The organism is Neiella marina, assembly GCF_002165625.1.
Classification (GTDB): Bacteria; Pseudomonadota; Gammaproteobacteria; order Enterobacterales; family Neiellaceae; genus Neiella; species Neiella marina.
On record NZ_NGNS01000001.1, the window covers coordinates 288357 to 346027 of the forward strand.

The following is a 57671-nucleotide window of genomic DNA, read 5'->3' on the forward strand; positions in this document are numbered from 1 at the left end:
CTTCTGCCGCTTCAACGATCCAGCGGCTCTAATACCCTAAATAATTGGGATTGCTGCTAGGCGGCCAACGCCCTCCGGCATCCTCAAAGCAATTGGAAATATATCGAGGCGATAAGGCAACTAAGCCCCACGAGCGTAGATAACTACGTGACTGGGGTTAGTTGCCGCCATCAACGACGAGATATTTTCAAGGGCGCAGAGGATTACAGTTTGCTAGTGTCGCGAACTGCACCCTTATCCGCACTTGTTGCCAGCATTGCATAAGCTTTCAATGCATTGCTAACCACACGTTCACGATTGACTGGCTGCCATGGCTTGTCGCGCGCTTCCATCGCCGCTTTACGGGCTGCTAGCTCTTCTTCCGAAACATTCAACTCGATGGTCCGGCTTGGGATATCAATGGCAATCTCATCACCGGTTTCCACTAAGCCAATAATGCCGCCTGAAGCAGCTTCTGGGCTTACATGACCAATCGACAAACCAGACGTACCGCCAGAGAAACGACCATCGGTCAGCAGGGCACACTTCTTACCTAAGCCCATCGACTTGAGGTAGCTGGTTGGATACAACATTTCTTGCATCCCTGGGCCACCTTTCGGGCCTTCGTAGCGAATGACAACAACTTCGCCCGCTTGCACTTCGCCACCCAAAATGCCCGCTACGGCATCATCTTGTGATTCATAAACACGGGCAGGGCCTTTGTGAAGAAGGTTTTCTTCTTCGACACCGGCAGTTTTGACGATACAGCCGTTCTCAGCGATGTTGCCTGACAATACTGCCAAACCACCTTCTTCAGAGAAGGCATTTTCAAACGAGCGGATACAACCTTCGGCACGATCATCATCCAAAGTATCCCAACGACAATCTTGCGAGAATGCCTTGGTGGTGCGAATACCTGCAGGACCTGCGCGATACATGGTTTTGACGTCTTCGTTTTCAGTCACCATGATGTCGTATTCGGTCAATGTTTGGATCATGGTCTGACCCAGCACATTCTTGACCTCGGTATTGAGCAAACGAGCACGTGCTAACTCACCCAAAATACCAATCACGCCACCAGCGCGGTGGACGTCTTCCATGTGATATTTATTGGTTGATGGCGCCACTTTACACAGCTGTGGCACTTTGCGACTCATGGCATCAATATCATCCATGGTGTAGTCAACGCCTGCTTCTTGCGCGGCTGCCAACAAGTGCAACACCGTGTTGCTTGAGCCACCCATGGCGATATCCAGCGCAACCGCATTTTCAAAGGCTTCACGACAAGCGATCGCTCGTGGCAAGACGCTATCATCATCTTCAAAGTAATAACGCTTAGCTAAGCCAACAATGCGCTCACCGGCCTTTAAGAACAGTTGTTCGCGATCAGCGTGCGTTGCCAGCAAGGAGCCATTTCCCGGCTGCGACAAGCCCAGCGCTTCGGTCAAACAGTTCATCGAGTTGGCGGTAAACATACCTGAGCACGAGCCACAAGTCGGGCAGGCGGAACGCTCGACTTGCTCAGTTTGTTCGTCAGAGATATTTGGATCGGCAGCTTGAACCATGGCATCCACCAGATCCAGCTTGATGATTTGATCGGAAAGCTTGGTTTTACCGGCCTCCATTGGACCACCAGAAACGAAGATCACAGGGATGTTCAAGCGCATTGCGGCCATCAGCATACCTGGGGTGATCTTGTCACAGTTGGAGATACACACCATGGCATCGGCACAGTGGGCATTCACCATGTATTCAACCGAGTCGGCGATTAGCTCGCGCGAAGGCAGTGAATACAACATGCCACCGTGGCCCATAGCGATACCATCATCGACCGCAATGGTGTTGAATTCTTTAGCAACGCCACCCGCTTGTTCAATCGCACCGGCGACCAATTGACCCAAGTCTTTTAGGTGCACATGACCTGGTACAAACTGAGTGAATGAGTTCACTACCGCAATAATGGGTTTGCCAAAATCTTCTTCTTTGGTGCCTGTTGCACGCCACAAGGCGCGCGCGCCGGCCATGTTACGGCCTTCGGTTGTTGTTGCTGAACGCAATGGTCTAGGCATACGTCCTCCAAATCTCGTCTAATTCTGAACAGCAGACCCGGCCTTAGCCGGGTCTGAAAAAAGTAGTAATGGATTAGCTGTTGACGTAGTCCAACCAGCCCCATTTGTCTTCGGTTTCACCACTGAACAAGCCGAAGTACATTTTTTGGATTTTCTCAGTCACCGGGCCACGTTTGCCTTCGCCAACTTGGATGCCGTCAACCGAGCGGATTGGTACCACTTCAGCGGCGGTACCACACATGAAGATTTCATCCGCTAGATACAGTGCTTCGCGAGCAATGGACTCTTCGCGCACTTCGTAGCCCAGCTCTTTGGCCAAAATGGTCAAGGTGTCGCGCGTGATGCCCGGCAAGATGCCTGCCGTTGTTGGTGGCGTGTACAACACGTTGTTACGAACAATGAAGATATTCTCGCCTGAACCTTCAGAGATCTGACCGTGAATATCCAACGCAATACCTTCGGCATAGCCATGGCGGCCAGCCTCGCCAGCAATCAGCTGTGAAGACAAGTAGTTACCGCCAGCTTTGGCGCCCGTTGGCATGGTGTTTGGTGCCAAGCGATTCCAGCTTGAGACACCAACATCAACGCCAGCTTCTAAGCTGCCTTCGCCCAAGTAGCTACCCCACTCGAACGCAGCAATAACGACGTCAGACTTAGCTTCTGGATTGGCACGCAAGCCCAAACCGATATCACCCAAGAAAGCAGCGGGGCGGATGTACGCATTTTTCAGATCATTGCGACGGATCAGCTCACGGGTCGATTCCATGATCTCGTCAGCGCTGAAATTGATGTTAATGCGATAAATCTTGGCCGAATCGAACAAACGCTTGGTGTGGTCTGGGTGACGGAACACTGCCGGACCTTTCGGGGTGTTGTAAGCACGGACGCCCTCAAAAACCGATGAGCCATAGTGGATAGCGTGACTCAACACGTGAACTTGGGCGTTTTCCCAAGGCATGATTTCACCGTTGAACCAGATAAATTCAGCTTTTGCAGCCATGTTCAATACTTCCTTTAAGCACTAATACGTAGTGGATTCGTTTCAGCAGACGTGATTTCAACAGAAGAAACGTCCACCAGTTTAGAGAGTTGGTTTTGCAGCAGAACCACAGGCTTGTCGCTGGTAACTGTCACCGACAACGCAATGCGTTCGTCCTCCTGACTCGATTCGACGGCCATTCTACACAACCGATAGCCCCGATGGCGAATCACACGCAACAAACGCTCAACCGTCGCCGGCCGGTCTTGCGCTTCAATACTGATGGTGTGTTGTTGGCCAGTTTGGCTCGCCGTTGATTGCGCTGATGTCATCATTCTGCTGTCTCCATCATTTGTTGATTGGCAGCACCGGGAGGTACCAGTGGCCAAACATTTTCTTCGGCATCAATTCGCACGTGTAATAAGTAACTGCCCTTGCTATTGATGAGATCGGAAATTCCTTGCTCTAATTCGTCGTCGCGAGTAATAGTGCGGCCAGCAATGCCAAACGCACTGGCAAGGGTGACGAACTCGGGGTTATCGGACAAAATTGTTTCGCTAAAGCGACCATCGAAGAACAATTGCTGCCATTGGCGAACCATGCCCAGTCGCTCATTATCAAGTAGTAGGATTTTGACTGGTAAACCGTAGCGGCGAATGGTACCCAGTTCCTGTACATTCATCATGAAAGAACCGTCACCAGTGACATTAACCACGGTGGCATTTGGTCTTGAATACTGGGCGCCAATTGCCGCAGGTAAACCAAAGCCCATGGTGCCTAAGCCACCAGAGCTCAGATGGTTATAAGGCTGTGAGAAGGACATGTGCTGCGCCACCCACATTTGGTGCTGACCAACATCGCACGCCACAACGGAGTCAGTTGGCAACTGATCAGATAACGACTTGAGTAATTTGGGCGCATAAATACTTTGACCAGGCTTGTCGTAGCGCCATTGATGCTGTTTTTTCTCCGCTAACGCTCGTTGCTGCCAAACCGACAAATCTTCGCCTGGCAGCGCTGCTAGCTTAGTGGCCAAGCGTTTGAGGCCATCGGTCAAATCACCCAGTAAACCGACATGAGCATGGCGGAGTTTACTAACCTCACAATGATCGATATCGAAATGGACCACACTTGCATTGGGCGCAAAGGTGTCGAGCTTGCCGGTCACCCGGTCATCAAAGCGAGCGCCAGCGACGATCAGCAAGTCGCTCTCTTGCACCATTAAATTTGCCGCTTTGGTGCCGTGCATGCCTACCATACCTAGGTGGTAATCACGGCTATCTTCTAATGTGCCGATACCTTTTAAAGTGACAATACTCGGAATGCCCGTTTGCTCGGCAAAGCGGCGCAATTCCGCAACAGCTTGCGGACCTGCCATACCAACGCCGCCACCGACGTACAAAATCGGTTGCTTGGCTTGACGGATTAGCTCGGCGGCTTGCTCTAGTGATTCGTTCTCGATCAACTCGGCAGGTTCAGCTTCTGCAGATGCTGGGCCACCCAGCAATGACGCCACTTGAATGTCTTTTGGGATATCAACCAATACTGGGCCTGGACGACCGCTTCTGGCCAGTACAAATGCTTCTTCAAGCGTCGCCTGCAGTTCGTTAGCGTCCTCAACCAAAAACGAGTGCTTGGTGACACTTAACGAAAGCCCTAATACGTCGACTTCCTGAAACGCATCGGTGCCGATCAACGGACTTGCCACCTGGCCAGTGATAGCCACTACCGGCACCGAATCGAGCATGGCATCAGCCAGACCAGTGATGAGATTGGTTGCTCCGGGACCCGATGTTGCCAAACAAACACCGACGTCATTACAAGCTCGGGCAAATCCGACAGCAGCAAGCGCTGCGCCTTGTTCGTTACGACACAGGATATGGTCGACGTCACCACGATGAATGGCATCGTACACGGGCATGATGGCACCACCGGGATAACCGAAAATGGTTTTCACCCCAAGATTGGCCAGCGTTTGTACTACTAAATCTGCGCCTGTCATCAAGTTGTTTCCTTGCTCGTTTTGTCCCGCACTTGCTTGTCGTTATGGAGCTGAAATTAGGCTGGAGATAAAGAAAAACCCCCGAGCCTTTCAGCGCGGGGGTTTGTTGTTCAGCTTGATTCGTAAGCTAACGAGTCCCCCGCGCGCTGGTAATCACCACCACGACAATGCGAATTAGCACTAGAGACATAAGGTTACGAGTCATCATTCAATTCTGTTCGACGAAAATCTGCCATTAATTGCGCTGTTTTAGTCACCGTCAGCGAGTGTAACCAATGATTTACAGCAGCTCAGGTGGTTAATTCAAACACAGGCTTGCCTTTGGTGCAAATTTTTTGTTGTCAAAATTATTGTGACCGGCTTCGGCAGTTTGACGAATGAGAATTAGTTACCAAACTTGAAGGAGTTATCACGGTCATCGTACTTCACCACATCGCCATGTTATCCATTTGTTAATAAAGGCATTTTATTGTTAAAAGCGGATAAAGCATGACTTTGATCATGTTGCTAGCAAGTACATCGACTAGGGTTTGCACAATTATTGTTCATCTTTAACAAGTGCTGTTTAGCTGATAGCACCGCGGGATTTTGTCTCGGCCAACTATCGGGAGTGAAGGAGCAGATATGAATCAGTTTGAGTTGATCCAATTCGGCTTTGTCGTCTTGTTCGGTTTTATGTTGTTGGTCGCAGCAAAGGTGGTAATGGCCTATTTGCGAGCAGACAAGCCACCAGAGCACAGCATGCTATTGGTGGCAATGTTGCTCGGCTTATCCGTTATTGGCGGGATTAGTGGTTTCGCTTGCGTTGAGCGTACCGTTGCCAACAACGAAGTTATCGCAGCAACCACCGAAACCATTCAGCACGAACTCGAACAAGTCAGACATGAGTACCAAGCCATTGTCGAGCCGTTGCAAAAAGCCCGAGAAAAAGCGCTGTTCGCCAGCAGCTATGGGGGCAATTTGCCTCACCAGCAAGATACTCAATATGCGCGAGCACAGCAGCTAACAGAAATGATTGAGCTCGAAGAGGCCCGCTATCAAAGCAAGCTGCAGCGTATCTATGACACCTTCGCGGCGGTGACTGACAACAAAATTGCCGTGGTTGCTCGCTCATCCTCGCAGCATCAACTGTAATACCCATTGCATATCATGACGGCGATCAGTCGGCGAGCGTCATCTCAAATGGCGTCGCCGGCAACCCTGCACCGTTGATCAAATTAGCTGCTGGGTTGTCCGCCCAACCATAACGCACTGCTTCAACAGATTTCACTTCGGATGGCAGCGGCAACACCACTTGAGAGCCACGGATCTTGCCATCCTGCCATTGCCACGAACTGCCCCGAGGCTTAATAGCAAAACCAGTTAGCTTTTCGCCATGACTAAGCTTGAGCCCCTGATTAGCGAAATTGAATCCAATCACTAGCTGCTTATCAAGCTGCTGAACTTTGCTAGGCGCTGGACTAGCAATGATAGGTGGATGTCGATAAACCAGCGCATTGGCCCCAAGCCAAAGTCGGTAACCTACATCTTGCTTGTTACGCGGATGAATGTCGTCGGCTTCACCGATATCAATCGTCACTGCCATCGCCGTTTTATCGAGCGCCAAGGTTTGTCGCTGCGCTTCTCGGAGTTGCGCCCACTGGCTTTCCACTGGTAGCGGATTGGGTGGTAGATAATTCGCAAGTTGAGTGAATACAAATGGTAACTCAGGTTGCCGCCAAGCGTTTCGCCAGCCCTGAATCAGTTCGGCAAATAACGCCTGATAGTAGCCTGCTTCACCGACATTGTTTTCACCCTGATACCAAATCACGCCTTTAATTGGCTGCTGGGTCAGTGGTTTGATCATGGCATTGAACAACATCGATGGGTTCCAATGAATCCTCTCTACCGCTGGCAGCGGCGGCGAAATCTGGTTGTTGTAAGCCCACTCCTGAGTAAAGTCAAAGCTGTTGTCGCCGACATGCAAACGCAACTGATCGGTTTTGCCAACATAGACCTTGTTATCCCAGTCATTACTGATTCGAAGTGCCAACACATTTTGACCGACACGCAATGCCGCAGGGTCTAGAGCTAGCCGCTCCAGTGACGACGACCAGTTTTTGGTGTGAATTAATTGGCCGTTTAAAAACACATGGGCGTTTTGCACCACCGAACCCAGTTCGAGTACCACTGGTTGATTTAGCAGCTCGAGATTGAACGATTTGCGCAACCAAACGATATCCGTCAATGGCTCGGTGTTGGGTAAAGCAATACGCAACCATTGGCGATCATCAAACTCTGGCAGGTGAACCCCCTTTGCCAGATCATCATCAACTTGTTCAATCAATTGCCATTTTTGAGCTTCGAGCTGTTGATTGCTAGCTATTCGCTGACGCCATTGTTGGGGATTGGCCATCACATCACGAGCTAAAGCCTCATAGCGAGGCAAACTCAATAGCTGCGCCACAGGCGTCCAAGCCTCCGCAGGAGTACCACCCCAAGTGCTGTCGATGATGCCAACAGCAACGTTTTCATGACGTTGCGCATGTTTGGCAAAAAACCACGCTACGGCAGAAAAGTCGGCCACAGTATTGGTGGATGCTACCCGCCAACGCAGTGGTTGCTGTAACTGGTCAAACGGGCTGGGTGAAAATGCCTTGGCAACCTCAGCGAAGCGGATCAGAGGATAATTTGAATCTGCAATTTCAGCCGCCATGTTGTTGATGTCGTTGCCAACCTTCCACTCCATATTGGACTGGCCGGAAGCGACCCAAACATCGCCGATATAAATATCATCGAAGGACACCATTACTTCGCCGCGGATCGCCAGAGTATAAGGTCCACCTGCACTCATTGGCGGTAGCTCGACCTGCCATAAACCTTCGGCATTGGCCTGAGTGGTCAATTGGATATCAGCAAAAGACACCACCAACTCGGTTCCGGCTGGCGCTTTGCCGCTGATCGGATTTGCCACATGGCGCTGCAACACCATGTGCGATGACACCAACGAGCTAACTTCGAGTGATGACGATGAAAAGGGGGCTGCAGAGATAGCGCCGCTCAGCCCCATTAGAGCAACCAGTAACAAGGTTCGAACAAGCATTAACTTACCTATATTAGAATTGTTGGTGCACTGAGGTTGCAGCGACACCCAAAATGTAATCGTTTACAATTCTACAGCGGCATGTCTTAACATTTCTGTGATTTGCTCGACAATCGCCTGCTCTTTTGTCTTGTCATAGCCGCTGACGCGGGGGGTATGAATATGACCCACCGGCATATCAGCGTTAAACATGTCGCGCATTCGGATGGTGCGGTAGCTAATCTCATTAGACAAGTAGCCTCCGCCGCCGCCCTGTACCGCGATGTGTTCACGCAGCTGCTCTAAACTGATCGCCGCAAAAGTACCAATGAGGGTTTCCACTTCACGATTATCATTAATCTGAAAGTCTCCAGCAGCTTGTTGCATGACTTTTACTGGTAGCGAAAACTCAACAAACTCGGGTCCCAACAATGGTCCGTGATGTAAGGGAGGAATCAGCGGTTGGCTGTCGTTTGCGCCGGTATAAACATTGAGGTTATCTGGCGCAACAGAGCTTCTGCGCTTGCCGGGAAAACGCTCTAAGTCGAAATGATCGCGGCCCATGGAGACGGTCACTAACATGTCGATGCTGTTGTCTTGCAAATAGGGCTGTACCAGCTGCTCAATCATTCCTTGGTCAAAATCGACAAAGCGCACCGGGATCAGCACGGTTTCAATGCGAACCTTTCCTGTGGCTGTTTGCCACTCAGCGCCATCCAATTGCAAGGCAGCCAATCCGGAGGGGTTGGACTGCTTAATGTTGCGATCGAGAAAGAATGGATCGAAGCCAGTCAGCAAGATCCGCTTGTCGGCATTGGTAAAGTCAACTTGTTCAATACCGCGGCTCAAATGCTCAAAGCGCTGCAGCATTGGTGCTTTTTCGGCTTCAGTCAGCGGCAGTTGGCGAATACGCTGCTTGGCGGCCAAGCGGAACCAATACAAGCCACGATCGTCACCTTGCGACTGAGCAACTTGCTTACCAGCTTGCCAGCCTGCAATCGCCACCTGCTCCAGTTCGGCCGCTGAAATACCTTTGGTAATCTTGTCCAGCTCTGAGTCAAATGGCGCCAGCAGTTGCGGCATAGCAACAGTAGCTTTAGCAACTCGCGCTTCTTCCACATCAGCAAACGCTGCTATTGGCGATACCAACAACGCCCATAGCAGCGCACCTTTGGCAACCAGTAACCGACTCGCATTCTGTATCATCAACGGATGTTCCTTGATCAGCAATGGATAGAAAAAGCGCGCCATTTGGCGCGCTTAATGAGTTAGTAAACGATGTTCATTTCATCGATTAGGTTGTCAGCACCATCGAGGTGCTTCATCACCCATAGCATGTAACGAGTATCGACGTGAATCGAGCGGTTACGTGTTTCGTCAAAGTCCCAGTCACCAATAATCGAATCGGTCGTGCCATCAAACAACAACCCGATCAATTCACCTTTGCTATTGAAGGTTGGCGAGCCGGAGTTACCACCTGTGGTATCAACCGTCGACAAATAGTTCACCGGTACTGACTGCAACTGCGAGTCGACAAATTTGCCGTACTGCTTATCAGCAATCAGCTTCAGTTGCTCGGCAGGAGCGTTAAACGGCCACTCTCCAGACTCTTTTTCAACAATGCCTTCGACTTTGGTAAACGGGGTGTAGTACATGCCATCCCGAGGTTCTACACCTTTCACCGAGCCATAAGAGATTCGCAAGCTAGAGTTGGCATCAGCATAGATTGGCTTGCCTTGCTCTTTGGCATAAGCAATCAAAGCTTGCATATGACGCGGGCGCCATTTCTGCAACTCACCATCATGAGCTTTTTCTTCTTTTTCCATTGCCATGGTGGTGTCGTACATCGCTTTAGCGAACTCAAGCATGGCGTCATCAGTTTTTTCCAACGTCGTTAAATCGGCTTCCATCCACGCCAAACGAGTCGCCTCATCGCCCACTTTGGTGTTGCTGTACATGGCGTCCAACTTGGCCATCACCGCTTTTTCGTTCCAGCCGTTTTGAAGGCCAAAAAACTGATCGAGCACTGCCACGTGCTGGGAAGCAGGTAAGTCAGCGTAGACTTTCAGCATGTAGGCAAAGATGGCTTTATCCACTTCAGCATCATAGCGACGACTCATGCGCTTCAGGCCTTCGCCAAAGCGAGTCATATCACGCTCTTGATAACCTGGCTCGCGAGCGGCATCTGGTTTTTGCTGTTCATGGGCCAAACGCAGCAAACGCTGAGCATAATAAGGTGCTGAGGCGTAACGCATGTATCCTAATACCACGTCGCGCTGCGCTTTGGCCTGAGATTCGGCAACTAGCTTGGCCATGGCATCGATAGATTCACCATACTGGCGCTGACGCTTATTACTTTGTTGCAACCAATCGGCGAGATCGGCTTCCAACGCTTCTTTGCGCTGTTGAAAGTCACTTTTGGCATAGATGTCGATCATCGACTGATAGTTTTTGGCGTAGTTGTCCAAGCCGGCCAAGGTGTTTTCGTAGCGAATACGAGCATCAGAACCCTCAGGCGCAGTGGCCTTGATGATATCCATCAAGTCTTCGCGCAGGGTTTTCGCCATTGGATAAAATTCAGTGAAGGCGTACTTCACCTCATCCGCAGTGCGGTAACGGTTAGTGCGGCCCGGATAACCCGCCACCATAACAAAATCATTTTCGTCGAGTTCTTTGGCCGATACCGTCAAATGGCTCACTGGCTCAAATGGCACATTGTCTTTGCTGTAATCGGCAGGCTTACCATCTTTGCCGACATAAGCGCGATAGAAAGCATAATCGCCGGTATGGCGCGGCCACATCCAATTGTCGATGCTGCCACCAAACTTACCCACGGACAATGCTGGTGCGTGCACCAAACGAACATCGCGGATGGCCAGTTTCTTCACCAAATAGTATTCCAAGCCATGGTGGAAGCTCTGCACACTACAATGATAACCGTCTGCCTTTTCACACTCGGCAACCAAGGCTTTGCGATTATCTTCAATCAGCTGATAACGAGTAGCGCCATCAGCTTTGGCAGGAATGGCACCAACAACTTGGTCAGTAACATTAGTCACCGATTCAGTGATGTAAACTCGCGAGCCCGGAGCTGCTGGTAGTTCCTCTCCGTATGTTTTGGCTAGAAAACCATCTTGGAGGTAGTTAGCTTCCGGCGTGGAATTAAACTGGATTGAACCATATGCGCAATGGTGATTGGTCACCACCAAGCCTTTGGGCGACACAAACGATGCTGTACAGCCACCTAAACTGATGACTGCATTCATCGGGAATTTATCAAGGCTACTCAAGCTGTTGGGGTCCAGCTCCAGTCCTTTGGCTTTTAATTGGGAGGCAATCTGAGGCATTTGATGCGGCTGCCACATGCCTTCATCTGCTTGCGCGGCCATAGCGGCCAATGCGCTTACAGCTATGAGTAAACGTTTCATTTGGTTAGTTCTCTTGACTGTCGGTTCGTGCTTTGAAGGTTTTTATTATTTACTGCCGCCAAGCAAGCCCCGAAGCTTGCTCTCGACATGGCTGTACATACTGCCACCGGACTCAATCCGATGGCAAAAGCTGCAGCAACTTAAGTGTAAATAAACATGTAAACTTTGGTGCAATAGGCGGTCCGCCCAACGCTGCACAATTCACCGCAGGGTTTGGACTAGAGCAGGCTTTTGGCATCGATATTTAGCAGAACATCGGACCTTGCTGATTGATGATGGCAAGGACATCGTCGCATTCGCTATTTGCAGCCATAACCGCCACGCCAATTTCAACCTCGTCGAGATCAAAATAAACCAGTAAATCAGTTGGCAGCGCGATCTGTTCTGGCGGGATAGTATTTTTCAACTCGGGCTCAATGCTATCGGTAATACTTATAGCCAAGCGAAGCAGCATGGTCTCGTCTTTCATCGTGGTTAACGAGCGACAATGAAGTCGCGCAATTGGACCCCAAATGGTTTCGGGCAAATGCCACTGTCTCAACAAGGCGGCGCTGACTTCTGCGCTGGTGAACGACAGCTTGGTGTTCTCAAGCTCTGGAATGGGAGTTTTAGACACCTCGCTCTGGCGTAAAATCTCCTCTGCCAATGCCGGTTGCTGGGAGTACAACACCAGCTTGCCAATGTCGTTGAACAAACCACTCAAATACTGATCGTCACCACGCCCCATTTTGCAAATGACCGCCAGCCTTTTGGCCAACGCCGCCACGTAGATACTGCGATGGAAAAAGCTCGTCATATCTATTAGTTCCGACGATATGCCATCGAATATTTCAGCTGACTTGGACGCATAAATGAGGTTTCTCAGGCCATCGGTGCCGAGTACGGTAGTGGCTTGAGTGAGGTTATCAACAGCTCGGCTTCGCCGGTACGAAGCGCTATTTGCAAGCTTGAGTACTTGCGCAGCCAGAGCAGGATCATGGCCAACCAAAGTCCCTAAATCATCCGCATCTGAACGATCGGAATTGAGCAACTCATTAGCTTTAAGCAGTACTTTTGGCAGCGATAGTAGTTGTTTGGTGTCATTCACCAAAGAGTCAGGAGTCATCGGCATAGACCTTTGAGTTTTTCTTTAAGCATATGACAGAGCACCATTCTGATTCGTCGAATTGACTCACATTAAGGGCAATTCGAGCTGGCGCTTGTTTGAGGGTAGAACATTTATTAGCCAGTCAGTAAGACTTCAGCAAGTTTTTCAGATTAATCCTGTCTAGCCACGGGAATAAGTGAAGCTGCGTAGGTCGTTATTTGACCTATGCTTAGCAATGAGAGTAGTACGCAAGGAGTGCGACTACAGAAATCACAAGGACAAGAGATGAACCTCGCTCTCATTCATAGCCGTGCCGTGATCGGTATGGACGCCCCGCTAGTCACCGTTGAAGTGCATTTAAGCTTAGGTCTTCCGGCATTTTCGATTGTTGGCCTGCCAGAAGCGTCGGTGAAAGAAGCCAAGGAGCGCGTACGTTGCGCACTAATTAATGCCGGATTTGACTGGCCTGCGCGCCGCATAACCGTCAACTTAGCACCTGCTGACTTACCAAAAGAGGGTGGTCGGTTCGATTTACCGATTGCCATTGGCATTTTGGCCGCATCCGAGCAGTGTCAAAGTGACAAGTTGGCAAACATCGAACTTGCAGGCGAGTTAGCTCTATCAGGCGAAATACGCCCGGTGCATGGCATTATTCCCATGGTTGTTAGCTCTCAGCAAGCGAATAGGCAACTGCTTTTACCAGAGCAAAACGGTGCCGAAGCAGCGCTGGTTGAGGCGAATCACTGTCTAACAGCCAACCATTTACTAGCGGTAACAGCTTGGCTCAATGACCAACAACCGTTGCCTATCGCTGAAAACAATCAAGCTGATTGCAATGCGCCAGAGCATCCAGACTTGCAGGATGTCATTGGTCAACAACAAGCCAAACGAGCACTAATGATCGCCGCAGCTGGCAGGCACCATTTGCTTTTCTACGGCCCTCCAGGTACGGGCAAAACCATGTTGGCCAGTCGACTTCCCGGCATATTGCCAACCATGGACGATAGCGAAGCGCTCGAAAGTGCTGCGGTTTACTCCATTAGTCACCAAGGGTTTCAAGCCAGCAACTGGCGTCAGCGACCTTTTCGAGCACCGCATCATTCATCTAGTGCGGTGGCTTTGGTCGGCGGTGGCTCTCACCCAAGACCAGGCGAGATATCGCTCGCCCACAGAGGAGTATTGTTTTTAGACGAATTGCCTGAGTTTAGCCGTCATGTTTTAGACATGTTGAGACAACCCCTAGAGTCCGGTCAAATCACCATTTCTCGAGCAGCAAGGCAACTCGATTTTCCTGCTCAATTCCAACTCATTGCGGCAATGAACCCAAGCCCATGTGGCAATTGGGGTAATCCAAATGTGGCATGCCGCTCGACGCCAGATGAAATCAGACGCTACCTCAATCGACTTTCAGGGCCCTTGCTTGATCGATTTGATATGTCACTTGAAGTACCAGCTCAACCAGACCAAGGGCTTTACCAGCAAGTGCCCGACGGCCCTCACTCCGCGAACGTCAAACAGATAGTTGAGCAATGCTATCAGCACCAACTCGATCGACAAGGTTGTGCCAATGGCCATTTGCATGGGCGAGTATTGCAGCAACACTGCCAACTGAACCCAGATAACTCGCGATTATTGCAACAAATAATCGAGCAATTTGGCCTGTCAGCCAGAGCCCAGCAACGAATATTGAAAGTCGCCCGTACCCTCGCCGATCTCAGTGAAAGCGACACAATCGAATCGAACCACATCTCTGAGGCGATTGGTTATCGAGCCATCGATCGACTCATGCAACAACTAGCAACATAGTGAAACATCAAATGTTAATTTCACCGATATTTAGTAAATATAACTAACAAGGAGCAGATGCAGCGCCACCAACAACACATAACTAGCTGTTTTTTATGCACTTTAATAATTGGCACGAGAATCGCTATAACAAAATCGTTACTTTATTGATTTAGTTAAAATTACAAAAAGGATGACGCAGATGAAACGCACCGTTGTAGCAATTGCCGCTGGATTAATCGCAATCAACACACTGGCAGGATGCGTTGTTGCCGTTGGCAACGACGATTGGGATAGCAATTCAAGCTGGAAAAGCCATCAAGAAGAAAACCGCAGAGACATCGCTAAACTGGAGCTGGGCAAGAGCTACGATCAGGTTATCTCACATATGGGTACGCCGGATTTTACTGAGCGCTTGACCATTGATGACAAAGACTTTCAGATTCTTTACTACCAAACCAACAGCAAGCACAGTGACGGTAAAATCACCAAAAATGAATGCACACCGCTGTTGTTTGAAGACAAAAAGCTGACCGGTTGGGGCGAAACTGCGCTGAATCACCTCAAAGCGAGTTAGCTACGATGGCCAACTAATAATTGGCCAGCATCACCTCAGTAAGTCCAGCTCGTAGCTCTGGGCTGAGTGACTCAAACTGAATACCTTGTAAAATTCGTCCCTGCGCATCATGGGACGAATTTCTGACAATCCCAGGCAGCGATAGGTGTGAGTGATCGCCTTTGAAACGTACATGAATATTGGAGCCATCATTGATCGGTTGCTCTAGAGCAGTGGCAATACGGCAGCCTTTACTCGACAAATCGATAATATCGCCCATCGCCAACTTCTCACCACTGTCACCAAACTCGATGTAGCAACCAAAATTGACCCGAATTCGTTTCTGCTCACGCATATTGGCGGCTTCAATGGTTTCCGGAAAACGTACCGTGAGCCACTTGCGCGGCACTTTGGTCGAAACACCGAGCGTTGAGCGAAAAGCTAGCACTTGGCATTGGCCAATTTCATTGACCATTCGCAATACCACTGGTTGACCGGCCTCAATTGCATGGCGGGCGTCCTGCCAACTCTGATCGGCACCGTAGCGCAACAGCAACACATTTGGCACATCAATGCCCACTAGACGGGTTCGCAGGCGATAAACGTGGCTACCAGCCAGAACTTCCAATTCCAGCGGACTATTGATTGGGCAGGCCAGCAAGGCTTCACTTATGGCGCCGCTATTATCGTGAATGGCTTTTTGAATCATATCCGTTCAATTCTATTCATTTACTACTCCGACGACTAACATTAACAAAAATGTCATGACGCGGCCAAGCTCGTTTCACAGCTTGCCAGCAGCATTTGATCAAGCGCGGTTTGTTGCTTCAGCTAAGCTGCTCACAATACAGCATAATTTACAAACAGTGAGGCTCGCGATAGAGTGGCTATCAGTTTTATCAAAGACTTTTACACGGGTTAAACGATGGCAATCGATCGGATTATGAACACTCAGGTAGTGACCGTTGAGCTGGACGATACCCTAGCTACGGTAAAAGACATCTTTGATAACGCTCACTTCCACCATTTATTGGTTGTAGAAGATGGTCACTTGGAAGGGATTATTTCCGATCGCGATTTACTACTAGCGATTAGCCCCAATATCGGCACCAAAGCAGAAACCCCGAAAGACCGTCAAGCTTTGAAACGGCCAGTCCATCAAATCATGACTCGCGATCCGCTGACCTTGAAACCAACGGCCAGTATTTTTGAAGCAATCTATTTGTTTAATCGCAATCGCATATCCTGCTTGCCGATTATCGATGACAACAGGGTTGCCATTGGCGTTGTCACTTGGCGTGATATTCTCAAAGCCATTGAAGCTGACTTGAGCAAGCGAGTGGTTGCCAATCGCAACAAAACACCCTAGCTCTCGGCAAAAACGCCCCCCTTTAGTTTCATTGCCAACACATTCCCAAATGGGCCACTGATCCGGCCTGACAGCAGCCTGTGCTTGGGGTAAAATCACGCCAAATTTACAGGGATTATTGTCATGCTGTCTTTTCTTCCAGGAGTTCTTCGCGGCGCGCTGGGTATGTTCGGTTACGCCATCAACACCGTATTCTGGTCCACTCCACTGATATTATTGGCAATATTAAAGCTACTCATCCCAATAGCGGCAGTCCGTAAACTACTGAGCCGAATACTCAACTGGTGCGCTTCGTCTTGGATTAGCGTCAATAGCCTGATTCAGAAGCTGTTTCTAAAACTATCGCTGGAGATCGAAGTAGACGCAGAGCTCAGTACTAAAGCCCGTTACCTGGTCATTGCTAACCATCAGAGTTGGGTTGATATCCTGATTCTGCAACGTGTTTTAAATGGTCGCATCCCGTTTCTAAAATTTTTCTTGAAAAAAGAGCTGCTCTACGTACCACTGCTTGGCATTGCTTGGTGGGCATTGGATTTCCCATTTATGCAACGTTATTCGAAAAGCTTCATTAAAAAGAACCCACATCTTGCAGGAAAAGACATTGAAACCACTCGCAAGGCTTGTGAAAAGTTCAAACAGCTACCAGTTAGCATCATGAACTTTGTTGAAGGTACCCGGTTTACTCCTGAGAAGCATCAGCGTCAGAAATCACCATTTAAACACTTGCTTAAGCCTAAGGCAGGCGGCATTGCTTTTGTCTTATCCAGCATGGGCGAGCAACTCCATTCGATTCTTGATATCACGATCAGTTACGACACCAAGCGCCCACCGACAATGTGGGAATTTGTGTGCGGTAAATTGTCACAATGCAAGGTGCATGTTCGTGCAATTGAAATTGATGACGACTTGACCCGCGACTACGCCGGCAATAGTGAGCATCGCGTAGCGTTTCAGCGTCGTATCAATCAAATCTGGGCCGACAAAGATGAGCGCCTCGACCAGCTAGCAGAATCAAATACCAAGTAGTGACACTATGCTTCATCGATTACCTATCGTGATAAAAACTCCCATCATCATTGTCATGATGGCCCTCAACCTAGCGCTCGCAGGCAGCCTGATCACACTGATGGGGATCTTAAAGCTGATCCCGATTCCACCATCGCAACGCCTATGGACCGCGCTCAGTCACGTTTTCTACCGCCTGTTTATAGCCGGTAATAAAGCCATCATTCAGCTCACCAGCAATCCAAGCTGGACTATCCACTTTTCTCGTCCGGTACAACAACGGAGTTGGAATCTTGTACTCAGCAATCACCGCAGCTGGCTCGATATTGTGGTTTTGATGCAAGTCCTTGGTGAACATCTACCACCACCAAAGTTTTTCCTTAAACATGAACTGATTTGGGTTCCTTTTGTTGGTATCGGCTCTTGGGCCTTGGACATGCCATTTATTCGCCGTTACTCTCACTCGTTCCTAAAGAAGAACCCTCATTTGAAAGGTAAAGATATCGAGAGCACTCGCCGCAGCTGTGCCAAGTTTAAAACCATGCCAACAACAATCGTCAATTTTGTTGAAGGCACCCGCCTTACCTCAGCAAAACGCAAACGCCAGCGATCTCCTTATCAGCATTTGCTCAAGCCAAAGGCGGGCGGTATTGCATTCACACTTGCTGCGATGGGAGACCAGTTTGAGAACATCATTGATGTCACGCTCAACTATCCGGGGATCAATGACGACGCGCCAGCGTTTAAACAGGTACTAACGGGTCAGCTCAAGGCGGTGCAAGTCGATGTGCAAGTCACCTCCGTGGAGTCGGAACTTGTCGGTGACTATTTTGAGGACAAGGAATTTCGAGTGGCATTCCAGCAGCGACTCAATGAGCGCTGGCTCGCCAAAGATCAGCGCCTAACAAGCTGGCAGCAATAAGCTAACTCAGTCGCTCGAGTTCGCGTAAATACTGAGCCGCTTGCGGAAGCTGACTCTCATTAAACACGGTGATGCCAGACTGCGTTAGCAGTTTGGCAGTGACGCCTGAGCCGGCAATCAAATGACCACTGAAGGTTCCATCGTAAACCTCCTCATTGCCACAAGACGGGCTCCTTGCCTTGAGTATGGCTATTTGGCAGTGATTAGCTTGAGCAACCAACAGCGCTTGTCTGGCTCCTGATTCAAACGATTCGGTGACATTGTCACCAGTCACGGTGATCACTCTGCCACCTGTTTGCTGTTCAGCCGCAGGTCTCGGCACGCCAAGCCCCCCAGCAATTTCGGGGCACAAGCTGACTAGCCGTCCTTGTTCAAACCACCGTTGCAAAATGGGATGTTGCAGCCGCTTTCCGGCGCCATCATAACGGACGGGGTGACCAAGCAAACAACTACTAATAAGGATTTTCTGCATTCTTAGCCAACAATAAAAAAGGCCCCTCAGGGCCTTTAGTTTTAGTCTTTCTTGGTAACCAAGTAGTTTACCAATTTGACGTATTCATCAATGAAGTTATCCGCGCCAGACAAGCCGCTTGGATTGACTTTATACTTACCATTGACGATCACTGTTGGTGTCGAGCGAATACCATATTTTTTGGTTTGCTGCGCCATACGTGCCACCATCGAATTGACAGGGAAGCTGTTGTAGGCAGAGTCAAAGTCTTTGGCTGGCACGCCAGCTGCGATAAAGGCATCACGCAAATCACTGACCGAAGAAATCTGACGGTTTTCGTAGAAGTGACGCTTGTAAATCTCTTCGCTGACCGGCTCTACCACTTTCAACGCCTGAGCAACGGCGAAGCCACGGCTAACGATTTTACCCGTTTCAGGATAACGCTTGCGAGTTGAGCGGTCGACGTAATAGAGGAAATCAACATGTGCGCGTTTGAGTTCCGTGCCTTTGAGGCCCTTTTCAAGCGCCGCAACAATGGGTTCGAACTTATAGCAATGGCCACAGTAGTAGCTGAAAAACTCAATCACTTCTGGCGCTGCTGTTGGCTGGCCTGGTAGCACTTCATAGTGAGTGCCTTCTTCGTAGTCCGCCGCACATGCAGACAGCGGCAACGCCAACAAGGCAAAAAGCGCAACGAGGTATTTCTTCATAGTTATTCCCATTTTCGCGTAATCAGGTACAGGTAATCAGCCACTGAGACTACCACAGCTAAGCCATCGGTCAACGGCCATTAAACGTTTGGTAACAAACTGTGGTCTATTACTCTGCCGGCAGTGCAAGTAAGTATTGCACCAGTTTTTTATACTCTTCGGCGATATTTTTGGAGCCTGATAAACCGTTAGGGATAACTTCGTAGCGACCATTGACCACTACTGTGGGTACACTTCGGATGTTGTGGTTACGTGTCGCCTGCTGCATCAGTCTAGCTTTGGAATTAATAGAAAAACTGTCATATGCGGCCATGAATCGTTCGGTTGTAACACCGTGATCCGCGAAATCGGCCTGTAACTGGCCCAGCTCCTTAGTCTTATCCCTAGCAATGAAGTGACGTTCAAAGATACTGGCTGATACTTCTTGCTCAATATCAAACGCTTGTGCCATTGCCAAAGCCTTCGAAAGCATTAATGCTGTCTCAGGCAAACGAGTTCGACTCTTACTGTCAACGTAATACAAAAAGTCGACGTGGATCCGATGAAAAACATCATCAGGCAATTCTTGCTTTAGATCACTGGCGAGAGGCTCAAAGCGAAAACAAGCAGGACAATAAAAGCTAAAGTATTCGACCACTTCCGGAGTTGCAGAAGCAGGCGTCGTTAGTGTTTTGTAGTGCTTTCCTTCGGTGAAATCCGCAGCCGATGTCCAGGGAGCAACAACTAGCCACAAAACCGCCAATAGTTGTTTCATTTATCTTCCTTAATAAAAGTTAGTTGAGAATCCTTTTTAGAAGCCGGGCTTCAAACTCAATGGCCGTTCTGCCAGTGCCGCAAGCTGCTCTTTCATGGCCAGAACTTGGTCTTCCCAGTAGCGCATGGTATTAAACCAAGTGAAGGAGCGAGGAAACGCTGGATCACACCAGCGTTGAGTCAGCCAAGCCATGTAATGAATCATGCGCAAGCCACGCATGGGCTCAATAAGAGCAAACTGACCATGGTCGAAGGGCCGAAACATCTCATAGCCTTCAATCAACGCATCGAGCTGCGCAAGTTGCTGGTCACGCGGTCCACTCAAAAACATCCACAAATCTTGGATCGCAGGACCGTTGCGGCTGTCATCTAAGTCGACGAAATTCACCACTTCGTCACGGATCAAAATATTTCCCAAATGGGCGTCACCGTGCAGTCGAAGTTGGGGCAACGTCGCCAGCGACTGAACATGAGGTTCAACCGCTTGTGCCAGCTGGCTCAGTGTTGGGTGAAAGGCTTGGGCTAGATGTTCAGGGATCTGCGCTTGCTCAGTTAACACTGCGAGCGCTTGGCTTAGCATTGAGCCGTCAATCGTTGGTCGGTGCTGAAACAGCTGATTGGCCCCGATCTGATGAAGTCGACCGAGCTGCTGACCAATGCGCTCAAGACCATCAAAATCATCACCATCAAAGGTGCGACCACCCACCGAGGGAAACACAGTAAACCAGTAACTTTGCCAAGGCAGTAAGGTTTCGCCGTCAAACACCAAGGGCGCGACAACAGGTACATCTGCTTGTGCCAACTGCAGAGCAAACTGATGTTCTTCAACAATCTGCGCTTGCGACCAACGTCCTGGTCGGTAGAACTTCACCACGTAGCGGCGGCCATCTTCAGCCAGCAGCTGGTAGACCCTGTTTTCATAACTGTTGAGGGCCAGCAGCCCAGATTGAGCGTAGATACCCACCGATTCCAAGGCATCTAAGATGGTATCTGGGCTCAAGCCAGCAAAATCAAATGTGGCAGTTACTGTCACCTTAGCGTCCCTTAATAAACCGACTTTCTTGCACGACTCGGTTACCGGCATCATCAGTCAGGACAAATTCGAGTTCGTTAATGGGCTTGTCCAATAAATAAGGGTCAATGGCCAGCGATACAGGAACACTGAATACTTCGCCCGGCTCTACCGTAACAACTTGCTCTCCTCCCCATTCAAGGCCATCAATGCCCTGAACAGAAAGCTGATAGTCTCTTGTTTGCTGAGACTTATTGAGCACTTTCAAGGTGTATACGTTTTCCATCAGGCCATACTCGTTGAGTCTAGAGAGTACATTGCGGTCGCGGATAACATCGAGTTTGAGAGGATCGCGACCAACCGCGGTGGCAATTAAAGCTGTGATCATAATAACCAGCACCATGCCGTATCCGAGCAGCTTCGGACGCATTATGTTGGTTTTGCCGCCAGCAAGTTGCCGTTCGGTGGTATAGCTAATGAGGCCTTTCTCGTAGCCCATGCGATCCATGGTTTGGTCGCAAGCATCTACACAAGCACCACAGTTAATGCACTCGTACTGCAGGCCATTGCGAATATCTATACCCGTTGGGCAAACTTGAACGCACAGAACACAGTCAATGCAATCCCCCAGCCCAAGCTCTTTCGGATCTTTCTTGCGTGGCCGAGGGCCTCGTGCCTCACCACGTGTCGCGTCGTAACTGACAGTGAAGGTATCTTGGTCAAACATCACTGATTGGAAACGTGCATATGGGCACATGTGTAAGCATACCGTTTCACGCATCCAGCCAGCGTTACCATAGGTAGCAAGAGTAAAAAAGAAAGTCCAAAAGTAAGGCCAGAACGTCATATCGCCGGTAAAGAAACCGAGAAACGAAGCATGGCTACCCCAAAAATAGGCAACAAACGTCAACGCCGTGAACAACGAAAAGCCAACCCAACAGGCGTGCTTGGCGGTTTTGCGCCACACCTTATTAAAATCCCACGGCAACTCATCCAGCCGCATGCGCTTATTGCGCGGCCCTTCGAACTTTTCTTCAAACCATATGAAGATGAAAGTCCAAACCGTTTGCGGGCACCAATAACCGCACCAAACTCGACCCAAGAAAGTGGTAAAGAAAAACAGTGAGAAAGCCGCAATAATGAAGACAAACGCCAGCAGCATTAAGTCTTGCGGCCAAATGGTTAGCCCAAATAAATGAAACTGACGATGAGCAAAATCGAGAAAAACTGATTGGCGGCCATCAATATGGATCCATGGCAACAGCATAAAGCTGACCATCATGACCCAATTCATGCGGTTACGAAGCGTTTGATAGACACCCTCCACGGCCCGGACATAAATTCGGTGACGTGGTCGGTGCTTTTCTTGCTTAGCGCCGCGACGGCCGCTAACTTTCACTTTATTATCTTTACTATGAATTTGTTTTACCGGAATTTTCTGCTCTGAATTTGACTCAGACATCATCTCGTCCTGATTCTGGTTTGGCCTGCTGCTAGTCAGGGCTTGGCAAGCACAGCATAATAGTTATTGTAGAGAGCGTTACGGATTTTCCGCAGCTGCTGATTATATTCGCATTTGCTGAAATACCCCATGCATGGATCAAGTGAAAGATGAAAAAAGTTATGCTGTGGATGTTGGTTATCATACTACTGATGCTAGCCGCGAAGAACGATCAAGTGCTTAAAAGCATCGGCGATAAACCACAGCAATGGTTCGCAGTGATCAAGGCACACATTGCCGGGGTGGCAGAATACCAGCAACAAGATTTCATTGATGCCTTGGATAAACACCGTATGCCGCTCTCGCCACGAGAGCGTAACTACGTGACAAACATTAGTAAAAGTAGTGGCGATCTGCTGATGTTTATGAACCGCCATTGTGATCAAGATGGCGGCCATTTGGTGTTGGAAGATCAACACCTTACTCTGGTGTGCGATACCGCCAGACAACTCGTTTTTTTGGATGAATAAGATGGCAATGACTCAACACAAAATTGAAGAATTTATCGATCTGCTCCGCGAGCACTGGTTGAAGAATCAAGATAAAGGCCTCACTCAATTGCTTCAGCGTTTGGCCGACGAGGCCGGTTGCGAACAAGCTCTCAGCGAAATCAGTGACGACACCTTGTTCTATCAACTGAAAATGGGAGAAACCAACAAAGATGAGATGATCCCAGGTATTGCCAAGGACTGTGAAGAAGATTTTAAGACTGCTTTGCTAAGAGCTCGCGGTGTTATTGAGTAAATAATCACCAACAAAGGCCGTTTGTTGAAAAGTTTCTGGCATTTACCCATAAAACTATTGTATACAATATCCATCCGCACAAGGCGGGCAACAAACTGCAAACTACCGAACCAAAAACGATCTGCTTTAGTAGACGATCAGTAACAGGGACACACCTGTTCAGCAGTTTTAAGTAGGCTCTGTTTAAGGGCCTATTTTTTTGCCTAAATGAATCAACAAATAGGCCAATCGGCCTGAACTTTCCGACACAAAAAGACCATTTCCAATCGATTTAACAACTCACGATAGAGATAAATTTAAATTTTTTTACAATCGAAAATAAATAAAAAACAGCCATCACATTGAATATTAAGAAATAATTACATGGTTAACCTGTTTCTAACGGTTCTTAATAAAAATTTAACGTGACGAACATCACAAAATGCTTGACTGATTTTGTGACATCAATCACAATTCGTCACAACTTGATGACCACTACTGGTTGTTAAACAAACTTTTGAACGTTTAGTTTCAACTTAAATAATTATTGCTGAGGTTAATTATGAAAACTGTTACTGCTGTTGCCGCCACTGTTGCTTTGTTCGCTGCTCCTACTTTCGCTTCACCTTCATTGAAGTTTGTTGCTGCTAACGACAAAGTTGAAACTCAAGTTTGTATGACTGCTGCCCAACAAGGTATCCAAGCCGCTGACGCAATTGCCAAAGCAAACGGCATGAACAAATACCAAACTCGTTCACTGATCTGTAACGGCCGTCCAATCACAGCTTTCTCTCGCAAGTATCAGCAAAAAGCTGACACTGCAAAAGCCGAGTCTTAATTACAGTCGACTGTAATACATTACTCGCTCAGCTTAATGCCAGCCTCACCGGCTGGCATTAGCTCGAGGTAACACCATCCCCTTGTAAGCCGTCTTAGTCATTAGCTGTTGTCCACCACCTGCGGCGTTACTTCATTACCATTCTCTTTGCTATCACAAAATGCCACCGCATTGGCCAACGTAGTATCGGCAATGTTTTGCAGTGCTTCTTCGGTTAAGAAAGCCTGATGTCCGGTAAAAATAACATTGTGACACGCTGATAATCGTCGGAATACATCGTCCTGAATCACCTCTGCTGACAAGTCTTCAAAAAACAAACTCTTTTCATGCTCATAGACATCGAGCGCCAATCCGCCGAGGGTGCCATTCTTTAACGCTTCCAAACAACTTTGGGTATCGACCAACTTGCCACGGCTAGTGTTAATCAACAGAGTCCCCTTTTGCATCTGACTAAATGCTGACCGGCCAATCATATAGGTGTTTTCCGGCGTAAGTGGGCAATGGAGGGTAATGATGGTTGACTCGCGCAGCAACGTACTCAGGTTGACGTAATCAACCCCCATCGCCTTGGCTTCATCGCTTGGATATGGATCATAAGCTAGCAGCCGACAACCAAACCCTTTGAGGATCCGCAATGCCGCCAAGCCAATTTTGCCGGTGCCGATAACACCAGCGGTCTTGCCAAAGATGTTAATACCTGTCAGGCCCTCGAGAGAGAAGTTAGCATCTCGCGTTCGCTGATATGCTTTATGAATTCGCCGATTCAAGGTCATCATCAGAGCAATGGCATGTTCGGCAACCGCCTCTGGCGAGTATGCCGGAACGCGATATACAGTGATGCCCAAACGAGCTGCCGCATCAAGGTCGACATTGTTGAACCCAGCGCAACGCATCAATATCGCCTTGACGCCAAAACCCGCTAGTTCAGTCAACGTCGACGCGCCTAAATCATCATTAACAAAGGCGCAAACTGCATCGCTACCCTGTGCCAGGCCAGCTGTTTTTGCATCCAAACTGGTATCAAAGTAATCCAGCTCAATGTCCTTTAAACCACTACTAGCTAGAGCGTGATTGCGGGTGTCGAAACTGACTCGGTCATAACGTTTTGCACTAAATAAACAAATCTTCACAAGCACTCCTGTTTGATTTGGCTGCTGTAAATAAAATTGATGCTGACTTAAAATTGATACGTATTTTAAAACAGTATCGTCTAACCCATCACCACATTCATGAAGCAAGTGACTCGACTCCAACAAACAGGGCAGCTCCTCATCGGACTTGGCATCATCTTGCTGATTCTGTGGCTGGGTAACCTGATTAGCTCGGCCACCGGCAACTATATTCCCGGTTCGATTATTGGCATGATTGTGCTCGCCACCTGCCTACAACTAAAAGTGATCCGTTTGGCTTGGGTTGAAGGGGCCGCCAATCAGTTTATTCGCTGGATGTCATTGTTATTTGTACCAATCGGCGTCGGCTTAGTTGATCAGCTTGGCGTGCTGAGTAATGCCCTATTGGCCATTATCATCACCTGTGTATTTGCCACGTTGGCGCTACTCGCATTGGTCGGTTGGGGAGTGCAACTGACCTACAAGTCGTCGCAGCAGGATCGGTCATGAATTGGGTTTACTTACCATTGACCATCGGCATTTACTGGCTGGCTTTACAGCTACATCGCCGTATCAAAACGCCACTGCTGAACCCTGTACTGGTGACGCTGGCTGCGCTGGTCGCGTTATTGCTGCTAGCCGATATTCAGTATGCCGCTTACGATCAGTACAGCCATATACTGACTGACTTATTGCAACCTGCGGTTGTCGCACTTGGCGTCCCTCTGTACTTGCAAATTCACACGATCAAGCGGGACTTGCCGAAGATATTAGCCGCCGTGCTGATTGCGGTGATTGTCGCCGTCGGTTCAACGACGGCAATTGCCTTAGCGCTGGGGGCAAGTGCAGACATTGCAGCGTCGCTAGCCCCAAAATCGGTAACAACTCCAATCGCAGTGTTAATTTCAGAACAAATTGCCGCCCACCCATCGATCACAGCCATCGCCGTGATCATAACTGGCCTGGTGGGCTCTGTGGTTGGCATTCCATGGATGCAAGCACTGAACATTCATCATCCGAAGGCACAAGGCATTGCCATGGGCGCTGCTTGTCACGCTCTGGGCACAGCTCGTATTGTTGAGCTTGGCGAAGAGCAGGGCGCCTATTCAGCCCTCTCTCTTGTCTTTAGTGCCGTGTTTAGTGCCATGCTTTGCCCGCTATTGGTGCCACAAATCGTCTCGCTGATGAACTAGTCTCAGAGTCACCGCCGGTTGCCATGAGCAAGTGCAGCTATACTGCTGCTAGGTGACTATGAGGAGACTAGGATGTCGAACTTTCAAATCGATTGGCATAACCGATACTCCGTTGTCTCGTTCAGCGGCGAGCTAAGCGCTACGGATATCAACGAAGCGAATATCGCCTTGCATCAAGATAAGCGCATTGCTACCCACATCGGCTCTTTGTGGGATTTCAGCGGCTCCACCATCACACCGAATGGCCCTATTGCAATTAACTTCGCAGTGGGGTTGGATGTCGCATCTTCGTTCATTATTCCAACCAAATTTGTCGCGCTCGTCGCTTGCTGTGAACCTATCGAACGCTTGTGTCAGCGTTACATAGATACCTGTCAGCAAGCCGGCAGCAGCTGGCAATGCCAAATCTTTAGCACGCGATCGAAGGCACAACACTGGTTAGACGCAGCAGCACTCGATCAGGCGAGTATTTGAAGCAATACCGGCTATGGATTCTGGCAGTTTTTTGCTTGAGTGAGCTTGGGATTTTTTAGGCAAAGACGTGAAGGAATACGAAGAGTATTTCGAGCCTTCTTTGCCTTGTTAGTTGGCTTTAAATTGAGGCATTTTCACGAAGGAATAGTGGGCCTATTTCGAGTGGAAATAACGAAGAGTTAAAGCCAAATAACAGGCAAAAAAAAGCCCAACACAAGGTTGGGCAACATACTACAAACTACCGACAGTCAGGTCACTGAGAAACTTCTACAATCCGTTTCATGTCGGTCATGTACCCACGTAGGGTCTTACCGACAATCTCGATAGGGTGGTTGCGAGTGGCTTCGTTTACTTCTTCCAAACGCATGTTGTCCACACTATTGCTCTCAAATTCAATCCCTTTACCAATGACTTCAGTAGTCAGGTTAGGCATGAGCTTTTCGCGCAGCAGCGGCACGGCAGCGTGTGAGAACAGGTAGTTGCCATATTCGGCAGTATCTGAAATCACCACGTTCATTTCGTACAGTTTGCGGCGAGCAATGGTGTTTGCAATTAGTGGGGTCTCGTGGAGCGACTCATAGTAAGCCGACTCTTCGATGATGCCGGCGTCGACCATGGTTTCGAAGGCCAGCTCTACGCCCGCTTTGATCATCGCTACTAGCAGAATGCCTTTGTCGAAGAACTCTTGCTCATCGATTTCAACATCACACTCAGCGGCTTTTTCAAAGCTGGTTTCGGCTGTTTCTTCGCGCCACTTCAACAAGTTTGCATCGTCGTTTGCCCAATCTTCCATCATGGTGCCAGAGAATTCACCGGCGATAATGTCATCCATGTGTTTTTGGAATAATGGAGCGAGTAATTCCTTCAACTCTTCAGCCAAATCATAAGCTTTGATTTTAGCTGGGTTGCTCAGGCGGTCCATCATCAAGCTGATGCCACCAATCTTGAGCGCTTCAGTCACAGTTTCCCAACCGTACTGAATCAATTTTGCGGCGTAGGCTGAGTCCATGCCGTCGGCTACCATTTTCTCGTGGCCGAGAATCGCGCCGGTTTGCAGCATGCCACACAAAATGGTTTGTTCGCCCATCAGGTCAGATTTAACTTCTGCCACGAAAGAAGACGACAATACGCCAGCACGGTCACCACCAGTTGCAGATGCCCAAGCTTTGGCTATGTCGTAGCCCATGCCTTGAGGGTCATTCTCTGGGTGAACAGCAATCAACGTAGGGACACCGAAACCACGCTTATATTCTTCACGTACTTCAGAGCCTGGGCACTTCGGAGCAACCATCACTACAGTGAGGTCTTCACGAATTTGCATGCCCTCTTCAACGATGTTGAAGCCGTGGGAGTAACCCAAAGTTGCGCCTTGCTTCATCAGCGGCATAACCGTTTCAACAACGTTAGTGTGTTGCTTATCTGGCGTCAGGTTGCACACCAGATCCGCAGTTGGGATCAGTTCTTGATAAGTACCAACGGTAAAACCGTTGTCAGTGGCTTGCTGCCACGATGCGCGCTTTTCTTTAATGGCAGCTTCACGCAGGGCGTAGCTAACATCCAGACCAGAGTCACGCATATTCAAACCTTGGTTCAGGCCTTGGGCGCCACAACCAACGATTACGACTTTCTTTCCTTTGAGGACGTTGCAGCCATCTGCAAATTCGTCACGTTTCATGAAGCGACACACGCCAAGCTGAGCGAGTTGTTGTCTCAGGTTAAGGGTGTTGAAGTAGTTCGCCATGGTAATAAATTCCTCAATTTCGACGAGGCCATTCTAGAGATCCTTAGTGATTTCGTAAAATGACATATTTTCAAGACTATGTTTCAATATATGAAATGATTTATTTGGGAGCATGGTGTTGGACATCCGTTCTTTGAGAATGTTCTGCCACTTGGCAACAAGCCTACATTTCGGTCAAACCAGCAGCGCCATGCACGTCAGCGCGCCTACTTTAAGCCGAACCATTCAACGATTGGAAGAAGAAGTGGGGGATGCGTTGTTTAGTCGTGACAACCGTCGTGTTGCGCTGACCGATGCTGGTCAAAAGTTCCTTCTGTTTGCTCAGCGAGTCCTGCTCGACTGGCAAGATTTAGAGCACCAACTGTCAGCGGAGCATCAAGCGCTTAGTGGGCAGATTCATATTTATTGTTCGGTCACCGCGAGCTATTCATTTCTCTATGACTTGCTCAACGATTTTCGCCACCAACACCCTGGCGTCGATATCAAACTCAGCACTGGCGATCCGGCCGATGCCCTAGATTGGGTGAAAGAGGGCACCGCTGATATTTCGATTACCGCCAAACCCGACAAGCTATCGAGCGGTTTGGTGTTTCAAAAGCTCGGTGACGCGCCGCTTCAGATGGTCGGCCCAATCGTGCCATGCCAAGTGAGCCAACAACTTGCCACTGACGATATTGACTGGGAGCAATTGCAATACATTCTTCCTGAACGCGGTTTGGCCCGCACCCGACTCGACAAATGGTGTAAAAGTCTTGGTTTTAAACCTCAAGTTCATGCTGAAGTATCCGGCCATGAGGCCATTGTTTCGATGGTGGCGTTAGGTTTGGGGGTAGGGCCTGTGCCATTACCAGTACTGAAAAACAGTCCGTTGCGCAGCAATATTAGAGTGCTGCAATTACCAAAGTCATTTGGCCCTTTCGAGGTAGGCTTGTGCAGCAGCAAACGGGGTTTGCAAGATCCTAAGGTTGCTGCGTTTTGGGCGCTGGCAAAAGCGACCCCATAGCAATGGCATCATGGTCAACGTCAATTGACTCGACGAATCGACAGCAAAGTTGATCCACTGCAAAAATCGAGAAACAGCAATGGTTATCATTGGCAACTTCTGACGTATTCATTGATCAGAATCATGGAAACCTACATATAAATAACAATCGTTCTTATTTACATTACTTTTCATTAGATCCATAATCGCTCCATAACAAGCTGGTTGCATTAGCAACACACAGCAAACACTTGCACACTTTGATACGGAGTTTCACCCATGCACTTCACCATCAAGCCAGTGGCGATGGCACTGACTGTTGCCTTGTCGACTGCAGCCGCAGCTGCGGACAAAGAACCGAGCGTCGCCGAACTAATGGAAATGATCAAAGCTCAACAAGCAATGATCGACAAACAAAACCAAATGATTGAGCAGCTCTCTCAAAAAGTAGAGAAAGTTGAAGAAGAAACGGTTGCTAATACCGAAGCAGTGGAAGCCACTGTGGAAGCCATTGAAACAGCATCAACGGGTGAAGGCACCGCTTGGGATCGCCTGAGCTTTGGTGGCTACGGCGAGCTGCACTACAACAACCTAGACGGTTCTGGCGGCGCTAGCGACAAGAAAGAAATCGACTTTCACCGCTTTGTTATGTTCACCGGCTACGAATTTACCGATGATCTCAGATTCTTCTCTGAACTGGAGCTAGAACACTCACTTTCTGGTGATGATAAGCCCGGTGAAGTGGAGTTAGAACAGGCCTACATCGAATACGATTTTAATGACAACTACTCAGGTAAAGTCGGTTTGTTCTTGCTACCTGTCGGTTTCTTGAACGAAACCCACGAACCTCCAACGTTCTACGGTGTTGAGCGCAATAACGTCGAAAAGAATATTATCCCAACCACTTGGTGGGAAGCGGGTACCGGCGTGTTGGGTAAATACGACAACGGTGTTAGCTGGGGTGCTTATGTACACTCGGGCCTGAAAACCAGCGCCGACAAGAGCTACAAAATCCGCAATGGTCGCCAAAAAGTGGCTGAAGCAGCGGCAGACGACTTAGCTTACACGGCAAACATCAAGTATACCGGTGTTCCTGGACTCGAGCTGGGTGCGACCCTGCAATACCAAGGCGATATCACTCAAAGTGAAGATCCAGATGCAGGCAGTGCTACTCTGGTTGAGTTTCACGGCGCTTACCAATACGAGCAATTCGGCTTGCGTACCCTGTTCGCTATCTGGGATCTCGATGGCTCCGGTCCAAAAGCAATCGGCGCCGATGAGCAATATGGTTTCTATGTTGAACCTAGCTGGCGTTTGAATGAATCATTTGGCGTGTTTGCTCGCTTCAGCGAGTGGGACAACCAAGCAGGTGACGACAACAGCGAAAGCGAATACAGCCAATATGACTTTGGTGTCAACTGGTGGCTGCACCCGCAAGTCGTTCTCAAAGCTGATTACCAAATTCAAGATAATGAAAATGGTAAAGAGCAAGAGGGCGTTAACCTTGGCATGGGTTACCACTTCTAAATCGCTATGAAACCGATCATTACGCTGCTATTGATGTTATTGCTGGCCTCGCCTCTGGCGCTGGCCAAGGGCGAATACATGAGTCAATCAGCGTTTTTGACGCAAGCGTTTGGCGAGTCGATACCGGCTCGTCAAACCCTATGGCTGCGTGGCGATCTGAAAAAAGATGTCACCGCACTGCTAGGCCATCGCTATGGCAAAATCCGCTTGCACTATTGGCAACAAGGCACCACCACCAGCTGGATTCTTGAGCAAATCGGCAAAGAGCGGCCCATTACTGCCGGCTTTGTGGTCGACCAGCAGCGCATCGTCCAAGCCCATGTACTGGTATTCCGTGAATCGCGCGGCTGGGAAATCAAACGCTCCGCCTTTACCCAACAATTTGAATTTACTGAACTGACCGATGATAATCGGCTGTCAAAACATATTGACGGCATCACTGGCGCAACACTTTCAGTTAACGCGATGAATCGCATGGCAAAGTTAGCGCTTAGACTCGATCAAGAGGTTCAGCTCACCCTTGCGCATCACCAAACTAACTAACCGCTTCCTACTCAACTGGCATCGCCAGATCGGATTATTTGTCGCCATTTTGGCCCTTAACCTGAGTATTACTGGGGTACTGCTGCAACATACCGAGTTGTTTAAACTCGACCGCACCTACCTGACTTCGTCTTGGCTACTCAATTGGTACAACTACCCGGAACCAAACGTAGACGTCGTGCATTTGCGCCAACAACAAGTGATTCAAGTAGATGACCAAATTCTGCTGGGTGAAACCATTGTCGGTAACAGCAAAGGGCAGCTTTGGGGTGCAGCCGAAACTGAAGAATCGATATTAATCGCCAGCGGGTACGTGTTGATTTGGTTGACTCACGACGGCGAAGTCATCGACGTCATGCCAAGTCCAATTGCAGATTCCCGCTCGACATTGGCTCGCACCGGTGATCAATTCCAAATCTGGTCCGAAGCCGGTTGGCTGATAGCAGATCCGGAACTATCCGATTGGCAATTGGCATCCGAGCCAGGGGAGCTACCATTGGCTGTTGAGCCCACTGACTTTCGTCAAATCCATTTGCCGAGCGAGTTGAGTGTTGGCATCAGCCTCGAGCGGCTAATGCTTGACTTGCACAGTGGTCGATTGTTCGGCCCGGTTGGCGTAGTGCTGATGGATCTGGCCTCAGTCGGTTTAATATTGCTGGCGATTTCCGGCTGCTGGCTGTGGCTACGCCGACGCTAAAATGCCTTCGCCAGCCTAAACTTTCACTCTAATTCTTACCAACGAATGGATCTTGGCACGACATTATCCCGTAGCAATTCAGGCAGACCTTTTTCCTGAAGGTTCGATCAGGTTACGCCAAAACAACAAAGGACTATGGCGACGAATTGGACGGTTGAAACAGGGCGGGCTGATTAGTCATTTGGCAGGATCACGCCAAAGCCGAAAAGCCGCAGTGCCACTTGCAAAAAGGCCCACCTGGGCGCCCCGAGACGTCGGGGAAACTTATCAGATCACAAAGCCCACCAAAGTTGGTGGGCTTTTCATGAGCCAATTTCAAACGATGAGTCAGTAATTAACTCATGCGGGGCTTAATGGGTAAGTCGCGATAACGCTTGCCGGTAGCGGCAAATATCGCATTGGCCAAGGCCGGTGCAAACGGCCCGACACCGGGTTCACCTAAGCCGGTTGGCTCTTTGTCGGATTCGATAAAGTGGGTTCTGACATTTGGCATATCAGGGATCCGCACCACCGGATAGTCGTGATAATTGGAGTTGGTCACCGCACCATCTTTAAAGTGGATTTCGGTATGCAGCGCCAAGCCCATTCCCATCACCACTGCGCCTTCCATTTGAGCGGTGGCACCATCTTTATTGACCACCTGGCCGCAGTCCACCGCACAATCGACGTTTAACACCTTGATATCATTACCATCGACTTTGACATGAACCGCCATTGCGACATAGCTCTGGAAGCTGTAATGCACTGCAATGCCAATGCCTTCACCCGCAGGCAGTTTACGGCCAAAACCAGATTGCTCAGCCGCCAGTGCCAGTGTCGCTTTTGAGCGCGCCACTTGCTCAGCCTGCTCCGCATTGGAATTAGCGTCATACACCTGATTCAAGAAGGTGACGGTATCTTTGCCGGCTGCATGGGCCAATTCATCGGCGAAGGAGCCAAAGGCAAAGCCGTAAAAGATGGCGTAGACCGCCCGATACCAACCAATGCGGGTATGCGGTGGTGCCTCACCCGATTCACTGCGAAAGTTGGCAATGCCAAACGGGTGGGTGGCAATGTCGTTTACATGGCCTTTGGGTGCATAAGGGTGACTTGGATCGAATAGGGTGGCAATTGATGGAAATGCCGCGCGATGCAACCAGCTGGTGACTTGGCCATCATCATCCAAGCCTGCTTCAATATGCTGCGCATTGATGGAGTGATAGTAGCCGGTGCGCATGTCTTCTTCGCGACTCCAAGTCAGCTGAATCGGCAGGCCAGTTTTCTCTGACAACACCGCCGCCTCATGGACATAGTCGCACTTGAACTTGCGACCAAAGGCGCCGCCGGAAATCATCACATGGACGGTGACATCCTTCTTATCACGCTTAAAGTAGTCAGAAAGCACCTTCTGGATGTCGGCAGGACTTTGAGTCGAAGCCCACACTTCAATGCCTTCCGGTTTCACCCATACCAAGCTTGCATTGGGTTCCATTGGCGCATGACATAGGTGACCACCGGTGTATGTCGCTTCGAGTTTCTTGCTGGCTGAGTTCAAGGCGGCATCGACATCGCCGCGTTCAACCATGACATTAGCGGGCTTTTCAACATTGGCGACCAGTTGCTGACGATACTGCTCGGTGTTATAGACCTTATTGGGCCCGTAATCCCATTCAATTTTTAGCTGCTTCACTGCTTGCTGCGCAGTCCAAGTATTATCGGCCACAACAGCCACACCACCGACTGAGCCATAAGGCACATCGTAACGGTCAATGGCAATCACATGGCTGACACCTTTAATCGCTTTGGCCGCTGAGTCGTCGAGCGATTTCAACTTACCGCCCAGCACTGGGCAATGGACAATCGCCGCATACTTCATCCCGGGTACGGTGGCATCGGCGCCATAAACGCGCTGACCTTGAATCACCAGATCAACATCGTGTCGTTTCAGATCTGAACCAATATAGCGGAAATCGGCTTTGCTCTTGAGCTGCGGCTTTTCGGGAACCGGCAGGGTAGCAGCCACTTTGGTCAGCTCACCAAAACCGAGTTTGGCATTGGTTGTTTTGTTAACGACAAAGTGGTCTTTGGCAACGCAATCGTCTGCCGATACTTGCCACGCTTTAGCTGCCGCCAGCACTAACATTTCCTTTGCTGCCGCGCCGGCTTCTCGCATCCGGGTATACATCACCCGCATACTGGCCGAGCCACCGGTTGCTTGCGAACCGTATTTGTCTTCGTCGCCATCGGCCTGCAATACGGTAACCCGATTCCAATCCGCTTCTAACTCTTCGGCAACAACGGAACCTAGCGCAGTGCTAATGCCCTGACCCATTTCACAACGTCCAACATAAATTGTGGTATCGCCATTGTCAGCGATCTTGAGGTAAGCATTCGGTGAATACGCTTGCCCAGAAGTTGCGCTGCTAGCGGCAAAGCCGGGCAGGGTAATGCCCATCATTAAACCACCAGAAGTTAATGACGCCGCTTTGAGGAAGTTGCGGCGACTGTCATCAACGGCAACCGGCGCTTTGCCTGCTTCAGTTAGTTTCAACCAAGGTTTCATGCTACACCTCCTTGGCCAATTCATCGGCGGCAGTTTGGATCGCTTTTTTGATCCGCTGATAAGTACCGCAACGGCAGATATTACCCTGCATGGCATTGTCGATCTCTTGCTCGGTTGGCTTACTATTCTCAGCCAACAAACCTGCAGCATTCATGATCTGGCCAGCCTGGCAATAACCGCATTGCGGCACATTGTGCTCAAGCCAAGCTTTTTGTAGTGGGTGGTTAGCGTCCTCAGACAGCCCCTCAATGGTGGTAATTTTGGCACCGTTGAGGGCAGCAACCGGCATGGTGCATGAGCGGCGCGCTTTACCGTCAATCAGCACGGTACAAGCACCACATAGGCCCATACCGCAGCCATACTTAGTACCTTTGATTCCTAGTCGATCGCGGATAAACCACAGTAGTGGCATATCTGCAGGAACGTCGACGTCATAGTCTTTTCCGTTAATGGTGATCATGAAAGCTCTCTCGTGGGCAAGGCAGATGTATTTTTATTGTTCAAGCTAGCATGGCTCAAGGGCAGCAACGAGCGCAAGATAGTAAAATGTAACAATTTTGATCTTGCGAACAAGCTGGTTTTCGACAGTCGCTTTTAGCAATAAAAAAGCAGCTATGAAAGCTGCTTTTTTGCTGGTTATAGAGATGACTTATTTCAGATCGCGTTTGATACCTGCAACCATCTCTTGGTTCCATTTGTCGATAACAGGCTGAACCATGTCGAAGTTGAGCACAGCTTCGTCGTCCTCAACTTCCTTGCCGATACCAACCAAGAAGGCGGTACTTAGCAACTCACCGGTGACTGCATCAATCACCTCGCCCTCCACCGTTAATTTGGCGGCAAGGTTATCCAAGTTGCCAGTGGCCGCCGAAGCAATGAAGGCAATCGGTAAATATTGAATCGCTGATAGTCCCTGATCATCTATCGATGCGCCGGTAATCGCCAGTCGCAAGCGAACGGTTCCAGGTTCAGCTTTAGTCACTAGCTTGCCGGTGCTTGCTGCCGATTTGGTAATACTGTCGTTGGTATACTTAAGAATGTCAGCCAACACTTCATCGCTAACTTTATCTGATGTCATCGGGGCGGGGAAAAACACCACCGGATCGATCATCAGTTTGCTGTACTTGCCTGAAGCGAATTCATCGCTCACCCAGCGCATTTTGAACAAGTCATCATCACCGGTTGGAATTTCAACCATGCTGTCATACTGACTCAAAAATCCACTGCGTTTGACTTCATCTTCTGCTGTCGATCCGCAACCAGCCAGCAAACCAGCGGCAATAATCGCTGACAAGATTGCTTTGCACTTCCCTAACATGGCTTTTCCTCTTTATTGTTCAGTTAATTAGTTCACCAATGCTGTTAATCTTCTGATGCTTACGATCGACATTAGTTCCATTGCTTAGTGGCATCTTTTGACGAGCTCGAAGTCGAGATTGAGCTAACATGAAATTGATGGTTGCAGTTGAATTTCGTGAACAGGGTCAATGAGTGGCAAATAAAAACCATGAATAGTTTCCCATGTAAGCCCTTACATGGTGAAATACTAATCGAGGGCTCATAATAACCTCACGCCCAACCCACAAGACCAGAACAACAAGAGACGCTATGAAATCACACATCACCACCTGCGCAGCTGCAGTCATGACGGTTGCCACCTTAACCGCTTGCTCATCAGGTACAACCTCACCAGCAGTGGAGGCATACGACGGTTACACCGGCCAGTATGACAACTTCACCTTGGTTATGGATGAGCGTTTCGATTCATTTGATCCAAAGGTCTGGGAGCGCGGTGATGGTGCAGTTGGCCATGAAGCAGACTGCCGCTTTCAACCGCAAGGGGTTGAGATTCGTGATGGTGTGATGGCATTAACGGTGCGTAAAGAGCCTGTTGCGGCAGGATTTTCTGAAGACCACCAGCTGCAAAAACGAGCCTATGAATTCAGTTGCGGTGAAATGCGTACGGTAGAAAAATTCAAATATGGCCGCATTGAAGCCCGTTTTAAAACACCAACAACGCCTACATCCGGCTTTATTTCATCGTTGTTCACCTATGATCGCGATGATGGCATGTGGCGCGAGATTGATATTGAGCTCGAGGGCGGTCGTCCTGGCTCGATGCAATCCAACTTAATCTTTGCCGATGGCGCATCCGATCCGGATTTTGCCTGGATCCACACCCGCGCATGGGGCGCTTGGGAAGCTCTACACCCAATGACCAAGGCCACCAGTGAGTGGACGGTTTATGCCATTGAGTGGACCCCGGATTATATGGCGTGGTTTATGGATGGTGTCGAAGTGCGCCGCTTGACCAATGCCGACTTGGACAACAAACCCTATAAAGAGCCACAAGTGAACAAAACGTGGGTGCCAGAGACTGATACCAAAATTATGATGAATTTCTGGATCCCAACTCGCCAAGTCGGTGTTCATTTTGGCGGCGACCCAATCGACAACGCTTACCCAATGACGGCGGAGTACGATTGGTTCCGCTACTACGCATACACTCCCGAATAGCAAACAATTTCCACCCCCCTATGAGGTAATTTGGAGCGCATCGCGCTCCTTTTTTTGTGCGCACGCACCATCAAAGAGTGGCGTGTGTGCTTGATATGCATGCATCCGCCGCACGGAAGCGGCGGCTGAGCCATCATGGAAGATTTCACGGCGTCATGCAGAGCAAGCATATACGGCACGACTTAGCGGACTGAGACCAACTCGCCACCAAAGAAGTTTGTTTCACCAATTTTGATTCCCTTCCGATACAGCCTGGTGGGATACCCATCTTGGCGTCATGCAGAGCAAGGGTACACGGCACGACTTAATGGACTAAGACCAACTCGCCACCAAACAAATTTGTTTCCCTTCACTACAAATCAGCAAGCCAAGTCGGCTAAGCCCTTCACTTAGTAGCCAGCAGCCTGACCATCTTTGCGACTCTCAGAAGCGCCGTAATAAACACCGGTTTTGAGATCGCGCAGAATCGCTTGATAGCCGCCAAATGATCCAGAGTTTTGCTGCAATACATGACCCCGCTTAAGCAACTGGCGGCGTGTCATAAAAGAAAACCCTTCTTCCAAACTCAACACACCACCGTCTAGCATTTCTTCGCCGGTTGGCTGCGAGGAGCCAGTGTGGAGGATCCGCGGCGCATCGCCAGCTTCTTGCAGGTTCATGCCGAAATCAACCAGGTTGATGACAATCTGGGCATGGGCTTGTGGTTGAGTCGCACCGCCCATCACGCCAAAGCTAACCCAAGGTTTGCCGTCTTTGGTAATGAAAGCAGGGATAATGGTGTGAAACGGCCGCTTACCCGGCTCATAAACATTAATATGGCCTTCCTCAAGGGCAAACAACTCACCGCGATCTTGCAGCATGAACCCCAAGTCGTCAGGCACCATACCTGAGCCCATGCCGCGATAATTGCTCTGGATTAGCGACACCATGTTGCCATGTTTATCGGCGGTGGTGAGGTAGATGGTATCGCCATGGACTATCCCTGCATCAACGCGCTTGGCCGCTTTGCTCATATCAATCAATTGCCGGCGCTTATCGGCATAGGATTTAGAAATCAACTGCGGCACAGGAATCTGATTAAAATCGGTATCGGCGTAGTACTTGGCGCGATCGGCAAATGCTAGCTTCTTTGCTTCAACAAAAGCATGAACATAATCTGCCGAATCTAACCCCATCGCTGAGACATCAAAACCTTCCAGCACATTGAGGATTTGCAGCGCGGCAATACCTTGGCCATTGGGTGGCAACTCCCACACGTCATAACCACGATAATTAGCCGAGACGGGCTCCACCCACTCGGAGCGATGGCTGGCTAAGTCGTCATAGCTGAGAAAGCCACCGTTGGCTTTCATATAGTTAGCAATAGTTTTGGCAATATCACCTTTGTAGAACGCATCGCGGCCGCCCTTAGCGATGGCTTTGTAGGTGTTGGCCAATCTTGGGTTGGCAAATACATCGCCTTTGCCCGGGATCGCGCCACCCGGCATGTAAGTTTCAGTAAAGCCCGGATACTTGCTGAGTTTTGGTGCGCTACGGCCAAGGTAGTAAGCAATAAGCTCAGAAACCGGGAAGCCCTGCTCGGCATAATCGATAGCGGGCTGAAGAATACTGGTCATCGGTAACTTGCCAAATTTGCCATGTAGCTCAAACCAACCGTCCACGGCACCCGGAACAGAGACCGGCAGCGGTCCGTGGCTTGGGATCTTGTCTAAACCCTGCTGTTTGAAATAATCGAGAGTCAGCGATTTTGGTGATCGACCCGATGCATTGAGGCCGTACAGTTTTTCGGTTTTTGCATCCCAGACAATGGCATATAAGTCACCACCAATTCCGCAACCTGTCGGCTCTACCAGACCCAGCATGGCATTGGCGGCAATGGCTGCATCAATGGCATTGCCACCTTGCTTCAACACATCGAGTGCCACTTGAGTGGCCAGAGGCTGGCTCGTTGCTGCCATTCCGTTAACCGCAATCACCTCCGATCGACTGGCAAAATCATGCCCAGTCACTCGATCGTAACTCCAGCCGGGCAAAGTAAAAACGGCGATGAACAGCATCCAAATGTGGCGTCGCATATTAGCTCTCCAATGGTAATTCGATGCCCAGCTTACGCGCTGGAAACAATAAGATCACGCTTTCGTTCAACCAGTTACGTAATCGAGTTAGGTTGGGTTTAAGTCCACAATTTTGTCAGTTTCAATTTGCCATCAGCCACAGCCCGATTAGGCTTAAAGCAGATACAGCAACTCAGCAGCGAGGCTGGCAGTGGCAAAAACGATTTTCTGCCGTTACCTAATCATCATGGCTTGGTCGGTGGCAGGTGTTGCGCTCTCGCTACCATCTGCGATAGCGGAAGAACTCGTTCGTATTGGCGTTATCGCTAAACGAGGATACGAAATTACCCTGATGCGCTGGCAACCGATGGCCGATTATCTGACTGGCCAGATCCCCGGCTATGAATTTGAAGTGCTGCCACTAACATTCGACCAAGTGCCGCAAGCAGTTGCTGCTGGCAACGTTCAATTTGTATTGGTCAACGCGTCGATGTACGTGCAGCTGGAACGGGATTACGGCATCACTCGCATTGCAACACTCAAGAATCAGAAGTCGGGTAAGGTATTCTCAACATTTGGCAGCGTGATATTTAGCGACAACCGTAAATTTCAGCTTCACAAAGCCAAGCAACTCAGAAACAAGCGGATAGCAGCCGTTGACAAAGCGTCTTTGGGTGGCTGGCATATGGCCTTGAAAGTGATGCTCGACAATGGCATCGACCCAGACCATGATTTGCAGTCGGTGCAATTCAAAGGCACTCATGACCGTGTGGTGCAAGCAGTGTTGGCAGGCGAAGCCGATGTTGGCATTGTTCGCACCGACCATCTTGAGAAAATGGCCAATGAAGGAAAAATCGATATTTCCCTGATCAGTGCCCTGCCACCACCAAACGATAGCCTCACCGGATTCCCATTTTTATTGTCAACAGAGTTATACCCGGAGTGGCCATTTTCTCGCGTTGCCTTTACCCCTGATGAGTTAGCCGAGAAAGTCGCCGCAGCACTCATCACAATGCCACAAAATGGCGCTGCGGCAGCAGCGAACATTGCCGGCTGGACCGTTCCATATCATTACAAACCAGTTCGTATGCTATTGCAGCAACTCAAGTTGCCACCATACGACAAAGCCAAACAAGTCGACTTAAAACAAGTCACTGAGCAATATGCCATCACGATAATCACTGCAGCTTGCACGCTATTATTATTGGCTGGCTTGCTTGTTCGTCAGCATTTATTGACCGAAAAATTGCGCCAAAATGAACAGAATCTAAAGCGCTTTTCCCACCGCCTCAGTCTGGCAACTAAAGCCGGAAAACTCGGGGTTTGGGAGTGGCACAAAAACCAAAAGGAGCTGATTTGGGATCAGCAAATGTATCAGCTATTCGAAGTTTCAGCTGATAGCGATACGCCAATCGAGAATCAGTGGCTAGCCAAAGTCCACCCAGATGATTATCAAATGGTGCTGGATCACCTAACCGAACTGCGTTTGGCAGGCGACCAATTACATTGTCAGTTTCGTATCATATTAGCCAACGGCAGTCTGCGTACCATTCGCAGCGCATGCGTCATAGCACCGGCAACAGAACGATTCGATTCATACATGGTCGGCGTAAGTTGGGAGGTAGCAAGCAACTCGTTGGCGGAGATGAATGAGTCGCGGGCTGGAAGGCCATAGCCCATAAAAACCGGCCACAAGGCCGGTTCATCAAACAAACAACACAAGCTTTAATAGTCGGCAGCAGAGCCGCGCACGACGCAAGAAGCACTGTTCTCCCAACCCCAGCCGTCGCCATCAGGATCGTTTGACGCGTCAGCGCAATAAGGGAAGCCATTTGGCGCATTGCCACCAGCCACCACAATACAGCTTTGGTTATTCTCCCAGCCCCAGCCATCGCCATCTGGGTCAACAGCTGCGGAGCTGCAGGTTGGGTAGTCTCCCGAACCACCGCCGGAACCACCTCCTGATTGACCGGTGTAAACACCGGCCAGTACCGACGTGCTGCTAATACCATTGCTGCCATTAACTAGGGTATTGCCCCAACCACTGAGGCTGTTGGCATTCCAGTTGTTGACGATATCCAAATCAGCGGTACTGGCATCGTTTCCAGACCATGACCAGCCCAAATAGCCCACACCCAGGGTTTCAGCGCGCTCCATGATCGAGGCTTCATCAACGTTTGAGCCTTTGTGAGTTGAAGCAAACTCACCTACCACTAACGGCATGCCATTGTTGGCAAAGCTAGTCATGTAATTGTTGATGGTGTTGTAGCTGTTGTAGACCTCATACATGTGGACACTGAACACAACATTTTTATCTGGGTCGGCATTGAACACAGTCTGAGCATTGTCACGCATGACATTTTGCCAATCTTGCCCCCAGTTCGGCGCATCAACCATTAAGGTGTGGCTGAAACCGGCATTGCGCAATCGCGTAATCGCCGCTTTGTGACCATCAATCCAAGCGCTCGCCGACTGGCCATTACCAAAAGGTTCGTTACCAATATTGATGATGACGTAATCTTCCTCGCCAACCAGCTCATTCTTCATGCTGATCCAATAGTCAACCGCTGAAGCCAATGTCGCAGCAGCACTGTCTTCGCCGTAGCCAGTGGTATCGTGGACTTCGAGCACGGCTACCAGTTTTTCGGCTTTGGCTTTCTGGATGATATTGCGAATATCGCTGGCACCGTTGTAGGTCCAGCGGTGACCGTTGCTCAATACCACTCGAACCGTATTGGAGCCCGTATTGGCGATACCACTCATTGCGCCATCCAGTTGCGAGGTATACCAAGTGTGGGCATGGTTAATCCCCCGCATGACAAATTTATTGCCATTGCCATCGTAGAGATCGCCACCAGAGACATAAAAGCCTGCACAAGCTGCAGAAGAAAGGCTTAGCGCACATAGCGCCAGCGCTGATTGTGTGATTTTTTTCATCGGGTTACCGTTTTAATTGTTTTTTGACTTTGAACATCCACCTCTGTCTTGAACGCAAAACGCTCAAACTACGACCGACAAAATGTAAACGGTTACCATCAATTCGTTAAATTCATGCTTAACAAAAAACCACAAAAAATGATCATTTTTAGCAAAATAAGATCGAAATCACTGTTAAAACCAAAAATAAAAACAAATCAAAATGACACTATATGTAAACGGTTACTTATTATCTCAATTGATCGTAACGAGCTGACTGATGGCCAAGGCAAAAAAACCGCCTCAATGGAGGCGGTTTCTAATATCGATTTAGCGAGCGAATTACAGCGCTTTGTTGATGTTATCAACCGAGGCTTTGGCATCGCCAAACAGCATCCACGAATTCTCTTTGAAGAACAATGGGTTTTGCACACCAGCATAACCAGTGTTCATAGAACGCTTAAACACAATCACTTCTTTAGCATTCCAAACTTCCAATACTGGCATACCAGCAATCGGACTGTTTGGATCGTCTTGCGCTGCAGGGTTCACCGTGTCATTGGCACCGATCACCAAAACCACATCCGTTTCAGGGAAGTCATCATTGATTTCGTCCATTTCCAACACGATGTCATATGGCACTTTGGCTTCAGCCAACAGCACGTTCATGTGACCCGGCAGACGACCGGCAACCGGGTGAATACCAAAGCGAACATCAACACCGGCATCACGCAGCTTTTGGGTGATCTCAGCCACTGGATATTGCGCCTGCGCAACCGCCATGCCGTAACCTGGGGTAATGATCACTGAGTTAGCATTCTTGAGGATTTCCGCCACTTCTTCAGCTGACGTTTCCTTGTGCTCACCCTGATCTTCGTCACCGCCTGAACTTGAACCATCGGTACCAAAACCACCGGCAATCACGCTAATGAACGAGCGGTTCATCGCTTTACACATGATGTAAGACAGAATCGCACCTGACGAGCCAACCAAGGCACCTGTTACGATCAGCAAGTCGTTGCTGAGCATGAAACCGGCAGCCGCTGCGGCCCAACCTGAGTAGGAGTTGAGCATTGACACAACCACAGGCATGTCAGCACCACCGATGGACGCTACCAAGTGCCAGCCAAACGCAAAGGCAATCAGAGTCATCACGATCAACGGCCAAGTCACACCGCCTTGTTGCACGAAGTGAATCATCAGCACGGTTGAGAACACAATCGCCATCAGGTTGAGCTTGTGCTTGAACGGAATGCTCAGTGGCTTGGACGACATAATGCCGCGCAACTTGCCGAAAGCGACAATTGAGCCGGTAAAGGTCACCGCACCGATGAAGACGCCTAAGAAGACTTCTGTGAGGTGAATGTTGACCACTGCAGAATCCATCGCCAGCTTTTCAAACTCGGATAGATTGTGGTGTTCAAAGTAGCTGTTGAAGCCAACCAGCACCGCCGCTAAACCAACGAAGCTGTGAAGAACCGCCACCAATTCTGGCATTTCGGTCATTTCAACTTTCAGTGCCAAGCGGATACCAATGATGGCACCGATCACCATGGCCACCACGATGTAGCCAACGCCGCTGACTTTCGGGTCTAAAATAGTCGCCACCAAGGCGATGGTCATACCGGCAATACCATACCAGTTACCAGCTTTGGCGGTTTCTTGCTTGGACAGGCCAGCAAGCGACAAGATAAATAACAGGGCAGAAACAATGTATGCCGCAGTAACTAATCCTTGAGACATTCTGCTTACTCCCCTTTACTGAACATCTTCAACATCCGGTGGGTGACGGTAAAGCCCCCGAAGATGTTAATGGCGGCAATCAATACCGCTATAAAGGCCAACACAGTGATCAGCCAGCCCTCAAGCCCGACCTGCAATAACGCACCAACAATAATGATGCCGGAAATCGCATTGGTCACACTCATCAGCGGGGTGTGCAAGGCATGGGTGACATTCCATACCACGTAGTAACCGACCACACAGGCCAGAATGAACACAGTGAAGTGGGCAAGAAAATCAGCCGGCGCAACACTACCAACCCAGCCGAAGGCAGCAACACCGGCGGCAGCAAGAGCAGGCTTCAACCAAGGCTTCGGCGCTTTTGGCTCTTCTTTCACTGGCTCTGGTTTTGGTTCAGCTTTCGGCGCAGCGCTCACTTGAATCGGAGGAGGAGGGAAAGTGACTTCACCTTCTTTCACCGAGGTCACACCGCGGATCACCACATCTTCAAAGTCGATGTCGATGTTGCCGTCTTTTTCTTTGCACAGCAGCTTCAACAAATTAACCAAGTTGGTGCCGTAAAGCTGGCTTGATTGACCCGGCAAGCGCGATGGCAAATCGGTGTAACCAATAATGGTGACATCTTCTTTAACCACGACTTTTTCAGGTTCAGTCAACTCACAGTTACCACCGGTTGCGGCAGCCAAGTCAACGATCACGCTGCCTGGCTTCATCAGTTGCACCATGTCTTCGAGGATCAGCTTAGGCGCTGGTTTACCCGGAATGAGTGCGGTAGTGATAATGATGTCAACTTCTTTGGCTTGCTCGCGGAACAAGGCCATTTCCGCGGCAATAAATTCTTCTGACATGACTTTGGCGTAACCATCACCAGAGCCTGCTTCTTCTTCAAAGTCGAGCTCTAAGAACTCGGCACCCATGGAGTTAATTTGTTCTTTCACTTCTGGGCGAGTATCAAAGGCGCGTACTTCGGCACCTAGGCTACCGGCAGCACCAATTGCAGCCAAACCGGCAACACCTGCACCAATCACCAATACTTTGGCCGGTGGCACTTTACCTGCGGCAGTGATTTGGCCGGTGAAGAAGCGGCCAAAGTGGTGGGCCGATTCAACCACGGCGCGATAACCGGCAATGTTGGCCATTGAACTTAATGCGTCGAGTGATTGGGCACGGGAGATCCGTGGCACCATATCCATCGCCATCGCACTGACTTTGTTCTCCGCCAGTTTGTTCAATAACGCTTCATTCTGGGCAGGCCAGATGAAGCTGATCAACAATGCACCCTCTTTCAGTTGATCGGCTTCGTGACCGTCAGCGGTCTCTATCGGACCATTAACTTTTAGGACGATGTCACTTTGCCAAGCCGTTTGACGATCGACGACTTTAGCGCCTGCTTGTTCGTATGCCTCATTACTGAGGCTGGAGGCAAGTCCCGCATCCGCTTCAACCACCACGTCAAAGCCAAGCTTAAGCAGCTGGGCAATGCTGGTGGGAGTCGCAGCAACACGTTTCTCGTTGTTTGCGATTTCCTGTGGAATCCCGATTTGCATGAGATGGTTCCTAATTGTACTGGTACTCTGTCACACCCCTATGGCTTGTTGCTAAAACGGAGTGTGAAAAACAGGCGTTCTTTATCAGTCATTTACCTTGGTAAAAAATTGACCAAGAACAACCCCATGTGGCTTTTTAACGCTGTAAGCTTGTTGTTGGACCTGTTATGAACGACTTTCATTCGGCTAACGGCCCGTTATTATAGTTGCTCATTTGTAGTTACTGATTGCAGCGACTATTTGGGCAACTTCACTTACCTGTAGGACAAAGTCAACGGGCATCATACCGGCAAGTGAAAAAATATGCATCAAAAATGACTATTTAGTCACAATCATTTAGTTATTTTCTTATCTCAAACTTATTTTAAGCAACAAAAACAAACTATTACCAAATAGACGGCCATTCATTTGTTACCCACTATCGGGTCGCCGTAATACTCTCTCGCGCACCACATCAGCAACAAATCCAAACATCAATGGCATAAACCCGCAGCGGAACTTTTGAGTGTGTTAAAGTGCTGCCAGCACCGTTGTTCACTTTTTGCGAGTTTGTATGTCCATGCAGTTTCCCAGCTTAGATAAACCCCTTCGAATTGCCATCAACGGCTTTGGCCGCATTGGCCGCAGTGCCTTTCGGGCCCTGTATGAGTCTGGGTTGAGGGATTACATGCAATTAGTGGCGATTAACGAACTGGCGACCCCAGAAGCGATTCGCCACCTGACTCAATACGACACTACTCACGGCCGATTCTTTTTGCCGGTCAGCATTGGTGAGGGTGTGCTTTGGGTCGAAGAAGATGCCATTGCCCTCACTCACGAAGCTGATCCAGAGCAGTTGCCATGGGAAGAGTTGCAAGTGGATATCGTCCTTGAGTGCACTGGCGTGTTACACAGTCGCGAGGATGCCGAAAAACACATCACCGCGGGTGCCAAAAAGGTGATCTTTAGTCACCCCGCCGATGCTGATGTTGATGCCACCATTGTCTTTGGCGTCAACCAACATGAATTGCAGCCGCAACACACCATTGTTTCCAATGCTTCTTGCACGACCAATTGCTGCGTGCCGGTACTCAGTGTGCTGGATGAAGTATTTGGCATCGAGCGCGGTGCCATTACGACCATACACTCAATGATGCATGACCAGGTGGTGATCGACGCCTACCATCACGACTTGCGTCGTACTCGTGCCGCCAGCCAGTCGATTATTCCGGTCGACACCAAGCTAGCTCGGGGCATTGAGCGGGTGCTGCCTCACCTCGAAAACAAGTTCGAAGCGATCGCCGTACGGGTGCCAACCACCAATGTCACCGCCATGGATATTTCGCTAACGCTGTCGACGCGGGTCGATGTTGCCAGTATTAACGCCATGTTGAAGCAAGCCTCTGAAGAGCGCTTTATCGGCATCATGGATTACACCGAAGATGCCGTGGTATCGGCTGACTTTAATCACGATGAGCACTCAGTCATTGTCGATGGCAGCCAAACCCGAGTATCAGACGGTCATTTGGTGAAGTTGCTGATCTGGTGCGATAACGAATGGGGCTACGCCAATCGCATGCTCGACACTTGCCTGGCGCTTGCCACCATCACCGCCAACGCCGATGCTCAGCAAGATGATGAACCAGACGACGATGAGTGATAATCATTGATAAAAGGGCTGCCACTTGGCAGCCCTTTTAACTTGAAGTGAATCGATGTCGAGGTTTGCTAAGTGCTTGCTCGCTGGTGTAACGTCAGCCACAACACACTGCCAGTAACCATCAATAAGCCAATGGCCTGACCCCAACCAAAGGGTTCATTCAAAATAAGGTAAGCCATGACTGCGGTACTGACAGGGCCAATCGAACTGGTCACTGAGGCTTGATCGGCACCGATTCGACGAATGGCCTCACTGAACAAGTACCCAGGGATCACCGTCGCCATAATCGCCATGTATACCGCATGCCAATAGACTTCTACCGGCTGCGCAAACAGGGCGCTTAGATCTGCAGTGACGCCGTAGTAAAGCAGCGCCGCGGCGCTTGCCGATGACATCACCACGCTGCTGAAGATGCCCGCGCCAAACCATTGGATCATGCGTTTGCTGCACAAGGTATAAAAGGCAAAGCAAACGGCGGATCCCAATACCAACAACACGCCAGTGACAGTGCCTTCGCTATTGATGCTGAGTTCAGACCACATGCTCACCGCTATGCCAAGCCAACAGCAGGGGATGGTCCACAACAACGGTCGGTGAAAGGTCATGCCAAACAGGCTGCAGCCAAGCAAGACAACCAATAGCGGGTAGCTGAATAACACCACCCGCTCGAGTTGCGCGCTGATGTAGCTCAGACCAATAAAGTCCAACAAGCTAGCGATGAAATAACCCAAAATCCCGATTCCGATGACGGCTAACCCTTGTTTGCTCCACAGATGATGAGTTGTATTTGTTCGGCGCGACCATTGCAGCCCCAGGATCACCAAGCTAAATGGCAGCGTGAATGCCATGCGCAGCGCCAACAAGGTGGTTGCATCAACCCCGTATTGGAACGCCAATTTGATCGAAATGGCTTTGCTTGAGAACAGTGCTGCAGATGCAACACACAGCAGAGAGCCCAGCAAAGCCGAGCGATTTGGCCGCGCCAAACTCGGCGGTGGCTTATCAGTGCATGTTTCTGTGGTCATAGTTCGCCTCCCTAGCGGTTAGTTAACCTTTGCTGATAGGGCTGCGAAACGGGGGGCACTCTGGCTGCGTTTCGCAGCCAGATTTGAATGTTCAGTTACACACGCAAACAGGCTGCCGCTCGTTTAGCACGAGTAGCCAGTGTTGTTTGCGAAGGGCAATTGAACAGTTCATAAAGTTGGTCATTAAACAATGAAGCATCTTGCTTACAAGCTAGCGGCCAAGGTGAATCATGGCAAGACCGTTCGATTATTTATTGACCGTTTGTAGAGCACCTTTTGGACACTTTTGTTGACACTCACGTTGGTTGGCGGAGTGCTGAGAAGGGTCAACTCAGCAGCAGAGTAGCCGTCATAAGCTTGGATGCATCTGCCGCAGGGATGCGGCGGCTGAGCCATCAGGGAAGATTTCTCGGCGTCATCCGAGATTATGACGGCTGCTTTGATGCTCAAAACCAAAAAACGACGCGGATCAAAAAGCCATCGAACCAGTTCATTAAGCTAGCAGCAGACGGAATCGATAGTGAGTTCAGGAATGGAACAAGACAGCAGCCAACTCGGAAGCGACACTCGCTCCAAAATCACCCCTTACGCCTTTCGCGTGGCGCCGCAACTATTGGATATTCCGCTTGCTAGACCATGGCGACGGGGCATAGCCATGCTGATTGATCTAATTATTATTGGTGGCGCAGCTGTGCTGCTTGATGTGGCTTGGGCACTGCCAATATTTATATTGCTGTGGTTGATCAAACAGCACCTCCATGGCATCGGCAAACGTGTCGCGCTGATTGCGGCGTTTATCTTTATCCCCATTGCGGCAGTGATGCTCAGTGATGACGAAGACATACCAACGACGCACCAAGTATCGGACGCAATCAGCATCTTAAGCCAAACACCAAGCTTTATTGCCATCAACGAATGTGATGATACCAACTGCGTTAAGGCAGAAGCTGTCAACCTGAAGCAGGCCCTTGCCGAAACTAGCTTAGATACCGATGTTCAATACCAAATCTTGGCCGAAATCCTAGCTGATACCGAGCTAACTGGGGCGGAACTAGCACAACTATTAGACGCTAGCAGCGACACACCACCTTCAGCAGCCGACAAGGTAAGCAAACCAAAAGTCGCGGCCGAAGAAACTGAAATTCGAGTTGGCGGTATCGGAAAGATTGACGACTGTGAGCCAGAAGTAACACCAATGGGGCTTATTCGCGGCGCGATGAAAGACTTGGGTATCGGCTTTAGTTGGGCCATCGCTTACTTCACCATTTTGCCCGCGTGGTTTAATGGCCAAACTGTTGGCAAGCGATTGCTCAGAACCCGCGTGGTCCGACTCGACGGCAAGATACTCACCGCTTGGGGTTGTTTTGGCCGCTATGGCGGCTATGTTGCCGGTTTAGCCACCGGCATGCTGGGCTTCTTACAAATCTATTGGGATCCAAACCGACAAGCGATTCAGGATAAGATCGCAACCACAGCGGTGATTTATCGCAAACGTTGAGCCTGCGCCTTAATCATGCTGCGCGTTTTGTACCTTTGTGCAGGTGATTGAACCAACATAATTCAATATTGCAGCCCCGCTTCACTTGCCAAACTGGCAGCAAACCAACTAAGTTAGATTAACTGGTCGGAGGAGTTGGCAATGTCGGATAATTATGTACTTAAAATCTACAACAAGTTTAAAAAACTACCGTTCGGTCAGTGGCTATTTAGCCGCTATGCCGCGCGCCGAGCGCCTTACTTTAAGACCATCAAGCCGTTGGTGACTCACATTGCCGAGAATCACTGTGAAGTGCTCATCAAAAAGCACAAGGCGGTGACCAACCATATTGGTACTATCCATGTCATAGCCATTTGCAATGGCCTCGAAATGGCGATGGGCTTCATGGCCGAAGCATCCATTCCTAAACACCTCCGCTGGATCCCCAAAGGCATGACGGTGGACTACACCGCCAAAGCCGAGACCGATATCGTTTGTCGGGTCAAAATCCCCGCCGAACTATGGCAACCGGGCGACATGCTGGTACCAGTAGAGGCGGTTGATAGTCAGGGCTCCGTGGTGGTGAAGGGAGCCATCACTCTATGGATCACAGAAAAGGGAGCAAAAAAGTAGCCAGTTCAAAGGCTTCTCGACCTTAGAGTGTGAGCTTGCTCACCGAAGCAAACGCCACACTCGTGTTCACCACGAGTCTGCGTCATATTGGCAGTTGCGCAGCTTTCGCTGCGGGTTGCATTACACTTACTATCATTGTAATCAGTGCTGACATTAGTCTGCCAACACCAATATCTGTAGAGGTTTATGGGCTTGCCAACAAGGCTCTCGATCAGATTCCTATCGCACTGCAGCTGCTGGCTCATGTTAGCGGCTGTGTTTTGTTTTACCTTGTTTTCAACAACGGTCCTTGGCGCAGCGATCCCTGAGCACGTCAAATTTCAACAACGCAAAGTAACACCTGAATCATCGATTGGTGCGGTGCTCGATATACATCAAGATAAGTATGGCTTTTTGTGGTTCGCTGGGCGCTTGGGGTTGGCACGATTCGACGGCTACGACTTTGACATATTTCGCTATGATGAGGACAACCCCACAGGGATCAGTGCCGACACAGTGCATGACATCGCCGACGATGCTGAGGGCAATTTGTGGTTTGGCACCGAACATGGCTTAAGCCGCTACAATTTCACCACTGAGACATTTGATAACTTCTATCCGGGGCAAGAGACTGAACAACCTTCACTCGGTAATCCGGTGTTCAGTATTCACTTTGAAAACAACACCATGTGGCTGGCGACCCGCCAGGGGCTATGTCAGTCAGATGGCGATTACAGCTCATTCAGTTGTTATCCGCAAAATGACAAGCATAACAATCTACAAGGAGAATACGTGCTTGACTTGGCCCATGATCAAGCAGGCAACTTATACCTAGCTTCGGGCCAAGGCTTTAAGGTATGGCATCGGCCAACTGATACCGTCGATGTCTTTGTCAGCGAGCGCAACGTACCGAGGCGACTGCAAACATCACTTGTTCGGTCGGTGTTTGTCGACAGTCAGGACAATGTTTGGGTTGGCAGTGAAGCTGGCTTGCTGAAGTATTTGCCGGATACCAAGAACTTTCAGTTTTATCCAACCCAACTCGATGAATCCGCGCCATTAAACCAACACGATGGCGTGCCGGTGAGCGCCGCTGTTTGGGACATCTATGAGGACAGTGAAGGAATTTTGTGGGTCGCAACAGACGGATTTGGGGTGCAATGGCTTGACCCAGAAAGCGACCAACTGATGACGCTAGGTAGCTTTGTCAGCGATATTTACTCGCTTGGTTCGAATGTTGTGCGGACCATCATGGAAACTGACAATGGCGACATCTGGTTCGGTTTGTACCCTGGCGATGTCAGCGTATTTGAACGCCATCGGTCACCATTCCATGGCGTCTCTGACACCCGCATTAACGATATCATCCATCCGCTGAGCAATATTAAGAGCATCGAAGAAGACCATCATGGCCACCTTTGGCTGGCACTTGATGGCAATGGTCTGGCGCGCTACAAACCCGAAAGTGGTAATTACGATTTCTTCCGCCATCAACCGGGTAACGCCAATAGCTTAGGATCGGATGGCGTATTGGATCTGTTTGTTGATGAAGAAGGTTGGCTGTGGATCGTCACTTGGACCACTGGCATCACTAAATATCATATCGACAGCGACACTTTTGTCCGTATGCCACCGATTGCAGAAGACTTAGGCGTCAACCACGTCAATCATTACTGGACGATTTTTCGCGATCAAGCAGGAACAGTCTGGCTCGGCTCTATTGGCGGCGGTTTGACCCGAGTGGGCAGTGACACGGCAGCAGCCAAGGTGTTTCAGCATGACCCAGCAGATCCGACGAGTTTGCCCGACATTAACGTCTGGGCGATGACCGAAGACTCGCGAGGCAATTTTTGGTTGGCCACAGAGCAGGGCTTGGCGCTGATGGACCGAGAACAGCAAAGCTTCAAGGTCTATAAAACGATTCGAGGTGATGCCACTAGCCTCAACAGCAATCAAATTCGCACCGTTTTTGAAGACTCCAATGGTCGCCTCTGGATTGGCACCAATGGCGGAGGTCTCAGTGAATATCACTATGATAGCGAGACCTTCTCTACCATTCGTCGCAAGCATGGCTTGCCATCTGACGTAGTAGTGGCCATTACCGAAGATCAACAGGGCAATCTTTGGTTGGGTACTGATAAAGGGCTGGTGAGTTACGATCCGAATAGCGGCCTGACGCGTCACTTTGATAGTAGTTTTGGTATTGCCGGAGATGTCTTTAATGTCGATGCCGTGTTGTTGTCGAGTTTCGGGGAAATCATCTTTGGCGGATTAGAAGGTTACACCCGCTTTGATCCAACGGAAATCAAAGCCAGTAACGCTCGACCTCGGGTGGTATTTACCGATATCGAAATTCTCAACGCGCCAGTGGCCATTAGTGACCGAGGTTCACTGCGCCAGAGCATCACTGTAGCGGACAAGGTGAAGCTCAACCATCAGCAAAACGTGGTGTCGTTTGAAATATCAGCGCTAAATTTTCGCAGTAGCGCAGCCAATCGCTATGCCTACAAACTCGAAGGCTTCGACAATGATTGGATTAGTGCCGGTAGCAAGCGTCGGATCACCTACACCAATCTCGATCCAGGGACCTACACGTTGCACGCCAGAGCTCAAAACCGCGAAGGACGATGGAGTGATGAAGACGCCTCGATTGTGGTCGAAGTAACCCCAGCGCCATGGCGCACATGGTGGGCCTATTGCGCCTATGTCTGGCTGGTATTGGTGGCCGTGTTAACTTACTTGAATGCTCAATACAAACGACGTAAAGAACTCGAACGCTGTGTGCAAGAGCGAACCCAAGAGCTCCATGAAGCCAACCAAAAGCTAACTCAAATTAGCTTTTGCGATCCGCTGACCGGACTTAGTAACCGACGATTCTTCGAACAATTTATTGAAGCCGATGTCGCCGAGGTCAAGCGACGCTTCCAGTCATGGCAACGGCAAGAGGATCAGCCGCTACCAGATAATAGTGATTTGGCGTTCTTCTTAATCGACTTAGATCACTTCAAACAAGTCAATGATGTCCATGGCCATTCGGTGGGCGATATTGTTCTCAAACACATCGCTCAGTTACTCAAACAAGCCACCCGTGAATCCGATTATGTGATCCGTTGGGGTGGTGAAGAATTCTTGGTGCTAGCGCGTTTTGTCAGTCATGAATACGCCAGCGAAGTTGCTGAGCGGATCTGCCAGCTGGTGCGTCAGCATCCCATTAGTATCAATGACCAACTCTCGCTGGATGTCACCTGTTCAGTAGGGTTTGCCACTTATAGCTGCCAACACCAACAAGTACAGCAGTTAGGCTGGCAACAGATTATTGATATGGCGGACATCAACCTGTACTGCGCTAAAAATTCTGGCCGTAATGGTTGGGTTGGGGTCGATTTTGCCCAGCAACGCATTAATGGTATGGCGGGCTATCGCGAGCAAATTGCCAGTGACGGCATCAAGGTACTGACGTCGTTTCGATCAGCATTGAAATGGTAGGCGCTGGCAGTCTCCCGCCAGCGTATTCGTTCATCAGTTAGTCGGCTTGATAGGTATCGATGACAACCTTCTCATGCAACGACATGGCAAGATTATTGTCGTAGTAGGCCGCTTCATTAACGAAGCCTGGGTAGACGGTGTCGTCTCCCTCATACTTGATCACTGTGCCATCAAAACACTGGAACATCGGGTCACCCGGGTGCAGTGGTTGGAAATCATTATCCTGCACATTGCTGTGAACCATACCGAGGCGGTTATCAAGAGCATCGACCGGTAACTTCAAGCTTTCGGTGTAACGATAGGCATCGACAGTTTCTGGTAATTGCGGCAACTGATCGGTGTTCCACAGCTCAAGGAAGTCGAGGATGTGCTGGGTCATTTGATGACTTTGCTGATAGACGTCCTCTCGCAACACTGCTTGTGGCACTGGGCCGACTTCAACGATGACACCAAACTTACCGGTAGTGGCGAGTAGTCGATGCTCTTCACGTGGCAGATGGTCGAGATCGCGGATGACAATAACTTCCGGCATTTTCATCGTCACATAGGCAGCCAACTTACGATAGATTTCGCCCGGTTGCAGCAGCAACAGGGTCGCGCCCATATTGCTAGTGGTGGTATGCAAATCAATAACAAAGTCGATACGCGGGTTGGTTTTCGGGCCAATTTGCTGGTTAATCGCCTTGGCACGACTTTGCTCATAGCTGGTCAGCTCTGGGTTTTCTAAATCAGCAACAGCAAATTGACGATTTAAATCATGATCACAATAGCGCTTGTTTTCGCCGTGAGCTCGCGGGTTAGCGAACACCAGCTCAGTGCTAAAGCTATCGCGACTGACGCTTTGTGGTTTTTGCTGATATTGGCGGTACAGATACACGCCAGTAAATTCATTGCCGTGGGTGCCGCCGACAACTGCGACTCGTTCAATTTTACTCATGCTGTCTTACTTACCGCCTTTTGCTAACAGGTGGAAATGATAAACGGGCTATCAATCTAGCACCGAATCGACGCTTGCCCAAGCCAACTATAGCTGTGGTCGAGTCAGGGCAATATCCGACCAAGCGTGGTTTTGCCGAAGCATTTTACTCACTTCATCAACGTAGGCCTGGCCGCGCTCGGAATACTTACTCAACCCCTTAGCCATTGCTTGGGCATTCAGATCATTGGCCAAACGTTGCTCTCGCATCGCCTGATACGCCCGGTGACTATTGATGTTGTGGATATAGGCGGCGATTGCCATCAGCGGCGAATCAAACACCGCCACTTCATGATCCGCTCCGGCATTGCGATTCAATGGCACTAGGCCACAGCCAGCCTGAAAGCACCAGTGGCCAAACAAATTATTGCCTTGGCGGGCAAATCGGGAAGTACCCCAACCCGACTCTTTAGCTCCCTGAGCTAGCGCCAATGACACTGGCACAGCATTAATCCGCAGGTTCAGCTCATCGTATAGCGCATCATTGGCTTGGCAATCGACTGCCACGCGGTAGGTATCACAAATCTGTTGCAACCATTGACGTTCAGGCTGTCCCAACTGGTTCCCTTGTTGTACCAGGGTCAGCGCGGCCTGGCGGACATCGAGCACATGTTGGTTGGCTTGCTGCACCAAAGGAGCGAGGTAATCGGCAAACATTTGCTTGCGCACAGGCCCAGCAGGATAAGCGGCAAAGTCCGGCAGCGATTCAGCGTCGGTGGTCAATTTGATGGCCGGCAAGTCTATCAATGGTAATCGCTTAGTCACCACCAAGGTCAAGCCAATGGCTAACGCCAGCAACACAAAACTAGCAACCGCCAGCTTGGTTAAACGCTGATTACTCAACTGCACACCACTCTCCTACATCATTTTCTTTGGTTGCCTGAACGATAGATTTGCTGTGCCGCAAACACAAGCATAAGCAACTGTTTTTAAGAGTTTTTGAGAACTCAACTTCAAGCTGTTCACTGCTGCGACATATTGTCGCACTTTGATGGTTTTCCGTTGAGCCCAACAATGCTCTCTCTTATGTTTGCCAACAAATTGATAACAAGACTAAAACCACTCTGGAGTTTCTCTTGGCACAGCCGTTCTTTGCCCGTTCCCTCAGCCTTATTGCTGGCACCTGCGTCGGACTATCGGTGCAAGCATCGCAACCCGATCACATTGAAGTGATCGGCCATCAGCAGTTCAACGAAATTGTTGCCGAACTTGAGCCCGGCTATCACAACCCGGATCCCGGCGAACTGCTAAAAACCTTGCCCGGAGCCAACATCAACCGCAATGGCCCATTAACACCCATTGCTCAATATCGCGGCCTTTATGGTGATCGAGTGGCTGTCACCGTCGACGGCTTGGGCGTCATCGGTACTGGCCCAAACGCAATGGATACGCCACTCAGTTACGTGCCGATGATATTGCTTGACTCAGTTGAACTGCACCGCGGCATCGCACCGATCAACAGCGCCATTGAAAGCCTCGGAGGCGCATATCAGATCAACTTACGACCGATGCCAACGGCGATGACTGAGACATTCGAATCAGCAGCGGCAGCGCAAGTTGGTTATCGCGACAATGGCGATGTCGGGCAGGCGGCCGTGGTAGTAGAAACCGGCAATCGCCATCATGCCATACAAGCTTTCTTTGATTGGCGCCAAGCGAGCGAAGATACCGAAGCAGGTAACGGCAAAGCGATTGAGCCAACCGACTATGACAAGTGGGTAGCGGGGATTAAATACCAGCGCAACTTTAACAGCGGTCACTGGCAAATATGGGCTCAACGCTTTGATACCCAAGATTCCGGCACCCCAGCTTTACCGATGGATATTCTCTACATCGAGACCGATCGATTTGGCTTTGCAGGGCAATTTGACTGGCAACATTGGCAAACTGAGCTGCAGCTTGGTTACAGTGATGGCGAACATCTGATGGACAACTTCACCATGCGCGCTAATGGCCCAATGATGTCTCGCATGCGGCAAAACCTAGCCAATTCAGATGACTTGCAATGGTCGCTGACAACACGCCAAAACAGCCAACAGCAAACCATTGAGCTGGGCTTTGATGGTTTACGGGCAAATCACGATGCGACCATTACGGACCCCACTAATCCGATGTTCAAGATCAGTAATTTCAGTGCCATTGAAGATGACAAAACCAGTGTCTACGGTAATTGGACACAGGGCTTAGGCGATTCGGCGTTTTCACTGCAAACAGGCTTGCGATTGAGTTACGTTGAGGCCAATGCTGGTGATGTTGAACACTCAATGGCTGCGATGAATCCGATGATTGCGCAGTTGGTGGAACAGTTTAACAGTGCCGATCGCCAGCAAGACGACTGGTTAGTCGATGCAACTTTGAGCTTAAACTGGCAACAAACCAGTCACTGGTCGCACTCGCTGGCATTGGCTCACAAGCAACGAGCGCCGAGTTATCAAGAGCGCTATTTGTGGTTTCCGCTCGAAGCCACTGCCGGGTTGGCTGATGGTCGCAGCTACATCGGCGATCCAGATCTGGATGCCGAATCAGCATGGCAACTTGACCTTGCAACACGCTGGCAATCAAGTGCGTTGAGCATCGAGCCCCATCTGTTCTATCAACGCGTTGACGATTACATTCAGGGTACGCCACTGCCCGAAGACAA

At 49.7% G+C, this 57671-nt stretch carries 49 protein-coding genes (1 of these 49 only partly in view); 23 read left to right on the forward strand and 26 right to left on the reverse strand.

Translation table 11 applies throughout. From position 1 onward, the window contains the following. Positions 1-203 precede the first annotated feature (203 nt). The 4 genes from ilvD to ilvG form a co-directional block, all read right to left on the reverse strand. Positions 204-2048 (reverse strand): dihydroxy-acid dehydratase, encoded by a 1845-nt coding sequence (gene ilvD, locus CBE68_RS01310; RefSeq protein WP_087504258.1) that lies wholly within the window; start codon positions 2046-2048, stop codon positions 204-206. A gap of 73 nt (positions 2049-2121) precedes the next feature. Beyond that, positions 2122-3048 (reverse strand): branched-chain amino acid transaminase, encoded by a 927-nt coding sequence (locus tag CBE68_RS01315; protein WP_087504259.1) that lies wholly within the window; start codon positions 3046-3048, stop codon positions 2122-2124. A gap of 14 nt (positions 3049-3062) precedes the next feature. Continuing rightward, positions 3063-3362, reverse strand: coding sequence for an acetolactate synthase 2 small subunit (gene ilvM / locus CBE68_RS01320; protein WP_229744597.1), 300 nt, complete (start codon positions 3360-3362; stop codon positions 3063-3065). Continuing rightward, the gene (gene ilvG / locus CBE68_RS01325) at positions 3359-5029 is read right to left on the reverse strand and encodes an acetolactate synthase 2 catalytic subunit (RefSeq protein WP_087504260.1); all 1671 of its coding nucleotides are present in this window, start codon (positions 5027-5029) and stop codon (positions 3359-3361) included. Before ilvG ends, ilvM begins: the two co-directional genes overlap by 4 nt. Before the next feature lie 624 nt (positions 5030-5653). On the opposite strand from ilvG, the gene CBE68_RS01330 reads away from it, so the two are divergent. Beyond that, positions 5654-6163 (forward strand): hypothetical protein, encoded by a 510-nt coding sequence (locus CBE68_RS01330; RefSeq protein ID WP_087504261.1) that lies wholly within the window; start codon positions 5654-5656, stop codon positions 6161-6163. A 25-nt stretch (positions 6164-6188) separates the two neighbouring features. Here the strand turns inward: CBE68_RS01330 and CBE68_RS01335 are convergent, their stop codons facing one another. The 4 genes from CBE68_RS01335 to CBE68_RS01350 all read right to left on the reverse strand — a co-directional run bounded on the left by CBE68_RS01335 (position 6189) and on the right by CBE68_RS01350 (position 12623). Beyond that, positions 6189-8111 (reverse strand): sialate O-acetylesterase, encoded by a 1923-nt coding sequence (locus CBE68_RS01335; protein WP_143824448.1) that lies wholly within the window; start codon positions 8109-8111, stop codon positions 6189-6191. A gap of 63 nt (positions 8112-8174) precedes the next feature. Further along, entirely contained in the window at positions 8175-9296 is a 1122-nt protein-coding gene (locus tag CBE68_RS01340) for a C15 family peptidase (RefSeq protein ID WP_229744598.1), read from the reverse strand. Between the two features lie 62 nt (positions 9297-9358). Further along, positions 9359-11518, reverse strand: coding sequence for a S46 family peptidase (locus CBE68_RS01345; protein WP_087504263.1), 2160 nt, complete (start codon positions 11516-11518; stop codon positions 9359-9361). A gap of 244 nt (positions 11519-11762) precedes the next feature. Next, on the reverse strand, positions 11763-12623 hold the full coding sequence (locus tag CBE68_RS01350) for an HDOD domain-containing protein (protein ID WP_158100459.1): 861 nt from the start codon (positions 12621-12623) through the stop codon (positions 11763-11765). Positions 12624-12890: 267 nt separating this feature from the next. Between CBE68_RS01350 and CBE68_RS01355 the strand changes: the two genes are divergently transcribed. Together CBE68_RS01355 and CBE68_RS01360 are read left to right on the forward strand one after the other, a co-directional pair. Further along, positions 12891-14411, forward strand: coding sequence for a YifB family Mg chelatase-like AAA ATPase (locus tag CBE68_RS01355; protein ID WP_087504382.1), 1521 nt, complete (start codon positions 12891-12893; stop codon positions 14409-14411). Between the two features lie 181 nt (positions 14412-14592). Continuing rightward, positions 14593-14967: a DUF3192 domain-containing protein gene (locus CBE68_RS01360; RefSeq protein ID WP_087504265.1), complete on the forward strand. Its 375-nt coding sequence runs from the start codon at positions 14593-14595 to the stop codon at positions 14965-14967. A 13-nt stretch (positions 14968-14980) separates the two neighbouring features. On the opposite strand, the gene CBE68_RS01365 is transcribed toward CBE68_RS01360, so the two are convergent. Beyond that, positions 14981-15655: a PilZ domain-containing protein gene (locus tag CBE68_RS01365; protein ID WP_087504266.1), complete on the reverse strand. Its 675-nt coding sequence runs from the start codon at positions 15653-15655 to the stop codon at positions 14981-14983. 216 nt (positions 15656-15871) lie between these two features. Here CBE68_RS01365 and CBE68_RS01370 point away from each other — a divergent pair, with 216 nt between their 5' ends. From CBE68_RS01370 to CBE68_RS01380, 3 genes are all read left to right on the forward strand, one after another. Next, positions 15872-16315: a CBS domain-containing protein gene (locus CBE68_RS01370; protein ID WP_087504267.1), complete on the forward strand. Its 444-nt coding sequence runs from the start codon at positions 15872-15874 to the stop codon at positions 16313-16315. Between the two features lie 126 nt (positions 16316-16441). Beyond that, positions 16442-17341 (forward strand): acyltransferase, encoded by a 900-nt coding sequence (locus CBE68_RS01375; protein ID WP_371870468.1) that lies wholly within the window; start codon positions 16442-16444, stop codon positions 17339-17341. A gap of 7 nt (positions 17342-17348) precedes the next feature. Then, positions 17349-18242: an acyltransferase gene (locus CBE68_RS01380; RefSeq protein ID WP_087504269.1), complete on the forward strand. Its 894-nt coding sequence runs from the start codon at positions 17349-17351 to the stop codon at positions 18240-18242. 1 nt (position 18243) lies between these two features. Here CBE68_RS01380 and CBE68_RS01385 read toward each other — a convergent pair whose 3' ends face one another. From CBE68_RS01385 to ccoG, 5 genes are all read right to left on the reverse strand, one after another. Beyond that, positions 18244-18714 carry a DUF523 domain-containing protein gene (locus CBE68_RS01385; RefSeq protein WP_087504270.1) on the reverse strand — a complete coding sequence of 157 codons (471 nt, stop codon included), beginning with the start codon at positions 18712-18714 and terminating at the stop codon, positions 18244-18246. 41 nt (positions 18715-18755) lie between these two features. Next, entirely contained in the window at positions 18756-19403 is a 648-nt protein-coding gene (locus CBE68_RS01390) for a thiol:disulfide interchange protein DsbA/DsbL (RefSeq protein ID WP_158100460.1), read from the reverse strand. A gap of 109 nt (positions 19404-19512) precedes the next feature. Then, positions 19513-20157 (reverse strand): thiol:disulfide interchange protein DsbA/DsbL, encoded by a 645-nt coding sequence (locus CBE68_RS01395; RefSeq protein WP_087504272.1) that lies wholly within the window; start codon positions 20155-20157, stop codon positions 19513-19515. Positions 20158-20193: 36 nt separating this feature from the next. Continuing rightward, positions 20194-21189: a serine/threonine protein kinase gene (locus CBE68_RS01400; protein WP_229744600.1), complete on the reverse strand. Its 996-nt coding sequence runs from the start codon at positions 21187-21189 to the stop codon at positions 20194-20196. A 1-nt stretch (position 21190) separates the two neighbouring features. Then, complete coding sequence (ccoG, locus tag CBE68_RS01405; RefSeq protein ID WP_087504273.1) at positions 21191-22633, reverse strand: cytochrome c oxidase accessory protein CcoG; 1443 nt, start codon at positions 22631-22633, stop codon at positions 21191-21193. A 146-nt stretch (positions 22634-22779) separates the two neighbouring features. On the opposite strand from ccoG, the gene CBE68_RS01410 reads away from it, so the two are divergent. The 3 genes from CBE68_RS01410 (at position 22780) to CBE68_RS01420 (ending at position 24230) form a co-directional block, all read left to right on the forward strand. Continuing rightward, positions 22780-23139 (forward strand): hypothetical protein, encoded by a 360-nt coding sequence (locus CBE68_RS01410; protein WP_087504274.1) that lies wholly within the window; start codon positions 22780-22782, stop codon positions 23137-23139. A 1-nt stretch (position 23140) separates the two neighbouring features. Beyond that, positions 23141-23413, forward strand: coding sequence for a YihD family protein (locus CBE68_RS01415; protein WP_371870465.1), 273 nt, complete (start codon positions 23141-23143; stop codon positions 23411-23413). 541 nt (positions 23414-23954) lie between these two features. Continuing rightward, positions 23955-24230 carry a hypothetical protein gene (locus tag CBE68_RS01420; protein ID WP_087504275.1) on the forward strand — a complete coding sequence of 92 codons (276 nt, stop codon included), beginning with the start codon at positions 23955-23957 and terminating at the stop codon, positions 24228-24230. Positions 24231-24331: 101 nt separating this feature from the next. Here CBE68_RS01420 and CBE68_RS01425 read toward each other — a convergent pair whose 3' ends face one another. Next, entirely contained in the window at positions 24332-25360 is a 1029-nt protein-coding gene (locus CBE68_RS01425) for a 2-hydroxyacid dehydrogenase (protein ID WP_087504276.1), read from the reverse strand. Positions 25361-25459: 99 nt separating this feature from the next. Between CBE68_RS01425 and CBE68_RS01430 the strand changes: the two genes are divergently transcribed. The 3 genes from CBE68_RS01430 to CBE68_RS01440 all read left to right on the forward strand — a co-directional run bounded on the left by CBE68_RS01430 (position 25460) and on the right by CBE68_RS01440 (position 27006). Further along, a complete protein-coding gene (locus CBE68_RS01430) occupies positions 25460-25849 on the forward strand; it encodes a CidA/LrgA family protein (protein WP_087504277.1) in 390 nt (129 codons plus the stop codon). After that, positions 25846-26532 carry an LrgB family protein gene (locus CBE68_RS01435; protein ID WP_087504278.1) on the forward strand — a complete coding sequence of 229 codons (687 nt, stop codon included), beginning with the start codon at positions 25846-25848 and terminating at the stop codon, positions 26530-26532. The genes CBE68_RS01430 and CBE68_RS01435 overlap by 4 nt, the downstream gene beginning before the upstream one ends. Positions 26533-26604: 72 nt before the next feature. Further along, a complete protein-coding gene (locus CBE68_RS01440) occupies positions 26605-27006 on the forward strand; it encodes a hypothetical protein (protein ID WP_087504279.1) in 402 nt (133 codons plus the stop codon). Positions 27007-27259: 253 nt separating this feature from the next. Here the strand turns inward: CBE68_RS01440 and ilvC are convergent, their stop codons facing one another. Continuing rightward, positions 27260-28747: a ketol-acid reductoisomerase gene (ilvC, locus tag CBE68_RS01445; protein WP_087504280.1), complete on the reverse strand. Its 1488-nt coding sequence runs from the start codon at positions 28745-28747 to the stop codon at positions 27260-27262. A 112-nt stretch (positions 28748-28859) separates the two neighbouring features. On the opposite strand from ilvC, the gene ilvY reads away from it, so the two are divergent. From ilvY to CBE68_RS01465, 4 genes are all read left to right on the forward strand, one after another. Next, the gene (gene ilvY / locus CBE68_RS01450; RefSeq protein WP_087504281.1) at positions 28860-29750 is read left to right on the forward strand and encodes an HTH-type transcriptional activator IlvY; all 891 of its coding nucleotides are present in this window, start codon (positions 28860-28862) and stop codon (positions 29748-29750) included. Between the two features lie 258 nt (positions 29751-30008). Next, complete coding sequence (locus tag CBE68_RS01455; protein ID WP_087504282.1) at positions 30009-31256, forward strand: porin; 1248 nt, start codon at positions 30009-30011, stop codon at positions 31254-31256. A gap of 6 nt (positions 31257-31262) precedes the next feature. Then, entirely contained in the window at positions 31263-31799 is a 537-nt protein-coding gene (locus CBE68_RS01460; RefSeq protein ID WP_087504283.1) for an FMN-binding protein, read from the forward strand. Further along, a complete protein-coding gene (locus CBE68_RS01465) occupies positions 31777-32496 on the forward strand; it encodes a PepSY-associated TM helix domain-containing protein (protein ID WP_158100462.1) in 720 nt (239 codons plus the stop codon). Before CBE68_RS01460 ends, CBE68_RS01465 begins: the two co-directional genes overlap by 23 nt. A gap of 334 nt (positions 32497-32830) precedes the next feature. On the opposite strand, the gene CBE68_RS01470 is transcribed toward CBE68_RS01465, so the two are convergent. The 3 genes from CBE68_RS01470 to CBE68_RS01480 all read right to left on the reverse strand — a co-directional run bounded on the left by CBE68_RS01470 (position 32831) and on the right by CBE68_RS01480 (position 36356). Continuing rightward, positions 32831-35038, reverse strand: coding sequence for a xanthine dehydrogenase family protein molybdopterin-binding subunit (locus CBE68_RS01470; RefSeq protein ID WP_087504285.1), 2208 nt, complete (start codon positions 35036-35038; stop codon positions 32831-32833). 1 nt (position 35039) lies between these two features. After that, a complete protein-coding gene (locus CBE68_RS01475) occupies positions 35040-35498 on the reverse strand; it encodes a (2Fe-2S)-binding protein (protein ID WP_087504286.1) in 459 nt (152 codons plus the stop codon). Between the two features lie 189 nt (positions 35499-35687). After that, a complete protein-coding gene (locus CBE68_RS01480) occupies positions 35688-36356 on the reverse strand; it encodes a DUF3313 domain-containing protein (protein WP_087504287.1) in 669 nt (222 codons plus the stop codon). A 290-nt stretch (positions 36357-36646) separates the two neighbouring features. Between CBE68_RS01480 and CBE68_RS01485 the strand changes: the two genes are divergently transcribed. Further along, on the forward strand, positions 36647-37555 hold the full coding sequence (locus CBE68_RS01485) for a glycoside hydrolase family 16 protein (RefSeq protein WP_087504288.1): 909 nt from the start codon (positions 36647-36649) through the stop codon (positions 37553-37555). Between the two features lie 389 nt (positions 37556-37944). On the opposite strand, the gene ggt is transcribed toward CBE68_RS01485, so the two are convergent. Then, complete coding sequence (ggt, locus tag CBE68_RS01490; RefSeq protein WP_087504289.1) at positions 37945-39630, reverse strand: gamma-glutamyltransferase; 1686 nt, start codon at positions 39628-39630, stop codon at positions 37945-37947. A 190-nt stretch (positions 39631-39820) separates the two neighbouring features. On the opposite strand from ggt, the gene CBE68_RS01495 reads away from it, so the two are divergent. Continuing rightward, entirely contained in the window at positions 39821-41284 is a 1464-nt protein-coding gene (locus tag CBE68_RS01495; RefSeq protein ID WP_143824449.1) for a phosphate/phosphite/phosphonate ABC transporter substrate-binding protein, read from the forward strand. Positions 41285-41334: 50 nt separating this feature from the next. On the opposite strand, the gene CBE68_RS01500 is transcribed toward CBE68_RS01495, so the two are convergent. The 3 genes from CBE68_RS01500 to CBE68_RS01510 form a co-directional block, all read right to left on the reverse strand. Further along, positions 41335-42546 carry a cellulase family glycosylhydrolase gene (locus CBE68_RS01500; RefSeq protein WP_087504291.1) on the reverse strand — a complete coding sequence of 404 codons (1212 nt, stop codon included), beginning with the start codon at positions 42544-42546 and terminating at the stop codon, positions 41335-41337. 321 nt (positions 42547-42867) lie between these two features. After that, on the reverse strand, positions 42868-44268 hold the full coding sequence (gene pntB, locus CBE68_RS01505; RefSeq protein ID WP_087504292.1) for a Re/Si-specific NAD(P)(+) transhydrogenase subunit beta: 1401 nt from the start codon (positions 44266-44268) through the stop codon (positions 42868-42870). Between the two features lie 5 nt (positions 44269-44273). Next, on the reverse strand, positions 44274-45815 hold the full coding sequence (locus CBE68_RS01510) for a Re/Si-specific NAD(P)(+) transhydrogenase subunit alpha (protein ID WP_087504293.1): 1542 nt from the start codon (positions 45813-45815) through the stop codon (positions 44274-44276). A gap of 553 nt (positions 45816-46368) precedes the next feature. On the opposite strand from CBE68_RS01510, the gene epd reads away from it, so the two are divergent. Beyond that, entirely contained in the window at positions 46369-47454 is a 1086-nt protein-coding gene (epd, locus tag CBE68_RS01515; protein ID WP_229744601.1) for an erythrose-4-phosphate dehydrogenase, read from the forward strand. 68 nt (positions 47455-47522) lie between these two features. On the opposite strand, the gene CBE68_RS01520 is transcribed toward epd, so the two are convergent. Further along, a complete protein-coding gene (locus tag CBE68_RS01520; RefSeq protein ID WP_087504295.1) occupies positions 47523-48479 on the reverse strand; it encodes a DMT family transporter in 957 nt (318 codons plus the stop codon). Positions 48480-48999: 520 nt separating this feature from the next. Here CBE68_RS01520 and CBE68_RS01525 point away from each other — a divergent pair. From CBE68_RS01525 to CBE68_RS01535, 3 genes are all read left to right on the forward strand, one after another. Then, positions 49000-49977 carry an RDD family protein gene (locus CBE68_RS01525; RefSeq protein ID WP_143824450.1) on the forward strand — a complete coding sequence of 326 codons (978 nt, stop codon included), beginning with the start codon at positions 49000-49002 and terminating at the stop codon, positions 49975-49977. Positions 49978-50118: 141 nt separating this feature from the next. Next, complete coding sequence (locus CBE68_RS01530; RefSeq protein WP_087504297.1) at positions 50119-50589, forward strand: hotdog fold domain-containing protein; 471 nt, start codon at positions 50119-50121, stop codon at positions 50587-50589. A 243-nt stretch (positions 50590-50832) separates the two neighbouring features. Next, positions 50833-54054, forward strand: coding sequence for a ligand-binding sensor domain-containing diguanylate cyclase (locus tag CBE68_RS01535; RefSeq protein ID WP_158100463.1), 3222 nt, complete (start codon positions 50833-50835; stop codon positions 54052-54054). 37 nt (positions 54055-54091) lie between these two features. Here CBE68_RS01535 and CBE68_RS01540 read toward each other — a convergent pair whose 3' ends face one another. After that, complete coding sequence (locus CBE68_RS01540; protein WP_087504299.1) at positions 54092-54991, reverse strand: aspartoacylase; 900 nt, start codon at positions 54989-54991, stop codon at positions 54092-54094. An 87-nt stretch (positions 54992-55078) separates the two neighbouring features. After that, positions 55079-55879: a glucosaminidase domain-containing protein gene (locus CBE68_RS01545; protein ID WP_087504300.1), complete on the reverse strand. Its 801-nt coding sequence runs from the start codon at positions 55877-55879 to the stop codon at positions 55079-55081. Between the two features lie 227 nt (positions 55880-56106). Here CBE68_RS01545 and CBE68_RS01550 point away from each other — a divergent pair, with 227 nt between their 5' ends. Further along, positions 56107-57671 carry the 5' portion of a TonB-dependent receptor domain-containing protein gene (locus CBE68_RS01550; protein ID WP_087504301.1) on the forward strand. It continues 535 nt past the right edge of the window, so the window shows 1565 of its 2100 coding nt (coding positions 1-1565); the start codon lies at positions 56107-56109; its stop codon lies off the right edge, out of view.

What these genes read in the sequence shown, in the direction of transcription:
- ilvY (WP_087504281.1), top strand. Translation starts at nt 28,860, where the DNA reads ATGGTGTTGGACATCCGTTCTTTGAGAATGTTCTGCCACTTGGCAACA.
- CBE68_RS01355 (WP_087504382.1), top strand. Translation starts at nt 12,891, where the DNA reads ATGAACCTCGCTCTCATTCATAGCCGTGCCGTGATCGGTATGGACGCC.
- CBE68_RS01350 (WP_158100459.1), bottom strand. Translation starts at nt 12,623, where the DNA reads ATGACTCCTGACTCTTTGGTGAATGACACCAAACAACTACTATCGCTG.
- CBE68_RS01365 (WP_087504266.1), bottom strand. Translation starts at nt 15,655, where the DNA reads ATGATTCAAAAAGCCATTCACGATAATAGCGGCGCCATAAGTGAAGCC.
- CBE68_RS01500 (WP_087504291.1), bottom strand. Translation starts at nt 42,546, where the DNA reads ATGAAAAAAATCACACAATCAGCGCTGGCGCTATGTGCGCTAAGCCTT.
- CBE68_RS01430 (WP_087504277.1), top strand. Translation starts at nt 25,460, where the DNA reads ATGAAGCAAGTGACTCGACTCCAACAAACAGGGCAGCTCCTCATCGGA.
- CBE68_RS01370 (WP_087504267.1), top strand. Translation starts at nt 15,872, where the DNA reads ATGGCAATCGATCGGATTATGAACACTCAGGTAGTGACCGTTGAGCTG.
- ilvC (WP_087504280.1), bottom strand. Translation starts at nt 28,747, where the DNA reads ATGGCGAACTACTTCAACACCCTTAACCTGAGACAACAACTCGCTCAG.
- ilvG (WP_087504260.1), bottom strand. Translation starts at nt 5,029, where the DNA reads ATGACAGGCGCAGATTTAGTAGTACAAACGCTGGCCAATCTTGGGGTG.
- CBE68_RS01345 (WP_087504263.1), bottom strand. Translation starts at nt 11,518, where the DNA reads ATGAAACGTTTACTCATAGCTGTAAGCGCATTGGCCGCTATGGCCGCG.
- CBE68_RS01335 (WP_143824448.1), bottom strand. Translation starts at nt 8,111, where the DNA reads ATGCTTGTTCGAACCTTGTTACTGGTTGCTCTAATGGGGCTGAGCGGC.
- CBE68_RS01535 (WP_158100463.1), top strand. Translation starts at nt 50,833, where the DNA reads ATGTTAGCGGCTGTGTTTTGTTTTACCTTGTTTTCAACAACGGTCCTT.
- CBE68_RS01330 (WP_087504261.1), top strand. Translation starts at nt 5,654, where the DNA reads ATGAATCAGTTTGAGTTGATCCAATTCGGCTTTGTCGTCTTGTTCGGT.
- CBE68_RS01470 (WP_087504285.1), bottom strand. Translation starts at nt 35,038, where the DNA reads ATGAAACCTTGGTTGAAACTAACTGAAGCAGGCAAAGCGCCGGTTGCC.
- CBE68_RS01415 (WP_371870465.1), top strand. Translation starts at nt 23,141, where the DNA reads ATGGCAATGACTCAACACAAAATTGAAGAATTTATCGATCTGCTCCGC.
- CBE68_RS01420 (WP_087504275.1), top strand. Translation starts at nt 23,955, where the DNA reads ATGAAAACTGTTACTGCTGTTGCCGCCACTGTTGCTTTGTTCGCTGCT.
- CBE68_RS01380 (WP_087504269.1), top strand. Translation starts at nt 17,349, where the DNA reads ATGCTTCATCGATTACCTATCGTGATAAAAACTCCCATCATCATTGTC.
- CBE68_RS01440 (WP_087504279.1), top strand. Translation starts at nt 26,605, where the DNA reads ATGTCGAACTTTCAAATCGATTGGCATAACCGATACTCCGTTGTCTCG.
- CBE68_RS01340 (WP_229744598.1), bottom strand. Translation starts at nt 9,296, where the DNA reads ATGATACAGAATGCGAGTCGGTTACTGGTTGCCAAAGGTGCGCTGCTA.
- CBE68_RS01485 (WP_087504288.1), top strand. Translation starts at nt 36,647, where the DNA reads ATGAAATCACACATCACCACCTGCGCAGCTGCAGTCATGACGGTTGCC.
- CBE68_RS01480 (WP_087504287.1), bottom strand. Translation starts at nt 36,356, where the DNA reads ATGTTAGGGAAGTGCAAAGCAATCTTGTCAGCGATTATTGCCGCTGGT.
- CBE68_RS01410 (WP_087504274.1), top strand. Translation starts at nt 22,780, where the DNA reads ATGAAAAAAGTTATGCTGTGGATGTTGGTTATCATACTACTGATGCTA.
- ggt (WP_087504289.1), bottom strand. Translation starts at nt 39,630, where the DNA reads ATGCGACGCCACATTTGGATGCTGTTCATCGCCGTTTTTACTTTGCCC.
- CBE68_RS01360 (WP_087504265.1), top strand. Translation starts at nt 14,593, where the DNA reads ATGAAACGCACCGTTGTAGCAATTGCCGCTGGATTAATCGCAATCAAC.
- CBE68_RS01510 (WP_087504293.1), bottom strand. Translation starts at nt 45,815, where the DNA reads ATGCAAATCGGGATTCCACAGGAAATCGCAAACAACGAGAAACGTGTT.
- CBE68_RS01530 (WP_087504297.1), top strand. Translation starts at nt 50,119, where the DNA reads ATGTCGGATAATTATGTACTTAAAATCTACAACAAGTTTAAAAAACTA.
- ilvM (WP_229744597.1), bottom strand. Translation starts at nt 3,362, where the DNA reads ATGATGACATCAGCGCAATCAACGGCGAGCCAAACTGGCCAACAACAC.
- CBE68_RS01390 (WP_158100460.1), bottom strand. Translation starts at nt 19,403, where the DNA reads ATGAAGAAATACCTCGTTGCGCTTTTTGCCTTGTTGGCGTTGCCGCTG.
- pntB (WP_087504292.1), bottom strand. Translation starts at nt 44,268, where the DNA reads ATGTCTCAAGGATTAGTTACTGCGGCATACATTGTTTCTGCCCTGTTA.
- CBE68_RS01455 (WP_087504282.1), top strand. Translation starts at nt 30,009, where the DNA reads ATGCACTTCACCATCAAGCCAGTGGCGATGGCACTGACTGTTGCCTTG.
- CBE68_RS01395 (WP_087504272.1), bottom strand. Translation starts at nt 20,157, where the DNA reads ATGAAACAACTATTGGCGGTTTTGTGGCTAGTTGTTGCTCCCTGGACA.
- ccoG (WP_087504273.1), bottom strand. Translation starts at nt 22,633, where the DNA reads ATGATGTCTGAGTCAAATTCAGAGCAGAAAATTCCGGTAAAACAAATT.
- CBE68_RS01385 (WP_087504270.1), bottom strand. Translation starts at nt 18,714, where the DNA reads ATGCAGAAAATCCTTATTAGTAGTTGTTTGCTTGGTCACCCCGTCCGT.
- CBE68_RS01315 (WP_087504259.1), bottom strand. Translation starts at nt 3,048, where the DNA reads ATGGCTGCAAAAGCTGAATTTATCTGGTTCAACGGTGAAATCATGCCT.
- CBE68_RS01520 (WP_087504295.1), bottom strand. Translation starts at nt 48,479, where the DNA reads ATGACCACAGAAACATGCACTGATAAGCCACCGCCGAGTTTGGCGCGG.
- CBE68_RS01540 (WP_087504299.1), bottom strand. Translation starts at nt 54,991, where the DNA reads ATGAGTAAAATTGAACGAGTCGCAGTTGTCGGCGGCACCCACGGCAAT.
- ilvD (WP_087504258.1), bottom strand. Translation starts at nt 2,048, where the DNA reads ATGCCTAGACCATTGCGTTCAGCAACAACAACCGAAGGCCGTAACATG.
- CBE68_RS01475 (WP_087504286.1), bottom strand. Translation starts at nt 35,498, where the DNA reads ATGATCACCATTAACGGAAAAGACTATGACGTCGACGTTCCTGCAGAT.
- CBE68_RS01460 (WP_087504283.1), top strand. Translation starts at nt 31,263, where the DNA reads ATGAAACCGATCATTACGCTGCTATTGATGTTATTGCTGGCCTCGCCT.
- epd (WP_229744601.1), top strand. Translation starts at nt 46,369, where the DNA reads ATGTCCATGCAGTTTCCCAGCTTAGATAAACCCCTTCGAATTGCCATC.
- CBE68_RS01435 (WP_087504278.1), top strand. Translation starts at nt 25,846, where the DNA reads ATGAATTGGGTTTACTTACCATTGACCATCGGCATTTACTGGCTGGCT.